The 48,551-nt window shown below is 49.4% G+C and carries 44 protein-coding genes and 2 pseudogenes; 33 read left to right on the top strand and 13 right to left on the bottom strand.

Going from position 1 to position 48,551, the window contains the following annotated elements:
- The first annotated feature begins 79 nt into the window (after positions 1 to 79).
- The 6 genes and pseudogenes from P0Y67_RS14715 to P0Y67_RS14740 all read left to right on the top strand — a co-directional run.
- Positions 80 to 535: a GNAT family N-acetyltransferase gene (locus P0Y67_RS14715; protein ID WP_342392504.1), complete on the top strand. Its 456-nt coding sequence runs from the start codon at positions 80 to 82 to the stop codon at positions 533 to 535.
- A gap of 443 nt (positions 536 to 978) precedes the next feature.
- Entirely contained in the window at positions 979 to 1,281 is a 303-nt protein-coding gene (locus P0Y67_RS14720) for a hypothetical protein (RefSeq protein ID WP_342392465.1), read from the top strand.
- A gap of 9 nt (positions 1,282 to 1,290) precedes the next feature.
- The gene (locus P0Y67_RS14725; RefSeq protein ID WP_342392466.1) at positions 1,291 to 2,478 is read left to right on the top strand and encodes a hypothetical protein; all 1,188 of its coding nucleotides are present in this window, start codon (positions 1,291 to 1,293) and stop codon (positions 2,476 to 2,478) included.
- Positions 2,479 to 2,721: 243 nt separating this feature from the next.
- Positions 2,722 to 3,909: a hypothetical protein gene (locus P0Y67_RS14730; protein ID WP_342392467.1), complete on the top strand. Its 1,188-nt coding sequence runs from the start codon at positions 2,722 to 2,724 to the stop codon at positions 3,907 to 3,909.
- An 11-nt stretch (positions 3,910 to 3,920) separates the two neighbouring features.
- On the top strand, positions 3,921 to 4,274 hold the full coding sequence (locus P0Y67_RS14735; RefSeq protein WP_342392468.1) for a hypothetical protein: 354 nt from the start codon (positions 3,921 to 3,923) through the stop codon (positions 4,272 to 4,274).
- Positions 4,275 to 4,376: 102 nt separating this feature from the next.
- A pseudogene (locus P0Y67_RS14740) lies at positions 4,377 to 4,490 on the top strand (IS630 family transposase); the annotation flags it as partial.
- Between the two features lie 30 nt (positions 4,491 to 4,520).
- Here P0Y67_RS14740 and P0Y67_RS14745 read toward each other — a convergent pair.
- Positions 4,521 to 4,718 (bottom strand): annotated as a pseudogene (locus P0Y67_RS14745) (IS256 family transposase); the annotation flags it as partial.
- Positions 4,719 to 4,814: 96 nt separating this feature from the next.
- Between P0Y67_RS14745 and P0Y67_RS14750 the strand changes: the two are divergent.
- From P0Y67_RS14750 to P0Y67_RS14815, 15 genes are all read left to right on the top strand, one after another.
- On the top strand, positions 4,815 to 5,168 hold the full coding sequence (locus P0Y67_RS14750) for a RidA family protein (protein WP_120512607.1): 354 nt from the start codon (positions 4,815 to 4,817) through the stop codon (positions 5,166 to 5,168).
- 320 nt (positions 5,169 to 5,488) lie between these two features.
- Complete coding sequence (locus P0Y67_RS14755) at positions 5,489 to 6,454, top strand: LysR family transcriptional regulator (protein WP_342392470.1); 966 nt, start codon at positions 5,489 to 5,491, stop codon at positions 6,452 to 6,454.
- Positions 6,455 to 6,695: 241 nt separating this feature from the next.
- Positions 6,696 to 7,970 (top strand): GGDEF domain-containing protein, encoded by a 1,275-nt coding sequence (locus tag P0Y67_RS14760; protein ID WP_342392471.1) that lies wholly within the window; start codon positions 6,696 to 6,698, stop codon positions 7,968 to 7,970.
- 192 nt (positions 7,971 to 8,162) lie between these two features.
- Positions 8,163 to 8,372, top strand: a complete 210-nt coding sequence (locus P0Y67_RS14765; RefSeq protein ID WP_342392472.1) for a Flp family type IVb pilin — start codon at positions 8,163 to 8,165, stop codon at positions 8,370 to 8,372.
- A 4-nt stretch (positions 8,373 to 8,376) separates the two neighbouring features.
- Positions 8,377 to 8,775, top strand: a complete 399-nt coding sequence (locus tag P0Y67_RS23030; protein ID WP_446728839.1) for a prepilin peptidase — start codon at positions 8,377 to 8,379, stop codon at positions 8,773 to 8,775.
- Positions 8,763 to 9,242 (top strand): TadE family protein, encoded by a 480-nt coding sequence (locus tag P0Y67_RS14770; RefSeq protein WP_342392473.1) that lies wholly within the window; start codon positions 8,763 to 8,765, stop codon positions 9,240 to 9,242. The genes P0Y67_RS23030 and P0Y67_RS14770 overlap by 13 nt, the downstream gene beginning before the upstream one ends.
- A gap of 64 nt (positions 9,243 to 9,306) precedes the next feature.
- Positions 9,307 to 10,359, top strand: coding sequence for a Flp pilus assembly protein CpaB (gene cpaB, locus P0Y67_RS14775; protein WP_342392474.1), 1,053 nt, complete (start codon positions 9,307 to 9,309; stop codon positions 10,357 to 10,359).
- A gap of 14 nt (positions 10,360 to 10,373) precedes the next feature.
- On the top strand, positions 10,374 to 11,531 hold the full coding sequence (locus P0Y67_RS14780) for a type II and III secretion system protein family protein (RefSeq protein WP_342392475.1): 1,158 nt from the start codon (positions 10,374 to 10,376) through the stop codon (positions 11,529 to 11,531).
- Position 11,532: 1 nt separating this feature from the next.
- Positions 11,533 to 12,636, top strand: a complete 1,104-nt coding sequence (locus tag P0Y67_RS14785; protein ID WP_342392476.1) for a hypothetical protein — start codon at positions 11,533 to 11,535, stop codon at positions 12,634 to 12,636.
- Between the two features lie 36 nt (positions 12,637 to 12,672).
- On the top strand, positions 12,673 to 13,932 hold the full coding sequence (locus tag P0Y67_RS14790) for a CpaF family protein (RefSeq protein WP_342392477.1): 1,260 nt from the start codon (positions 12,673 to 12,675) through the stop codon (positions 13,930 to 13,932).
- Positions 13,929 to 14,810, top strand: a complete 882-nt coding sequence (locus P0Y67_RS14795; RefSeq protein ID WP_342392478.1) for a type II secretion system F family protein — start codon at positions 13,929 to 13,931, stop codon at positions 14,808 to 14,810. Before P0Y67_RS14790 ends, P0Y67_RS14795 begins: the two co-directional genes overlap by 4 nt.
- Positions 14,811 to 14,873: 63 nt before the next feature.
- Entirely contained in the window at positions 14,874 to 15,770 is an 897-nt protein-coding gene (locus P0Y67_RS14800) for a type II secretion system F family protein (protein WP_342392479.1), read from the top strand.
- A gap of 59 nt (positions 15,771 to 15,829) precedes the next feature.
- On the top strand, positions 15,830 to 16,585 hold the full coding sequence (locus tag P0Y67_RS14805) for a tetratricopeptide repeat protein (RefSeq protein WP_342392480.1): 756 nt from the start codon (positions 15,830 to 15,832) through the stop codon (positions 16,583 to 16,585).
- Positions 16,585 to 16,944: a DUF3613 domain-containing protein gene (locus tag P0Y67_RS14810; protein ID WP_027250681.1), complete on the top strand. Its 360-nt coding sequence runs from the start codon at positions 16,585 to 16,587 to the stop codon at positions 16,942 to 16,944. Before P0Y67_RS14805 ends, P0Y67_RS14810 begins: the two co-directional genes overlap by 1 nt.
- 202 nt (positions 16,945 to 17,146) lie before the next feature.
- Positions 17,147 to 19,024, top strand: coding sequence for a pilus assembly protein TadG-related protein (locus tag P0Y67_RS14815; protein ID WP_342392481.1), 1,878 nt, complete (start codon positions 17,147 to 17,149; stop codon positions 19,022 to 19,024).
- 36 nt (positions 19,025 to 19,060) lie between these two features.
- On the opposite strand, the gene P0Y67_RS14820 is transcribed toward P0Y67_RS14815, so the two are convergent.
- Positions 19,061 to 19,909 (bottom strand): helix-turn-helix transcriptional regulator, encoded by an 849-nt coding sequence (locus P0Y67_RS14820; protein ID WP_342392482.1) that lies wholly within the window; start codon positions 19,907 to 19,909, stop codon positions 19,061 to 19,063.
- 207 nt (positions 19,910 to 20,116) lie between these two features.
- A complete protein-coding gene (locus tag P0Y67_RS14825) occupies positions 20,117 to 21,166 on the bottom strand; it encodes an alpha/beta hydrolase family protein (RefSeq protein WP_342392483.1) in 1,050 nt (349 codons plus the stop codon).
- Between the two features lie 493 nt (positions 21,167 to 21,659).
- Between P0Y67_RS14825 and P0Y67_RS14830 the strand changes: the two genes are divergently transcribed.
- The 6 genes from P0Y67_RS14830 (at position 21,660) to P0Y67_RS14855 (ending at position 29,895) form a co-directional block, all read left to right on the top strand.
- On the top strand, positions 21,660 to 23,234 hold the full coding sequence (locus P0Y67_RS14830; protein ID WP_342392484.1) for a methyl-accepting chemotaxis protein: 1,575 nt from the start codon (positions 21,660 to 21,662) through the stop codon (positions 23,232 to 23,234).
- Between the two features lie 429 nt (positions 23,235 to 23,663).
- Positions 23,664 to 25,097 (top strand): ethanolamine permease, encoded by a 1,434-nt coding sequence (gene eat, locus P0Y67_RS14835; protein WP_342392485.1) that lies wholly within the window; start codon positions 23,664 to 23,666, stop codon positions 25,095 to 25,097.
- Positions 25,097 to 26,566 (top strand): glutamine synthetase family protein, encoded by a 1,470-nt coding sequence (locus P0Y67_RS14840; protein ID WP_342392486.1) that lies wholly within the window; start codon positions 25,097 to 25,099, stop codon positions 26,564 to 26,566. The genes eat and P0Y67_RS14840 overlap by 1 nt, the downstream gene beginning before the upstream one ends.
- A gap of 12 nt (positions 26,567 to 26,578) precedes the next feature.
- Positions 26,579 to 27,970, top strand: coding sequence for an aldehyde dehydrogenase family protein (locus P0Y67_RS14845; RefSeq protein ID WP_342392487.1), 1,392 nt, complete (start codon positions 26,579 to 26,581; stop codon positions 27,968 to 27,970).
- Between the two features lie 21 nt (positions 27,971 to 27,991).
- Positions 27,992 to 29,161 (top strand): iron-containing alcohol dehydrogenase, encoded by a 1,170-nt coding sequence (locus P0Y67_RS14850; RefSeq protein ID WP_342392488.1) that lies wholly within the window; start codon positions 27,992 to 27,994, stop codon positions 29,159 to 29,161.
- A 14-nt stretch (positions 29,162 to 29,175) separates the two neighbouring features.
- Positions 29,176 to 29,895, top strand: a complete 720-nt coding sequence (locus P0Y67_RS14855; RefSeq protein WP_342392489.1) for a glutamine amidotransferase-related protein — start codon at positions 29,176 to 29,178, stop codon at positions 29,893 to 29,895.
- 72 nt (positions 29,896 to 29,967) lie between these two features.
- On the opposite strand, the gene P0Y67_RS14860 is transcribed toward P0Y67_RS14855, so the two are convergent.
- The 4 genes from P0Y67_RS14860 to P0Y67_RS14875 form a co-directional block, all read right to left on the bottom strand.
- On the bottom strand, positions 29,968 to 31,203 hold the full coding sequence (locus P0Y67_RS14860) for a multidrug effflux MFS transporter (protein ID WP_342392490.1): 1,236 nt from the start codon (positions 31,201 to 31,203) through the stop codon (positions 29,968 to 29,970).
- On the bottom strand, positions 31,196 to 32,020 hold the full coding sequence (locus tag P0Y67_RS14865; protein WP_342392492.1) for a siderophore-interacting protein: 825 nt from the start codon (positions 32,018 to 32,020) through the stop codon (positions 31,196 to 31,198). Before P0Y67_RS14865 ends, P0Y67_RS14860 begins: the two co-directional genes overlap by 8 nt.
- Positions 32,021 to 32,046: 26 nt before the next feature.
- Positions 32,047 to 32,649 carry a recombinase family protein gene (locus P0Y67_RS14870; protein WP_342392493.1) on the bottom strand — a complete coding sequence of 201 codons (603 nt, stop codon included), beginning with the start codon at positions 32,647 to 32,649 and terminating at the stop codon, positions 32,047 to 32,049.
- A gap of 870 nt (positions 32,650 to 33,519) precedes the next feature.
- Positions 33,520 to 34,959 carry a sucrose-specific PTS transporter subunit IIBC gene (locus tag P0Y67_RS14875; RefSeq protein ID WP_342392494.1) on the bottom strand — a complete coding sequence of 480 codons (1,440 nt, stop codon included), beginning with the start codon at positions 34,957 to 34,959 and terminating at the stop codon, positions 33,520 to 33,522.
- A gap of 243 nt (positions 34,960 to 35,202) precedes the next feature.
- On the opposite strand from P0Y67_RS14875, the gene P0Y67_RS14880 reads away from it, so the two are divergent.
- Positions 35,203 to 36,192 carry a LacI family DNA-binding transcriptional regulator gene (locus P0Y67_RS14880; RefSeq protein ID WP_342392495.1) on the top strand — a complete coding sequence of 330 codons (990 nt, stop codon included), beginning with the start codon at positions 35,203 to 35,205 and terminating at the stop codon, positions 36,190 to 36,192.
- A 142-nt stretch (positions 36,193 to 36,334) separates the two neighbouring features.
- A complete protein-coding gene (locus tag P0Y67_RS14885) occupies positions 36,335 to 37,963 on the top strand; it encodes a glycoside hydrolase family 32 protein (RefSeq protein WP_342392496.1) in 1,629 nt (542 codons plus the stop codon).
- 61 nt (positions 37,964 to 38,024) lie between these two features.
- Here the strand turns inward: P0Y67_RS14885 and P0Y67_RS14890 are convergent, their stop codons facing one another.
- A complete protein-coding gene (locus tag P0Y67_RS14890) occupies positions 38,025 to 38,945 on the bottom strand; it encodes an aminoimidazole riboside kinase (protein ID WP_342392497.1) in 921 nt (306 codons plus the stop codon).
- Positions 38,946 to 39,140: 195 nt separating this feature from the next.
- Between P0Y67_RS14890 and P0Y67_RS14895 the strand changes: the two genes are divergently transcribed.
- The 4 genes from P0Y67_RS14895 (at position 39,141) to P0Y67_RS14910 (ending at position 43,350) form a co-directional block, all read left to right on the top strand.
- The gene (locus tag P0Y67_RS14895) at positions 39,141 to 39,629 is read left to right on the top strand and encodes an N-acetyltransferase (protein ID WP_342392498.1); all 489 of its coding nucleotides are present in this window, start codon (positions 39,141 to 39,143) and stop codon (positions 39,627 to 39,629) included.
- Complete coding sequence (locus P0Y67_RS14900) at positions 39,626 to 40,075, top strand: GNAT family N-acetyltransferase (protein ID WP_027250701.1); 450 nt, start codon at positions 39,626 to 39,628, stop codon at positions 40,073 to 40,075. The genes P0Y67_RS14895 and P0Y67_RS14900 overlap by 4 nt, the downstream gene beginning before the upstream one ends.
- 1,240 nt (positions 40,076 to 41,315) lie before the next feature.
- The gene (locus tag P0Y67_RS14905; RefSeq protein WP_342392499.1) at positions 41,316 to 42,293 is read left to right on the top strand and encodes a DUF1852 domain-containing protein; all 978 of its coding nucleotides are present in this window, start codon (positions 41,316 to 41,318) and stop codon (positions 42,291 to 42,293) included.
- Positions 42,294 to 42,321: 28 nt separating this feature from the next.
- Positions 42,322 to 43,350 (top strand): methionine synthase, encoded by a 1,029-nt coding sequence (locus tag P0Y67_RS14910; RefSeq protein ID WP_342392500.1) that lies wholly within the window; start codon positions 42,322 to 42,324, stop codon positions 43,348 to 43,350.
- A 147-nt stretch (positions 43,351 to 43,497) separates the two neighbouring features.
- Here the strand turns inward: P0Y67_RS14910 and P0Y67_RS14915 are convergent, their stop codons facing one another.
- From P0Y67_RS14915 to P0Y67_RS14935, 5 genes are all read right to left on the bottom strand, one after another.
- The gene (locus P0Y67_RS14915) at positions 43,498 to 45,063 is read right to left on the bottom strand and encodes a glycosyl hydrolase family 18 protein (protein WP_342392501.1); all 1,566 of its coding nucleotides are present in this window, start codon (positions 45,061 to 45,063) and stop codon (positions 43,498 to 43,500) included.
- Positions 45,064 to 46,100: 1,037 nt separating this feature from the next.
- On the bottom strand, positions 46,101 to 46,388 hold the full coding sequence (locus P0Y67_RS14920; RefSeq protein ID WP_342392502.1) for a type II toxin-antitoxin system RelE/ParE family toxin: 288 nt from the start codon (positions 46,386 to 46,388) through the stop codon (positions 46,101 to 46,103).
- Positions 46,385 to 46,666, bottom strand: coding sequence for a type II toxin-antitoxin system Phd/YefM family antitoxin (locus P0Y67_RS14925; protein ID WP_027250707.1), 282 nt, complete (start codon positions 46,664 to 46,666; stop codon positions 46,385 to 46,387). The genes P0Y67_RS14920 and P0Y67_RS14925 overlap by 4 nt, the downstream gene beginning before the upstream one ends.
- Before the next feature lie 315 nt (positions 46,667 to 46,981).
- Positions 46,982 to 47,479, bottom strand: a complete 498-nt coding sequence (locus P0Y67_RS14930) for a GNAT family N-acetyltransferase (RefSeq protein WP_342392503.1) — start codon at positions 47,477 to 47,479, stop codon at positions 46,982 to 46,984.
- Positions 47,480 to 48,313: 834 nt separating this feature from the next.
- Positions 48,314 to 48,460, bottom strand: coding sequence for a hypothetical protein (locus tag P0Y67_RS14935; protein WP_446728840.1), 147 nt, complete (start codon positions 48,458 to 48,460; stop codon positions 48,314 to 48,316).
- Positions 48,461 to 48,551 lie beyond the last annotated feature (91 nt).

Raw genomic sequence — 48,551 nt, forward strand, 5'->3', positions numbered from 1 at the left:
GGGAGTATATGATCACAGCCAGCCCTGATCGTCAAACTGATCTATTTTGTTCAAAAAACGTTCGTGATCTTGCCCTGCTATCACAGCTATTTTCAATCATTACATTGAACACACGAACGCCAGATTTGAAACCGAGCCGATGACGCTGGGTAATCGCAATGACTGGTTTACGCAATTCCGTCCCGACTCTCCGCACCAGCTTTTTGTTGCCCTCGAAAACCATCAAGTGATGGGGTTTGTCTGCAGCCAGCCTTACCGGCTCAGTCCCGCTTTTGCAGAAACCGTTGAAGTGACCATTTACCTTCACCCAGATGCGAAGGGGCACGGTTTGGGAAGCGCATTAATGAAAACCTTACTTGATGCTTTAGCGACTCAGCCGGTGCACTGTGCCTTATCTGGCATTGCTTTGCCAAACGAAGCATCGGTGGCGCTGCATCAGAAATTCGGATTTCGTGAGGTCGGTGTCTTTCATGACTATGCCAGAAAACAGGGTGAATACATCAGCTCGCTCTGGATGGAAAAGCAGTTTGACTAATCCCGTATTTCAGGCAGCTATTCCGATACCGATTGAAAAACAGCTGTCGCGGTCAACGGGTGCGATATGACCAATTCGAGATTTCAAAATGAAGAATACGGTTTTGCAATTAGTGCCAAAGGTGAATAGTGAACTAACCTCGCACAGTGTGTTTCTGTTCGGTGTGAATGACAGGCGGGTAAAGAGGATATTGTCGCTGCCGGTACAGAAATCGACAGTCACTCAAAACAGTAACCCAATGATCCGGCGTCGAAATTAATTTTTGGCTCAATACCGCAAAGTGGCATGTTCAGGCGAGTGCGGCGATTAAAGCAGTTGATTAGGGTATTCAATCTGATAGGGTTTCCTGATTGCATCTTGATGACCGAACCTATTGTGCCTGTGTACGGAACCGAGAGTTGAAAAGAATCATTATGGTCTGATTCCGCAACCCGAGAGCGGATATGCAAACTAGTTACAGAACGCTGGCAAGGCTTAAAGTCCCCGAGTATGAAACCCCAAAATTCTATTCAGTTGTGTCATTACCGGGTTTGCTGAACGAAGGAAGTTTCACACTCTTTATTGCGAAGCTAAAAGATTCGCATGGTACCGAATTTATTTTTACCGAAATAGCGTTTGAAGAATTGGCTAACGGCCAACAACAATGCGAAGAAATTGAACATGCTGAAATGGATGAAGAGTCCTTTGAAGAAGCAAAGAAAATTGAAGAACTCAGAAACCTTTGGCTGAACGCAACAAATTTTTAGGAATCAATCATGAAGAAAAAACTGTTGGCTTATAGTGTTGGGGCGCTTTGCGTTGGGGCAATTGCCTATCCAGCATGGAAAATAATTAAAGAGAAAATAGCATATGATAAGGATTATCAGGAGCAATTGGATCTAATTGTTGAGGCCATTGAGATAAGGCGATGGAATACAAAAAATGATCCCGCTCATTGGAATATCAACATCAGTATTCCGGAAGAACCAGAATATGAAACGTGGGATGAGAATTACTCCTTGCCAAGGTTACTGTTTAGAGCAATTAAGAAAGGTGAGCGTGACTTTAATCTATATTCAATGAATGTAGATGGAACTGATATAAAAATAATTGCAACTGATGAAGAGTTTGGAGGAAATGTAGCACCATTTGGATTTGTAAAAAAACCAAGGAGGTCACCTGATGGTAGATTTATAATTTCGACAGCATTTAATAATGGGTATTATTGTGCATTATATGATATCAAAGAGAGGATTTCATATAGAATGGCACCCAAGCCTTGTTTCGTCGAATCATGGGGATATGACGAGAAAACAGCACTAATAGCTAATAATGGGAAAACTGCATTATTGAATCTAACTGATCGTAGCCTTAAGTATTTCAAAGATATTCATGGTTATCAATTTGAAGATGCAACGGAAGGTTTTTTTGTAATCAAAGATAAAAATATCGCAGTTTCTAAAATTTATAAAGACAATGATTACCTGAAATCAATACCAGGAGATGGAGAACAAATTGTATTTGAGATGCCTGGGTTTAAGAATCCAAAGAGACAAAATTATCTTACTGATGAGTGCGTATTTGGCGGTTTTTATGGAATGAGTGAAAGCTATTTCACTTGTGATTTTAAACAAAATCAATCTACCTATAATATTTATGACTCAAGAAATCCAAGTAAAGTGATTGGTGAAAGTTTTGGTTTTTGGGTCATTGAACCTGGTGTATGGGCTATCCAAGAGGGGACTATTTATCGCGTTAAACGTGATTCTGAAGATAGTGACATTAAAAAAATGCTCTATACATACGATGCTGGTAAAGAGTATGACTTAAGAGTTTATGATGATTTTTATATATCTGAAAATTTGAAAAATAAAATTGATAATATCGATATAACAAGCCATATGCCAAAGTTGCCCACAAAGCAACAATATAAAGAAACTCTTCTAGATTTACTATATAAATAAAAGGAAAAAACTATGGGAGGCTGCTCTTCGTTATATGCCTGAGTAGTAATAGATGCGTCTACCTATCGGAGGCTTTCAACATCCCCCGCATAGAGAAGCTTCAGCAAGCTGGTTTCGTTGGCGAAGCTGCCCTTGGTTTTGGCCAGCATTCGGAACCGAATACGGCAGCCACTAAAATGGTCACTCAAAATCGAAGAGCTTAGAAATCTTTGGCTGAACGTAACAAATTTTTAGGAATATATCATGAAGAAAAAATTACTGGCTTATAGTGTTGGGGCGCTTTGCGTTGGTGCAATCGCCTACCCAGCGTGGAAAATGATTAAAGAGAAAATAGCTTATGATAAGGATTATCAGGAGCAACTTAATCTAATTGTTGAGGCTATTGAGATAAGGCGATGGAATACAAAAAGTGATCCCGCTGATTGGAATATCAACATCATTATTCCGGAAGAACCAGAATATGAAACGTGGGATGATAATTACTCCTTGCCAAGGTTGCTGTTTAGAGCAATTAAGAAAGGTGAGCGTGACTTTAATCTATATTCAATGAATTTAGATGGAACTGATATAAAAATAATTGCAACTGATGAAGAGTTTGGTGGGAATGTAGCGCCATTCGGAGTTGTAAAAAAACCTAGTCGCTCTCCGGATGGGAGGTTTATAATTTCTACAGCATTTAACAAAGGCTATTACTGCGCATTATATGATATCAAAGAGAGAGAATCATATAAACTAGCTCCAAATCCATGTTACATTGAATCATGGGTATCTGATGGATCTTCTGTATTAATAAATAACAGTGGTAAAACAGGGTTATTGAGTTTAACTGATAGGTCGTTTGAATATTTGAAAGATATTTATGGATATCAATTTGATGATGTAAATAACAGATTTTTTCTACTTAACGATAAACAGATCGCCATATCAAAAGTTTATAAAAATAATGATTTCCTAAAGTCAATTCCAGGAGATGGGAATCAAATTGTATATGAGATGCCTGGTTTTAAAAAACCTGTGAGAGAAAATTATCTGACTGAAGAATGTGAATTAGGCGGATTCTTTGGGATGACTGTAAATTACTTTACTTGTAATTTCAAACCAAATCAATCGACATATAATATTTATGATTCAAGGAATCCAAATGAAGTGATTGGTGAAAGTTATGGTTTCTGGGTCATTGAACCCGGTGTATGGGCTATTCAAAAAGGCATTGTTTATAGAGTTAAACGTGATAATGAAGATAGCGATATTAAAAAAATGCGCTATACATATGATGCTGGGAAAGAGCATGAGCTGATAGTTTATGATGATTTATATGTATCTAAAAACCTGAAGTACAATATTGATTCTATTGATATTACAAGCTATATGCCAAAATTGCCGTCAAAGAAACAATATGAAGAAACTCTTCTAAATTTACTATATAAATAAAAGGAAAAACTATGGCTAGAACAGTAAGAATTGAACCAGGGGTTTATTTGATGGGTCGGTTGCATGATCAAAACGGTCGTGTATGTAAAAACGCTAAGTTGACTACTTTACGCTTCGAAACGTTAGCTCTGCCAGAAAAAGAAATTATAGAAATTACAAACTTTAATGGTGAGGGAGAAGTCGTCCATAAAATTGATGCTAAATACCCAATTGCAAGTACGGATGAAGTTGGAAAACTATCTTTTTTAAGAAGTGAAGATATAAATATTGATCGTATGTCACTAGTTTCCATACCAACCATGAGTAATAAAACTAATAATGAATATAAAGTAAAGTTTAATTTTTCCCTAAATAACTGTTCCTAAATGTAGATCACAGGTAAGTCGAAATTGAAGGGAACTCGGTAGCGTTTGTGCGATCTGATCAGTCGCCAAACATCCAAAACTCACAAAACAGTACCGAGTGCCATGATTCTAACATTACCCGACCGGGCAGAGCGACGTCGCCTCATTAAAAATATACATAAAACCAAAGATAAGGATCATTGCCGACGTTTGACTGCCATTTTGCTTCTCGCTGAGAGGGTGTTCATAGTTCTCTGTCAGCGTAAGTCACAAATCCACAGATTGATCGACCCTGTTCGGGAAGTGGAGGCTCAACTGGGATAACGTCAGATTCCAGTTCTGTGCCGGATGCGTCCACTTATCGGAAGCCTTTAACATCCACGCATAAAGCAGCTTCAGCAAGCTGGTTTCGTTGGCGAAGCCGCCCTTGGTTTTAGTCAGTTGTCGGAGCTGGCGGTCAACCGCTTGCGGACGAACAATTACAAAAACAGCATCTTCGATTGATTCATCGCGGCAGAAAACATACATTGTTGGGCTTTTCACGTCAGTTAAGGAATTAAAATGGATATTCAGCGAATTAACCCAACAAAACGTTGGTCTGATGTCACTGTGTTCAATGGTATTGCTCACTTTGTCGAAGTCCCTGAATCTGATACCAGTGCTGATATTACGGGTCAGGCAGAACAGGTTTTTGCTCAGGCAGAAGCCATGCTGGCAAGCGTGGGCAGTGATAAGTCCCGTATTTTGTCTGTCACTATTTATATTACCGACTGGGCTAACCTTGCTGCTTTCAACGCGGCCTGGGACGCCTGGCTGCCAGAAGGCGCTGCGCCAAGCCGCGCCTGCGTGAAAGTTGAACTGGCTGACCCGGATTACCTGGTAGAGATTGCTTTTGTTGCCGCTGCCGGTAAATAGAGAATCTATTGCCATCATTTTTGTAAATGGTGGCAATTTCCCCTCCGCTTTTTGTCTTCATGATTGCTGACACGGCTATCTTTCCGATTTCGCCGCTTTGTTTGTTATTCCACTTACTTATCTTGCCACCTGTTTCTTAAACACTGTAACAAGCAGAGTAAAACTGATAGTTTTGCTGATTAGGAATGTTAACTTGTCAGTTATGCCCTTAGGTTATTTTTGGCGTATTGTTGCGCTTGCCTTTGTTCTGAACTTTTGGTCGTAAGTCGGTTTGGCAAGCAGTTAACAGGTTTCTCTGCGGGATCTCTGTTGGATAAAGGATGGCTACATTGAAAGGATTGGGTTTTGATCTTCGCTCGTTAGAAGTCTTTGTTGCTACCGCGCAGTCAGGCAACATGACGATGGCGGCTAACCAACTGGGCCTCACACAGTCCTCCGTTTCTCAGACACTCTCCTCTCTTGAGCACAATCTTAAAGTGACGCTGCTGGACAGAAGCGTTCGCCCGGTTGAGCTGACCGTCGCCGGACGCTATTTTTATGATCAGTCATGCCATTTGCTTGCTGAAGCAGAAAAAACACACGGCGTGATGACGAAAAGCAGTTTTCAGAAACTGCATTTATTACGCATTGCCATGGTTGATTCACTGGCCACCTCGTTAGGACAGCCTCTGGTTGAGGTTATTAAACGGCATACAGAAAACTGGACTATCAACACTGGCCGATCCCACATGCATGCCCAGGCGCTGCTTTCACGCAACGTTGATATTATTATTTCTGACGATGCCCTGGAAAATAACGAGCACCTCAGCCGCTACCGCCTGTTACGGGAACCTTTTGTTCTGGTCATACCCAGCCAGTTCGCCGGTCAGTATCAGGGATTACAGCAAGTCGCAAAACAGCTTGATTTTGTCCGCTACTCTAGTGACTCGCTGATAGGCGTGACGATTGAACGCTACTTACGCCGCCTGGATATGAACGTGCCGGTGAGGATGCAACTGGATAATACGTTTGCCGTGTTATCCAGTGTGGCGGCCGGACTTGGCTGGACAATCACGACACCGCTTTGTATGTTTCAGTACGGGCTGACCAATGAAGCACTCACCTGTCTCCCTCTTCCGTGCGAAGAACCCTTTTATCGCAATCTGACACTGGTCTGTCGTCACAATGAGTTGGGAAAGCTGCCGCACATTCTGGCGCAAGACAGCCGTCAAATTATCAACGAACGATTTTTTCCTCAGATTCGGGATGCTTTGCCCTGGCTGGATAAAGAACTGTATGCCGGTTAAAAGCCGACTACTGTTTGATTCTAAATAGAATAAGTGTGATTCCCACCCAGCATATAAAACAATTTCCGCATTCTATTTTGGCAATTATCAACAGCGTAGACTAGGTTGAACTTATCAATAGCGGCAAAAAAATACCAGAGTGATCTGAGTACAAATAATCAATCACAACCGCTATCGGATGAAACGGGTCTGATATTTCAGAGGTTATCGCAGCAGACACAAATGGAAGTGTGTACCTATCATGAATTCGCTGGAATTTTTTCTGAGTTCTGTCTTAAACGGCATTGGTAGTCTGTCCGATATCATTTCGGCATCGGGAGATCTATTTTCACTTCATGTCAATTTTCCTTTCTTCTGGCTGGTACTGACAGGTTTGGTACTGGCTGCATTGCTGTTGTCTGTTATCAGCCTGCTGTGGAAGCAGCACAGCCGTCGTTCCCGTGTTCACCGTGAGCTTGCCCGTGCCAATCAAAGAATGAGCCTGGCAACTTCTGTGGCGGGCATTGGTGTCTGGGAATGGGATGTGAATGCCGACACCTTGCAATGGAGCCCTTATCTGTATGATCTCTATGGTATTCGCGTCGGCAGTAAGCTGGCATTGAGTGACTGGATGTCGCGTTTGAAAAGTGGTGATGGCGACAAGGTGATCCGCTTGAAACAGATCGCGGGTAAAAACAAGCAGCAGACGCTGCTTATCGACATGATTGATCCGCTGGACGGGCAACCCAGAGTGCTAGAGTTGGTGGTGCAGGGGTTATTTAATGACGCATCTCGCCTGATTGGCACACAGCGGGATATTTCGGATGTCATTGAACGGCAGCGCCAAATGGAACAGGCCGCTTTGCAGGACAAGCTGACAGGCTTGCCAAACACTCGGGCGCTTAACCGAGTGCTCAAAGCCGCCTTTTCTGCGCCGGACGTAGAGAACAAAGTGTTCGGACTCATGTTTATCGATCTGGATGGTTTTAAGCAGGTCAATGACACTCTCGGCCATGATGTGGGTGATGCCTTGCTGCAGCACGCTTCCAAGCGGATGCGGGGATGTCTCAGGGTGGAAGATGAAGTCTTTCGCCTTGGCGGCGACGAATTTGTTGTCTGGGTGCCACTGGGTGAATACGCAGTAAAGATCAATAAGCCCGCCAAAGATATTGTCTTTGATGAAGATGAGTCTGAGCGCCGCGATCCCTCCATTCTTACCTGGGGGGATAACGATGAAGAGTTGACGTTCAGAATGGAAACCATTGCTGAAAAATTGCTGCACACTCTGACCGTGCCTTTTAATTTTGGTGACAACCAGTGCCGCGTCTCGGCCAGTATAGGGATTGCCCGATACCCGGTTCACGCGAAAGATGCGCAGACACTGCTTAAGCGGGCGGATTCAGCCATGTACCAGGCTAAGCGTCAGGGCAAACGTCAGTTTGCTCACTATGACCCTGCACCCGCACAGAGCGATGAAATTTGGCAACAGCCTGATATTGCAGAGAAAGAGCCAGGCAACAAGCAGGCTATGGGGTAGGGCTGGTGTGTCAGTTTATTGACGAATTACATTTTATTAAGTCGGTATCAGATAAAAAACACAGTGCTTATGAAAAAAAGTTCAAGTAACACAATAATTTTTTCACACAAAATTTGTACAGAATCTAATATTTGAGACAGAGAAGAGAAAAACTATTCTACAAGAATGCTTAACCAAAGTGAGGGATGTTCCATGAAGTATTTAGTATTAGCCTGGATTCACACAACAAACTTTATTCAGCGTCTGATCAAAGAAGAAAAGGGTGCCTCTGCGATTGAGTATGTGTTGATTTCGGCGTTGGTGGTTGGAGCTATCAGTTTATTTGACATTGATGGGGCATTCACTGCAGCATCAAACAAGCTTAATACGGCAATTAGTACAGCAACGATAACTTCAGAATAAGTAAGTGTTTTACTACTCTATTATTCTGTTATTGTCGTTATGTGCTATTCAGGATCTGTATGAAAGGAAAGTTTCAAATTACCTCATTGTAACAATGCTGTTCCTCGCTATTACTTATTGTTTATTAATGGACGGTGTTGGTTTTTATGAGACTTTCAGTTCAATTTTATTGGTGAGTTTGATTACTTTTCCTGGCTTTGTAAAGAATGTATTTGGTGCATCTGACGTGAAAATACTGTTAATCATGGCATTAATATTGTCTTTCACTCAGATGCTGGATGTTCTTTTATATTCATTTGTCTGCTTCGCAGTGTACTGGTGGTTGTTTGCCCGTAGCCAGAAGGAAGCTCCCTTTGTACCAAGCTTGTTGGTTGGGGTGGTTGTATCGTTATGGATTCTATAAGAAAGAAGTGCTTCAGGATCAAACGGATAAAGCAGCATGGCTCTGCCGCTCTGGAAACCATCTTGCTTCTGCCTGTTGTGCTGATGATTTTTTATGCCGTTGCCCAGTACAGCCTTATTTTTGTTTCCATTCAGATGCTGAATTATGTTTCAGAAGAAGCGCTTCGCAAGAGTATTTCCTATGTGGATGAGAATTGTTACTACGGCGGTGCTTGCGACAGCAGCGAACTGGAAGATCATATTGAGCAATCTGCAGAGTCATTAATAAAAAACTATACCGGATCAAATTCAGGCAGAGGCTCACTCTTCGGGCAGAGCCTGGATGATAACCTTTCAATCAATATCGATTCAGATACATTTTGCTGTAAAGTCACCATCATCTATAACTATAAGAACAAACCATTCTTACCGTCTTTCGGTTTGCCTGTTCCGGACGAATTAAAATCGACGGCAATATTAAATTTATAGAAATGCGCTTTGTTAGCATTTCTTAAACTATGCTGTCAGACAGCGAGAGTAGAGTGAGGGTAAAATGCAGGGACGCACGTTAAAAATTGCCGCAGCCGTCTTATTGGTAATGGCGCTCTTAATTGGCTGGTACGGGGTTACCCTGAGTGGCCGCACCTCAACGCAAGCCTCATCGCCAGCGGTTTCCGTTTCTAAGCCTGTGGTGACTGTCTGGGCTTTCGCTAATGATGTACCGAAACAGGCTGTGTTGACCGAAGATATGCTGGTCGCCACACAAGTGACCGATGCCACCGCCGAAGACATTCGCGATTATTCTCCCTTTATCGGCAGGCAGTTGAAATTGTCTGTTGTGAAAGGAACCCGCCTCAAATCTGCGCTGTTGCTGGGCCAGTTACCCATTGCACAGTCTCTGCCTCAGGGATACCGCGCGATTGCAATTCAAGCCAGCGAACTGACCACAGTCGGCGGCCATGTTCATCCCGGGTATCGGGTGGATGTGATTTACCTGCTCCGCGCTAATAAGGAATCGGGCGACAACAGTACTGCCCGGCGCATTCTGAGTAATGTAGAAGTGCTGGCTGTCGGGGATCAACTCAACTTCGACGGCAAAAAAACAGAGAAGCAAATCAACGATAAGGCCAGAACTGTCGTGCTGGCCGTTCCTGCCACAGATACGCCTCAGCTGTTGCTGGCAGAAACCACGGGGCAGCTCAGGCTGGCGGTGGTCGGCACTCAGGAGCTGGCGCCAGCCGTTGAGTTAACGGCTGACACAGAGAGCATGATGGCTTACTCGCCGGTTCCTGATCAGCCACTTGGTGCCAATCAAAAAGCGGGCGTTATCCAGGCGCCTAAAGTCATTGTTTCTTCGCAGAAAACAGCCAGTACCTCACAGGGTGCGCCTGCTGTAATGATGACAGCACCCAGCCATTCAACGGTCAAAGAGCCTGAAGATGTTAAACAGGACGACAGTTATGTCATCTCATTAAAAACACTGGGTGGCTACCGCGAAGCAGAAGTGGAAGTGAAAAAACCGACTCCGGTGAAATACCGTTACGTTGCACCTCGGGTTGAGGTGTATCAGGGCGAGAACCGAACTCTGGTTCGCACCAGTCACTGACAGGGAGAGAGTGAATGCTGCGTTTTGTTAATGGATTATGTTTGTTGGTGGGTTTAAGCCTGAGTTTGTCCGTCAATGCCCGTGATTTTCAACTGGATGTGGGTCAGCAAGTGACTGTCCATTCCGGAAAACGCATTCAGCGGGCAGCCATTGGCGAACCCTCTGTGGCGGGCGTCAAAGTATTGAGTACCTCTGAGTTACTGGTGACAGGTAAACAGACAGGGTCGACTTCTCTTTTGATTTGGGAGCAGGGAGCTTATGAGCCCGTTCGCCACCGTATTTCTGTCAATCCCGGTGATGTTGCGACATCCAATATTCAGGTGCAGACAGACATCAAAGTGGTCGAAGTGAGTAAAAGTGCGCTCAAGGAAGCCGGCTTCTTTTTCGGTAAACAGGGCACTGGCGGTACGTTTTGGGGCATTGGCAATGCCAGCGCGATTACAGGCGCTTCGTTCAATGGTTTTCGTGGCAGCTTCTTATCCAGTGGCGATGCGTTCAATCTGGTGATCGGCAATGTGGCGGATCATTTTCTCGGCACAGTGAGTGCGCTGGACAGCAACGGCTTTGCCTACACGCTGGCCGAACCCAGCCTGGTGACTATGTCCGGCCACACGGCGACCTTTCTGGCCGGTGGGGAATTTCCGTATCCGAAAAGCACCAGTGATGATGACATCAGCATTGAGTTTAAAGAATTTGGGGTTCGTCTGAATCTGACGCCGACTGTGATGTCGGGCGATCGCATCATGCTGAAAGTGGCCCCTGAAGTGAGTGAGCTGAACTATGCCCAGGGTGTGCAGGCCTCCGGTGTGATAGTGCCGGGACTGTCAGTACGCCGCACAGACACCACAGTCCAGCTGGGCAATGGCGAAAGCTTTGTGATCAGCGGGCTGGTCAGCCGCAGCACTATCAAAAATGCCAACCGTTTTCCGGGATTGGGTGACATTCCTATTCTTGGCGCTTTTTTCCGCTCAACCCGGTTAGAGGACAATGACAAAGAACTCATGATGGTCGTTACGCCTCATCTGGTGAAACCCTTTGCCAGTAATGCGCCACTACCACCGTTACCGGGCGAAATGTATCGTCAGTTTAAACCCAACTTTTTCGAATTAATTTTTCTGGATGCTGAACCCAGAGAACTACCCGTAAAAATGGGTTTTGCAGGGGAGGGTTAAGATGCAGCTTATGGCCTATACGGCGGATCATCACGCCAAACTGGATGTGTCAGAAGCGATCCCGGAAGGGTGTACGCTGACATGGATAGAGGATGCGTCTCATCTTAGCTCTAACCTGGCCTGGAAACAGACGCGTATTCTGATCTTAGTGGCCTCTGACTGGCCAATGCCCGATATCGACAGCATGATGGACAACTTTGCGCCCCGGCACGTCATTCTGGTGGATCTGACACCAGAGGCGCACTGGCATGGCATTCAGCAAAACCAGCAGGTACGCAAACACCTTCACTGGTGTGAGCTGGAAGGACTGACAGATCTGATCATTCACCTGACGCAGATGACGTCTTTTGACGCCACGTCGCGTTTAGCGCTGCTATCGCCGCGTAATGATTGTGATGGTGCGTTACTGGCTATAACCACAGCGTCACAACTGCAACGAAAGCACAAACAGCCTGTCCTGTTATTGGATCTGGGGCGACCTTACAGCGATGTCTCATCTTATTTGGGCAGCGGTGACCGTATTGATTTTCTCACCTTGCTGGAGAAGAAAGATTACCTCAGTGCGCAGTGGCTGGAAGAGCAAGAGTTGGACGCCGGAGCTGGCATTCATGTTATTGGCATGCCGGACTCGGACAATTACAGTGCTGTGACCATGGAAGCGCTGGTGGAAGTGATGGACCTGCTGGAGGATATGTACAGCAATATCATTATTAATCTCACCGGTATGCCACCCAGTCCTTTGCTGTTTTTCATGGTCAATCGCTGCGATCAGCATTGGCTGCTGGCCGATCAGAAAAACGTCAGTCTGAAAAGCGCCTGCGATCTGGCTGAATTACTTTATCTCCAGGGGATCAGGCCGGGCAGCGTGAATTTAGTGCTGGCGCCTTTTTCCCCTGAGGTGATGCCAGGGAAAGAGATGATTCAGAATCAGCTCCCCATCTTAGTTCGCGGCGATTTGCCATACACCTATGCAGTCATCACTGACATCAATGCTAACGCACTGTTTCCGCCCAGCGGTGAGTTCAGGTTGTACATGAAGGCGGTTGAGAAATTGCTCTGGCTGTCGACAGAAAAATCACGCTGGCAGTTTTCTCTGGGCTGGTAAGAATTCTTGGGTGATTTCTCAAATCAAGGAGTCGGTATGGGAAGTGAAATGGTGTGGCCAAGCAGGGAATTGGTGATTCAGCAGGAAGAATCGACGCTGGCTCTGAAAGCGGAATTACACCGCTACATCATAGAGCAGCTGGAAGAAGATGGCCTGATGTTCGAGATGGAACGTCAGGAAATGCAGCCACATGTTCATGATTATGTTCGCCAGTATTTTCAACAGCATAAGGAACTGAATCAACATCTGAACATGCAGGAACTGGTCACGGAACTGATGGATGAAATCGTCGGTTTTGGCCCGTTACAGAACCTGCTGGATGACCCAAACATCGACGATATTCTGATTAACGGCCCGAAAAATATCTACGTTGAGCGAAGTGGTCAGTTAAGCCGGATTTCCCTGAGATTCATGAATGATCAGCATGTTTTGCGGGTGATTCGCCGTATGATTTCGCCAATTGGCCGGCGAATTGATGAATCCAACCCTATGGTGGATGCCCGTTTGCCTGACGGCAGCCGGATCAATGCGGTGATCCCGCCCTTGTCTATTGATGGCCCTTGTCTGTCGATCCGGAAATTTAAAAAGGAAGGTCTGACGGCGGATACCTTAATTCAAAATGGCGCCATGAGCGTTGCCATGCATCAGTTGCTGAGAAGCTGTGCGAAATCGCGTTTTAATATTCTGATCAGTGGTTCAACGGGGTCTGGTAAAACCACCTTGCTCAATATTCTCAGCCAGTACATCAATACCGGCGAACGTATTGTAACCATTGAAGATGCCGCCGAACTGCAGCTCAGAAACGGGCACGTTGTCCGTCTGGAAACCCGTCCGCCGAACTCAGAGGGCCATGGCGAAGTTACCGCCAGAGACTTGCTTAAAAATGCCCTGAGGATGCGGCCTGATCGCATCATTCTGGGTGAAAGCCGTGGTGGCGAAGTGCTGGATATGTTGCAGGCGATGAACACAGGCCACCAAGGGTCGATGAGTACCCTGCATGCTAACTCGCCGCGCGATGCGCTGGTGCGACTGGAAATGATGGTCACACTGGCCGGTTTCACCTCTACCGAATCGCTGATTAAACAAATTATTGCCACTGCGCTGGATATGATTGTTCAGGTTTCACGCCTGCCAAACGGTAAGCGGGTCATTACTCACATTGTTGAAGTTCAGGACGTGGCGGACGATCAGATCCGTATTCAGGAACTGTATAAATATAACCAGCAGACGGAAGATTTTCTGCCCGTTGATGCTATGTCAGTCCACCTGCGTAAAAAGCTGGAGGAGGGGCTATGAACAGCGCGATCTTTATCGCGGTAGTATTGCTGTTTGCCAGCTGCGTATTGATGGTGATTGCCACCAGGCGCCCCAAAGCTGCGACAGAAAAAGCTGCCACAGAGAAAGCCCGGAAACAGGGCGCAGACGAACGGCCTGTCCAGCGTAAGGATCGCATGCTGGAAAACTGGCAGCGACTGGGGTTGAGCACATCGGCTTACATGCTGGTGGTGTATGCAGCTTGCCTGTTGTGCGGGCCTTTCGTGCTGGCGCGCCTGTCCGGTATTGGCGGGCTGGGCATTGGGTTGCTTGTTTCTGTGGGGTTTATTCTGCTGCTGGGGCAGATCCGAAAAAGCAATAAACGCCGGAGGATTCTTCAGCAGCTACCTGGTTTTATTGATCACCTCAATCGTCGTGTACATGTAGGTATGTCACTTAATAAAGCGGTCGAGCAGGTGCTGCCCGCGATGAATAATCCTTTACACCGTGTTGCCCAACGGGCGGTTCAGCGCACCAGTCTGGGCACAGAGCTTTATGACTCCTTTTATAAAGAAGCAAAAATAACCGGTGTACAGGAATTTGCGCTGCTTGGCTCTGTGTTTAAGGTGAATCATCAGTTTGGCGGCAGCGTGACGGCGGCATTAGAGAATTTGGTTGAGCTGCTGCATCAGCAGGAACGCAGCCAGCGGGAACTGAAGTCAATGACAGGGGAAACCCGGGTGACAGCCTGGGTGATGGGGTTAGCACCGACGGCCATGGCAATTTATATGCTGGTGTCTAATCCTCAGCAGTTGTTGTCTATGTGGGCCGATGAGTCAGGCCGGCAGGCGCTGATGCTGGGCATTGGGGCGCAGGTACTGGGCGCTTTGGTGTTGTGGCGCATGGTTCGGTCGTTATAAGGCGGTTTGGCTGGGTTCATGCCGCCAGTGTCAGTGATACAGAAGTACAGGTAGGGAAACACAATGACAGTCACCGCTTATTTGATCATTGCCAGTTTATTGCTCACTGCAGGCGGGGCCGGTTTGATGTACTGGTCAGTCAAATTACAAAAAGCACGCAGTGTAGAGCAAAACCTTGCCAAATCGCTGGGTAAGACACCCGGTGAGCGTGTGATTCAAACTGGCCAGATGCTGTGGGGCAAAACCAAGCGGCGCAATGCTTCATTTCTGAGCGAGATTCTCGAGATGATGCGCAAAGCCGGATACATCTCCAACCGCGAGCAGACACTGGCCGTGTTCAGAATGGCTGCCGTGTGGTGTGCCGTTCAGCTGGTATTTGCCAGCCAGCTTATCCAGGCTGATGCCTCGGTGAACAATAAAATCAGCTTAGTGTTTATCAGTGCGCTCGGCACGGCTTATCTCACCATTCAATGGCTTAAGAAAAAAGCCGCCAAGCGCACCCGGATTATTGATGAAGAAATGATCATCGGCCTGCAGGTCATGAAAATTTTGTGGGATGTCGGTTTGTCGCTGGAGAGTTTGTTGCGCACCCTGACTCGCGAACTGTCGGAATTGACCCCAGAACTGAACAAGGAACTGAAGCTGGTACTCAGCAAAATTGAAGCGGGCCAGGAACGTTCCTCTGCTTTCAGCGAAGTGGCCAGTGTGAATGATTCCACCGGCATGCAGGATTTGCTAACCATGCTGGCGCAGGTATCTGAAACCGGCGGCAATATGTCGGCTTCGCTGAATCAGTTATCTCAGTTGTTACAGGACAGACGACGTACTCAATTGCATGAAAAAGTCACCAAGCTGTCGGGGAAAATGTCGGTGGTCATGATGGTGTTCCTGTTTCCGGCGCTGTTTGTCGTGCTAGCCGGACCGGGGTTCATGGCACTCATCAAGGCGATTGGCAGTTGATGCCTTCTGCCATTAACGTGCGGCGGTAAAGTAACACTAAGAATGACAAGGATGTGGATATGAAAAGTCAGTTTAGCAACAGATTTATCAGGCATTACCGCTATTGGACAGGCGGCCTGCTGGCAATAACGCTGACTGCCTGCTCCGGTTCGCCTCAGGAAGAAACGGCCCAGCAAACGGCAAACAAGGCCGTACAGTCTGGCGCTTGTGGTGAAACACTGATCGCCAAAGACGGCATGAAGCTGTCGATGGTGAAACAGCAAATGGATCAAGGCCAGTATTATCTGGCACTGGCGGCTTTGGATGACTTGGATGAGGATGGCCTGAGCGTGAAAATCATGCGTGCTAACAGCTACCGCAAACTGGGTAAATGGGATGAAGCGTCCGCTTTATATAAAGAGATGCTGAACACCTGCCTTGCGGGCAGTGCGTATCACGGCCTGGGCTTGATCGCTTCGTATCAGGGCAATATGCAGGACGCCATGAAGTGGATGGAAAAAGCGGCCAAAGCTGCACCGGTTGAAGCCGATGTCCGCAATGATCTTGGCTTTTTGCTGCTGGTAACAGGGCAGGATCAGAAAGCCAGAGATGAATTGTTAACCGCGCTGGAGCTGAATCCGTTGCATCCGAATGCGGCGAAAAATCTGTGGTTCGTTTTATTGAAAACCAACCAGAAACAAGCGGCTGCGACGCTGGCTTCCCGGTTTGAATGGGACTATGCCGATCAGCAGGAAATGATGGATGCCATTACTGCCTTCAGGCCGTTGCAGCTGGATCCTTCTCAATCGGGCAAAGAAAGTACAGGAGCTTTGTGATGAAAAGGACATACACCTCTTTGATCACTGCGATGGCGTTTGCGCTTGCAGGCACTGCCGCGCCGGTTATGGCAGAAACAATACCGACGCAGGCCGCAGAAACACCTTCAGCGACAGAAGCGGGAAAAATCAGTGCGTATCCGGCAACCACTACAGCGCAGTTAAAACCTGTGATGAAAAGTGAGCGCAAGAACATGACGCAGCTCTGGCTGAATATGCAGACGCGCGGCCAGATGGCAACATCCCAGACCGATACCCTGACGCCGGAAGCCGCGAAGGCAACCCAAGAGCGTATGCAGCAAAGCTTCAGCCACCCGATTCCGGATAAATTTATTAAAGACAACTTTGGTGGCAGTTAATGGTGAATCAAAAACCGGACTTACACGAACTTGGTGCACTTGCTCGTTATTTTTGTGTACTGACTTGTTGTTTTCACGTACTGACCTGTCATTCCCGCGCAGGCGGGAATCCACCAAACGGAACATGACGCTGATTCATCAGCACAGGCGACACACTGAGCTATCAGTGTTATCACTTACCGTCGCCATGAGGAGCTAGGATATGTTGAGTCCATCAAAATCGCCTGGTCGTTTTTCCCGGAGATCCCGCCAGCGCGGCGCGGTTGGGATCGGTCTGATTTTACTCATGGTCAGCATGGTGCTGTTCCTGGCAATGGCCGTCGACACCGGCCGCCTGTATATGGAAAAACGCAAGCTCCAGAAACAGGCCGATTTGGCCGCACTCAGCTTAGGGCGAAGTGCCTGCTATATCGATGGAATCAATAATAAAGATGCCCTTGAGACACTGGTCAAACAGAATCTGGCAGCAAACGGTTTTGATACCACGGCATCCAACCCCACCATTGAATTCGGTGCCGCGCAGATTGCCGGCAATGAATGGGAATTCGAACCGGCGAGCACCACAGTCAAAAGTGCCGGCAGAGTCACCATCAGTAAAACCGTACCCGGCAGTTTGATTTCCCAGCTGTATAACCCGAACGATGTCACCCTGAGTGCGTCGGCGGCGGTGTATAAAACAACGAATGTTGAATTTGGTGTAGGTTCAAAGCTAATAGATACTAACTTTAAGGATTCGGCTAATTCGATATTAGGTGCAATTCTTGATGATGAATTAAATCCATTACAGCTATCTGTAGCGTCGTATGAAGGTCTGGTTGGAACAAAAATAAGATTAAGTAAATTGTTGTATGTCATGAGAGAAGAAGGGCTTCTTGATGCTGATGTTTCTATTGGCACACTCACTGATGCTTTGGCTACAAAAATAAGTGTTGCCGATTTTATTTCAGCGAGTATTGAGGCAATTGATGATACACAAGTGCTTGCTGTTGATGCTACTAATGGATTAGAGGATTTACTTACATTACCCAATGTGGACAGTTTAGAACTTTCTTTGTCAGAAATTATTAAGTTAGCTGCTGGCGCAGATGACTCAATGAATAACGAAGTGAAACGTGCCGCTCTGGCAAGCCAAATTGCATTGTATGATTTAGTGTCCGCAGCTATTTATGCTTCAAATAAAGATAATTTTATTAGTATTCCTGATTTAAATGTGAATCCCTTGGGTATCGTTGGATTGCAAACCGCTCTAAAAGTGATAGAACCTCCACAGTTTAATTATGGGATTCTTCCTGGTTCTAGTGAAAGTGATTTTGTTGCTTCAGCAAAGACAGCTCAGGTTGACCTGTATACAGAAGCCACAATTATTCCCTCTCCTTCGATATTGACAGATAAAGTCAGTGTAAACTTACTTAACTTAGTCAATTTGAGTGTTGATCTGCATACTAGCACGATTGGCTTGAAAGTGGTTGCAGCTCAAGCTGAAACTAAACTTTTAGACGCGAATGGTTGCTCAATGAATAGCGAAGGTGTGAATTTGTTATTTGCGACGAAACCCAGTGTTGCAAATATTTATATTGGCGATGGTGGTGTGCCAGGAGATCTAAGTGACCTAAATGTTGATAGTCCAATAAAAATAGGTGCAGATATTTCATTGAAGTTATTAGGGCTTATTAATGTTGAAGAATCATTAACGATCAATGTATTAGCATCGTTACCAATTGAAGAAAACGATTATATTGAACATTATGTAAATGTAAATGGTTCGGAAATGCCTTTTGTTGAGAAGGGAATCGGAGGCGGTCTGGGGGGAGCTTTAAAAGACGGTGTTAGTAATTTAACACTGGAAGTATCCCTTGAACCAAGTGACGGAAGTATTTTATCTGTTGTTACTAATATTGTTAATTTACTTACTGGCTCTTTATCTCCAATTATTAAGAGCTTGATTGGAGATATTATTTTAACCGTACTTGCACCGATTATTGACGATGTCCTTTTAAGTCAGGTCCTCGGCATCCAAGTCGGCACAGCCGACGTATTCGTCACCTCAATTGATGTGGATGGCGGTGGTTTGATTCAGTAAGGGCCTGCTGAGGCGGTATTTCGTTATTACTGCAAATCACTCATCCTGCAGTTGCGCCAACTGAACCGGAATCTGAAAATGAAAACCGGCTGTGCCCGTTAAGCGGGTATCCATATCCAGCAGTATTTCGATAAGGCTACCGTTATTGTCGAGGCGATAGCCAAGCAATTCGGCTTGCCGGAACAGGCTCTCTATGGCATTGAGATAAGCAATGTCAGAGGCGACGCGGACTTTGCTACATAAATAGTAGCCTTCTGCAATCAGATGGTCGTTTGGCTCTGGCGGTGTTCGCCATTTTCCTGTGACGGATGTGATGTCATGCCAGGGGCGATCCAGCTCCAGCACGGGTGTGGCGCAGAGCATTTTGGCCGTCTGCTGCCCGTGTTGATTGAACAGGCTGTGCCAGTCTCCTCTGTGAGCTGTCTGCGTGTAAATCCCTCTTGCCGGAAACCAGATTAATTCACAAGGCATAGATGAAGCCAACTGCTGTTCAATGGGCGGCTGTACCACTTCGCAGGTGCGGTGCTGGCTGGGATGCGCCAGTTTCCTGAGTAAAGCGATGGTTTGATCTGGCGTGCCTGTTTGCCCTAACGCTTTGATGTGTTTGGCCTGATAGCCGGTTTCCCGTTTCAGTGCTTTTGCCAATGCCTGAGATGAGGAATAGCCGGAAGACAGCGCAATCTGGGTAATTGAGCTGTTTTGTGACATCAGCAATTGCGAGATGGCGTACTGCAGCCTGATGCGGTGTAAATATTGTCCCGGCGTTTCATGAAATAACTGAGTAAACTGCCGGTGAAAATGAAAGGGCGATATGGCACTTCTGCTGGCAATTTGCTCCCAGGTCAGCCTGTCACTGAGCGTGCTGTGCATCAGCTGCAAAGCCATTTCGAAGCGCTTTCGTACATTGTCCGCCAACGGCGCGAGCAGTGTGCTCTCGGGCACGAGTTCATAGAGCGATGTTGAGATATCAAAAGAATCCGCAGTCTGCTTCATGGCTGTAAAGGCGAAGTGAACGTGATTGCCACTATGCTCGCTTGTGCATCGAATTTCAAGGTGATGGCTGGTCCTGGTTCGCTCGCGATAGCCTCCTCGCTATAGCGGTAGGGTTGCTGGTCTGGGTTTATGCGTACTGTCAGTCTGGAGCAGGCTCAGCCAGGGTGAGTGAGCCGTTTGCTGTGTCTGCAGGTTCAGCCAGTGGATTAGCGTTGGGATGGCACCGGGCGCCAGTGCCGACTCGCCAAGCCAGTGCAGTTTGAGCAGATCCCCTGTATCCATGCGCTGTCTGGGAAAATAGGTTGAATCCAAAAGCCCGTGATTGCCGCTTGCGATCAGTTGGGTTGAGACAAAAGGATTTGAAGCGCGCTGCTGTCTTTCAAACTCAAGCCGGGCATCGACATTGAGATCATCCTCTCCCCAGATGAACACAGTCGGTGCATGTATCTGCGGGTAGTCCTGACGGGCATCTGACTGCAGATTCTTCAGAACAAAGTGATACCTGTCTTCCGGCATGGCGTGATCACCCATCGCTTGCCGGTAGTCTGTATAGTCGGGGGCTTGAAGCAGTAAGGCAATTTCCTCGTCATACGCCAGAAGGGCTGCCTGAATCTCTGCTTCCGTTGCGCCGGCCTCAGTGTGTTTGATCCGGGTATAGTAACGGCTCTGTTCAATCCAGTTGGTTGCAAAGCCAATACCAACCATAAAGCCAAACTGTGACGGGTGATCGACGGCCAGAGACGGCAGCACCCAGCCAGCCTGACTGAATCCCACTACACCGGTTTGCCGGGCTGTAAAGCCATAGCGGGACTGGACCCATTGAATCGCATCAAGCACTTCGGCCTGTCTGTCTGCCATCGACTGCTCAAGCCAGTTACCGGTTGATTGCCCGACGCCAGGTTTATCCCAGCTCATGATCGCGTACCCTTGGGCGCGGAGCTGATCCCACAGCAAAGGGTAATATCCGTAAGCGTCATAGGGCATTTCACCGTCACCATGAACAAATAGCAGCACCGCCTTGCTAGTCTGGCTCCCTGTCGGTGGCAGGTACACCCCGGATAGTTGATGTTCGCCGCTTTTGAAAACAATGTGTTCTTCTGACGAACAGGCCGAAAGCGTCAGGACGAATAACAGGACAAGCAGTTTCATTCAGATCACCATCAGCTGCTAAAAGTAGGTGTAATGTGCCAGCAAGAGTATCGCGGGAACGGCGATAGAAAACGTGTCTCTGTTTGCTGTTTGCTGTTTGCTGGAAGAAGCTTGCTGTTTTAAGGAAGGGTGAAAGCTATTTATTAGCGGACGTTATTTAAAAAGAGTTCTGAAACATTTGAATGTGATTAAATTATGCCCGTTATGTATTTTTAATGGGTGGTTTTTTGATTCCTTTTATATTGATACCTAAAAAGAATAATGTGCGTTAAAATGTGCATTCACCTCAAATTATGCAGATAAAGTATTAAAAAAGTGGATTATCGCAACCCATGTCTGATGAAATCAGGCTTGCATTTTGTCTGCTCATTTCTGCCGCGCATTGCTGGTCAAACACTGGATTGTTCAGCACAACAAAAATAAGTTCGTTAATGTATCTATTCCTTTGATATCAATGAGTTTTACAAATCCACATAGTCAGGGTTAACGTTGAATGAAAAAATTTATAGTGATGGTTGTCTGTGCAATGTTTGCCATTGCAGCGATAGCGAGTATTTGGTCGACCTCGTATATTTCTCATCAGGAAATAGACAGTATTATTCTGAAAAAATCGCAGGTACAAGCTGAGTTACTGGCAAAGAATGTTGAGTATGTGTTGGAGAATTCTCAGCAGCCGGAAGACGATTTACAGGCACTGGTGTTGTCGCTCAAGCAGCGCAGCGATATCAGTTATGCCGTGGTGATTAATAAAAACATTACGGCCGTTGCCCACAGTGATCCGCAAAAGCTGAACAAAGTCTATGACGACAGATACACAGTGGAAGGGGCAGGGCAGGGTAAACCGAAACACTCCAAGTGGTATGCGGATGTTCAGAAAGTCTGGGTATACGACATCATGATGCCTGTGTACGTGAACGGATCGCTTTACGGCGCGTTTGACGTCGGCATTCCTATTACCGAAGTCGATAATGCCGCCAGTGAAATTGTGATTGCTCAGCTCACCGCCATCATCATTATTTTTATCATCTGCGCGGCTTTTCTGATGTGGATACTGAACCGTTTGTTCATGCCGCTTACCGGATTGCAGCAGGCGCTGGAAGATATTTCCAAAGGCGATGGCAACCTGACGGTGCGTCTGCCGGTCAAGGGAGATGATGAGATCGCCCGTATTTCTGAGGCGTTTAATACCTTTGTCGGCAAGATCAACGACATTATCATTCAGGTGGTTGATACCGGTGTCGGCTTGGGACGCTCTGCTGCGTCGCTGCGTGATCAGTCAGTACATGCCTTATCGAGAGGGCAGGATCAGAGCGAACAGACGCTGCTGGTGGTGACCTCGATGAATGAAATGATCGCGACTATCAATGAAATCTCCAATAACGCCGCAGGTGCCGCAGAGTCTGCAGGCAGTGCGAACAGCGAAACTCAGGCCGGACGCAAGACGCTGCAAGCAGCGACCAATACCATTAATCATCTGGCCGGTGAAATGAATAACATGTCTGCTGTGATTGCGACGTTAGCAGACAAAACGCAGTCGATCGGCTCGATTCTCGATGTGATTCGCGGCATTTCCGAGCAAACGAACCTGCTGGCGCTGAATGCGGCCATTGAGGCAGCGCGTGCCGGTGAGGCCGGTCGTGGGTTTGCTGTTGTCGCGGATGAAGTGCGCAATCTGGCCACCAAAACGGCTCAGTCCACCGATGAAATCCAGCGTATGATTGACCAGCTGCAACATGAAGCCAAAAACGCAGTGAACGCCATGGAAAGCAGCAAGTCCCTGACAGAGGAAGGCACCAAAGCCACCGAAGACGCCCTGAATGCGCTGGAAGAAATTTCGGGTCAGGTTGTCGCGATTCTGGATATGAACACTCAGGTCGCCACGGCCACAGAGCAGCAATCCAGCGTGGCCAATGAAATCAACCTCAACATGGATACAGTGAATCAGGCGGTGCAGGCCGGGCTGGATGCCAGCATGGAGCTGGAAAAAACCAGTCAGGATCTGGCCGGTCTGGCAGAGAAACTGGACCGACTGGTCGGCGCTTTCAAGCTGGCAAGACAGGTACGATAGTTATTTCTGATTAACGGACTCTTCAGCAAGGAAGCACAGTCTTCCTTGCTGAAGCATGTCTTTTTTACTCCGGCATAACAGCTGAGCCGGAACAAACTTTTCTTCAGCTACTTCTTTAATTCCCCGTCTATCTGGTGTCTGCCCGGCTGTCTGCTATATCACCCACAAGGCCATCGACTCGCCGGTTAATCGTGCTTGCCCCGGCATCAGCGACCACACATAAGCGAGCACAGACGTCGGCTATTTTCCTTTTAAGATTCATCACATAACGGCCGTCGTCACGGAAACGCCGGTTACTATTAATAAAATTTATACCTTAGTTTTAACCTAACTGATTCTTGTTGCCGGGCAGTAGATGTCGCCATTAAGTTAACAAAAGCTTAACAAGATGTGCGATTTAACTTCATTCACTGTAGAAAAGGAAAAGTTATGTCTGGCAGCAACGAGCAAGCCGTCGAAACCCATACCGTTTCTGACGAATACTTAAGTAAACGGCAACTCAAAAAAGGCGTGGCAGGCTGGGTACTGCTGGCAAGCCTGGGTGTGTCTTATGTGATCTCCGGGGATTTTGCCGGCTGGAACTTTGGCTTAGAGCGGGCAGGGTTTGGCGGTATGTTACTGGCGACGGTCGTCATGGGGCTGATGTATATGTGCCTGGTGCTGAGTCTGGCCGAGATGTCGTCATCGATTCCCACGGCAGGCGGTGGTTACAGCTTTGCCCGTCGCGCCATGGGCCCGTGGGGAGGCTTTCTGACCGGCACCGCTATCTTGCTGGAGTATGCCATTGCCCCTGCCGCGATTGCGATTTTCATCGGCGGCTATGTCAATGAGTTAATCGGTATTGACGGGCCGATAGTCTATGCCGCTTTTTATTGTGTGTTCGTCGGTATCCATTTGTGGGGGGCCGGAGAAGCACTGCGCATTATGATGGGGATCACCTTGCTGGCGGTGATTGCGATTATAGTTTTTGCGCTGGGTATGCTGCCGCATTTTGACATCAACAACCTTTTTGATATTGCCGTTAATTCAGATGTCGCTGGCGCCAGTGCCTTTTTGCCGGAAGGCTACATGGGAATTTGGGCGGCACTGCCATTTGCCATGTGGTTATTCCTGGCGGTCGAAGGTGTGCCGCTGGCGGCGGAAGAAGCCACCAATCCGGCCAAAGATATGCCGCGTGGCATTATCGCTTCCATGCTGGTACTGATAGTGTTTGCCGCTGTGGTGCTGATTCTGGTGCCGGGCGGAGCCGGAGCCGAAGTGATGAAATCGCACAGTGCGCCATTGGTCGGTGCTTTGCAGTCGGTGTACGGTACAGAATCGCTGGCGGCGAAATTCGTTAACCTTGTTGGTCTGTTTGGCTTAATTGCCAGCTTCTTCTCTATTATTTATGCCTATTCACGCCAGGTGTTTGCGCTGTCGCGTGCCGGCTACCTGCCGCGTTTTCTGTCGCTGTCCGGTGAGCGTAAAGTGCCGGTCTGGGCACTCATCGTACCCGGCATCATCGGCTTTCTGTTGTCGCTGTCCGGCGAAGGGGATCTGATGATCACCATGGCGGTGTTTGGCGCCACTGTCTCTTATGCTCTGATGAGCCTGTCCCATATTATTCTGCGCCGCAAAGAGCCAGCGCTGGAACGTCCTTATAAAACGCCGGGTGGCACCCTGACCTCGGGCATTGCGCTGGCATTGTCGCTGGTTGCGCTGGCTTCCACTTTCGTGGTGAGCCTGCAGGCGGCGCTGTGGTCCGCACTCTTTTACGCTGTCATGCTGACCTACTTCGCGCTGTACAGTCGTCACCGTATTGTCGCCAATGCACCGGAAGAAGAGTTTGACCTGATTGCTGATGCAGAGTCTGAACTCAGTTAATGTCATTTGAGGACGCGGCTGCCGCTGCCGGTCAGCGCGTCCGGGTTGAACCTATCTCCAAACAGGCTCAGGAACGAGTCATCTTGATGAAAGAGGTACACATGGAAGCCAGAGAAGTGAAAACGATTGCCGATGCCATGGCCATTGTAGAAGAACGCGCACTGACCCACGTGAAAGTCGGCTTGTTTGATAACGACGGCATCATGCGCGGGAAATATATGTCGAAATCCAAGTTCTTTTCATCGCTCGAAAAGGGGTTTGCGTTTTGTGACGTGGTGCTGGGCTGGGATTCTAAAGATCAGCTCTACGACAATACCCGTTATACCGGCTGGCATACCGGCTACCCGGACGCCCCGGTACGCATTTTGCCGCACACCTGCCGGGAGGTTTACGGTGAAGAAGGTATGTTGCTGTTTATTGCCGAATTTACCGATGAAGCCGAAAAAGTCTGCCCGCGCGGCACCTTGCGCAAGGTGCTGCAAAAAGCCAATGACATGGGCTTTGACGTGTTTGCCGCCCTGGAATATGAGTTCTTCGTTTTCAATGAAACACCGCACTCGGCCCGAGAAAAAGGCTTCCGCAACCTGGAAACCATCACACCGGACTGGTTTGGCTATTCGATGATTCGCAACTCGGTGCATTCCGGCTTGTATGAAGCCATTCTGGGCATGAGTGAGCAGATGGATTTTCCGATTGAGGGCATTCACTCAGAAACCGGACCCGGTGTACTGGAAGCCGCCATTGCAGTTGATGGCGCTGAAGCGGCGGCCGACAAAGCGGCCTTGTTCAAAACCTTCATGAAAGTGCTGGCCCAGAAAAGGGATCTGCTGGCGACCTTCATGGCGAAATGGTCGGGAGATTATCCGGGCCAGAGCGGCCATATTCATGTGTCGCTGAAAAACAAAGACGGCTCGTCTGCGTTTTATGACCCGACACAAACCCACAATATGAGCAAGCTGCAGCGGCATTTTCTGGCCGGCCAGCAGCGCTTAATGCCTGAGTTTTTGTGTCTGATTGCACCGACCATCAACAGCTATACCCGTATGATCCCCGGCTTCTGGGCACCGACGGATGCCACCTGGGGCGTGGAAAACCGTACCACGGCCCTGCGGGTGATCCCCGGCAGTGAGCAATCCCAGCGCATCGAACACCGCTTAGGCGCGGCAGATGCTAACCCGTATCTGGCGCTGGCCGCTGCAGTGGCCTCCGGTCTGTACGGCATCATGCAGGAATGGGAACCGTTCGATCAGGTGAAGGGCAACGCTTACGACCAGCAGCACGCCCCAGAGCTACAATTACCTCGTACGCTCTGGGATGCCGCGCAGCGGTTTAAGCAGTCAGATGCGGCCCGGACCATGTTCGGTGATGAGTTTGTTGAGCACTTTGCTGCTAGCCGAGAGTGGGAAGAGCGTGAATTCAGAAAACACGTGACTGACTGGGAAATGGATCGTTATTTCGAAATTATTTAAGGAAGATGCGTCATGACTCGAATGCAACAAACGATATCGCCGGTAGACGGCAGTGTGTATGTCACGCGTCCGCTTGCTTCTGGCGATGAGATTCAGCAAGCGCTGACGCTGGCGAAAAGTGCCCAGAAAAGCTGGGCCAGCGTTGCACTGAGCGAGCGTCAGGCAATGTGCAGCAAAGCGGTTGACTGGTTTGAAGCCAATAAAGCTGAAATTGGTCAGGAAATCTGCTGGCAGATGGGGCGGCCAATCCGCTATGCGCAGGGCGAAATTGCCGGTCTGGCTGAACGCGCCCGCCATATGATCGCAGAAAGCGATGCCGCGCTGGCCGCGATCACCTTACCTGACAAGCCCGGCTTCAGCCGTTATATCACCCGTGAGCCCGTGGGTGTGGTGGCAGTGATCGCCCCCTGGAATTATCCGTACCTGACGGCCATCAACAGCATTGTGCCTGCTTTGCTGGCCGGCAACAGTGTCATCCTCAAGCATTCTGCGCAGACGCCTTTGTGCGCTGAGCGGCTGAAATCGGCGTTTGATGCCGCAGGTCTGCCGGAAGGAGTGTTTCAGTTTTTGCATCTGACCCACGAGGACACCACCAAACTGATTCAGTCTGACGCGGTGAATCATGTCGCCTTTACCGGCTCAGTACCGGCAGGCGCGCAGGTCGAGCAAGCCGCTGCGGGCCGTTTTATCGGGGTCGGACTGGAGCTGGGCGGTAAAGATCCGGCTTACGTGCGCGAAGATGCCGATCTGGATGTTGCGGCTGACACTGTGATTGACGGGGCGTTTTTCAACAGTGGCCAGTCGTGCTGCGGTATTGAACGCATTTATGTTCACGCCTCTGTGTATGACGCTTTTGTCGAAAAAGCGGTGGCGATCGTCAGGCAATATCAGCTGGGCCGACCGGATGAGCCGGACACGACGCTGGGGCCGCTGGTCCGTACCAGTGCCGCTGATTTTGTCCGCGGCCAGATCCAGGAAGCGATCGCCCAGGGTGCGGTGGCCCATATCGATGAAAAGGCTTTTCCGCTTAGTCAGGCCGGATCGCCTTATCTGGCGCCACAAATTCTGACTCAGGTTGATCATACGATGCGCGTGATGTACGAAGAATCGTTCGGGCCGGTTGTCGGGATTATGAAAGTGAATAGCGATGAAGAAGCCATCACCCTGATGAACGATAGTGATTTCGGCCTGACAGCCAGTATTTTTACCCGTGATATTGAGCGGGGTATTGCCTTAGGCCAGCAGGTGGAAACCGGTACTTTCTTTATTAACCGTTGTGATTATCTCGATCCGGCGCTGGCCTGGACCGGGGTCAAACAGTCTGGCCGCGGCTGCACTTTGTCGGCTCTGGGCTTTGCGGCGCTGACACGTCCGAAATCATTTCATATTAAAACACTGGCCTGAACCGGCGTTAAGGAGAGCAAGATGTCGCTGAAAGGAAACTGGAATTATCCAACGCCAATCACAGTAGGTGAAGGCTGTTTACAGCAGATCGCACAGGCATGTCAGGGCGCCGGGATCAGCAACGCATTACTGGTGACCGATCCCGGGCTGGCAGCCCTGCCCATGGTGACGGAAACCGTGGCGTTATGCCGCGCAGCTGGTCTTGGCTGTGAGGTGTTCAGCCGGATTCAGGGTAATCCGACCGGCGAGAATGTCGACGACGGCCTGGCTGTGTACCGCAAGGGCGGTTTTGACGGTGTGATTGCCTTTGGTGGCGGTTCCAGTCTGGACGCTGCCAAAGCCATTGCTCTGATGGCGGGACAGTCACTGCCGCTGTGGGCATTCGAAGATGTGGGCGATAACTGGTTGCAGGCCAATGCGGATGCCATTGCCCCGGTTATCGCGATCCCGACCACAGCCGGGACCGGCTCTGAAGTCGGGCGTGCATCTGTGATCACAGATACGGCCAATCACGTCAAAAAGATCATTTTCCATCCTAAGATGCTGCCGGTACGTGTGTTGCTCGACCCGGCGGTGACGACCGGGCTGCCGCCACATATCACAGCGGCGACCGGCATGGATGCGTTGTCGCATAATCTTGAAGCCTATTGTGCCAACGGTTATCACCCGATGGCCGAAGGCATCGCACTTGAAGGCATCCGGCTGATTAAAGCCTACCTGCCACAGGCGGTTGCCGACGGCAGTAACCTTGAGGCCCGCACCCAGATGCTGGTGGCCTCCAGTATGGGCGCGACTGCCTTTCAGCGTGGCCTGGGCGGGATGCATGCCATCGCCCACACACTGGGGGCGTTATACGACAAGCATCACGGCTTACTGAATGCCATCCTGATGCCCTATGTGCTGGTGGCAAACCGCAGTGCGATTGAAGATAAGCTGACCCATCTGGCCCGCTATCTTGATTTACCCGAGCCCGGTTTCGATGCCTTTCTGACCTGGGTTCTGGATTTCCGTGCCGCGCTGCAGATCCCCCATACGCTGGCGGATATCGATATCACGGTGGAAGAAGCGCAGCGCGTCGGCAGTATGGCGGTGCAGGATCCGTCGGCAGGCGGAAATCCTGTCGCACTGAGCGCCGAGCAATACAGCCGGATTTTTGTGGACGCTGTGACGGGCCGCTTGCCGCAGCACTGACACCAGGAGGCTCCATGACGGTAAGAATGGGTATTCTGCAGTGCGATGATGTCAGGCAGGATTTGCAGGCCGACCACGGTAATTATCCGGCGATGTTCACTCAGCTGCTGCGCGATGCCGGTGACGCGCCGGAACTGGTTTTTTACCGGGCGCTGGACGGCGAGTTGCCGCAGGATGTGGATGAATGCGATGTGTATATGACCACGGGCAGTCGTCACAGTGTCAACGATGACCTGCCCTGGATCCCCCCGTTGCTGGCTTTTGTGCAGGCGTTGCATGCCCGTAAAAAGAAGCTGGTGGGGATCTGCTTTGGTCATCAGTTGATTGCAAAAGCACTGGGGGGCGAAGTGATTCAGGCGCCGCAGGGCTGGGGGATTGGTGTGGCGACACATGCGCTGCATGCGTTGCCGGCGGGAGTAACGGAAAATGCCGCGTCTCCGCCGGATTTGTCTTTGCTGGTCAGTCATCAGGATCAGGTGGTCAGGTTACCGGATGATACGGCTGTGCTGGCCGGGAGTGATTTCTGCCCGTATTACATGCTGCAGGTGGGAGAACACTTTCTTGGCATTCAGGGCCACCCTGAATTCAGCAAGGCCTATTCGCGGGACCTGATGCTGGCAAGAAAGGCGCTGTTACCGGCCAATGTACTGGATACCGGACTGACGTCGCTGGACATGCCGGTAGACAGTGAAAGGGTCACCCGCTGGATGCTCGATTTCCTGCGCTCATCATAACTCTTTAACTCTTTCGTTTTACTGTGACTGAACGACCTGCCCCTGTTAACACAAACGGGGGCAGGTTTTTCTTTACTGGCTGTCAGGTAACGGCGTGCGGAATCCGCTGCGGATATTCAGGGTGACAATCAGAGCAAAGATCCCGATCACACAGCCAAGCTGCCAGGCCTGCTGAATGCCCAGCTTGATCAGCGCCATACTGACCAGGGCTGAAAGCAGCATCTGCCCGCCACCGGATAACGCCGCCACTGTGCCAGCCTGTTTGCGGTACGGCAGCATCACCTGCGACTGGGCACAAGGCATTGCGATACCGTTGCCAAACACCATCAGGAACTGACCCAGCATCATCATCAATGGTGTCAGCGGTGTCAGAATTAACCAGGCCGCCGCAATGAGATGCACGGCAGGTGCGAGGTACAGCATGCGTTTGGTGCCGATTTTTGGCCGCAGCCAGCTGACCAGAAAACCACCGGCAAATAACCCTGCGGTCGGCAATAGTGCCCAGAGGGCGTATTCGTCTGAGGTCATGCCAATCTGAACCTGCATGATAAAGGGCATCAGCGAGATGGTGGTGACGACCAGACTGAAGTTCAGCCAGCCGATACTGGCAAAACTCAGAAAATAGCGCGATGCTAGCAGGGAGCGGTAATCCGCAGCAATTTTCCTCACTGAAGGCGCAGCTTGTTTGTCGTGCATGGTCTCTTTGAACATCAGGCACAATGCAAACCACACCAGGGTGATATAGCTCGCCAGCACGATAAAGACCGACAACCAGCCAAAGTGGTGGTTAATGAAACCGCCAATCACGGGCGCAAAAATCGGCGTAAAAGAGGCCACCATGGTCAGATAAGACAGCGCCTGCGGCAGTTGTTCACCTGTGTAGGAATCCCGTGTCGACGCGCGGGCCAGCACAGCGCAGCAACCCGCCCCCAGCCCCTGCATCAGGCGGCCGGCCACTAAGCCGTAAAAACTGTCACTGGCAAGGATCACCAGAATCAGACCGGCCACCGCAAGCAGGATACCGGCTAACAGCACCCGGCGACGGCCTAAGGCATCCGAGATCGGGCCATAGATGAATTGCGACGGACCGAAACCGAGTAAGTAGACCGAAATCAGCAGCTGTGCCTGATCGATGGATATGCCAAAGTCTTTGGCTATCCAGGGCAGGGAAGGAAACACCAGCCCCATGCCAAACTGACCTATGCTGATGGTCAGGCAGGCCAGCAAAATCGGGCGCCAGGAAAAAGCGGCTGATCTTCCTGCTTGCTCTGCGGTTCGCGCTGCCGCCCCGGAATCCGGTTCAGCCATTGTAGCTGTCCTGATCGTCGCGTTTGATAACCTTGTGCCCGTCTTCCGTCACCCCGTGTTTCCAGTAACTGCTGATGTAACAGGCTTTGCGATCGAACTGATCCTGCTGACTGATGTGCTGGCGAATGGCGCGCATAGTGCTGAATTCGCAGGCACACCAGATAGCCGGTTTTCCATCCGGCCAGCGCAGTTGTGCCACTTTCTCAGCCAGTGCGTTGCCCGAGTGCTCCCCCTCGATCACAGTGATTAAGTCAACACCGGCAGGCAGTTGCAGCGCGGGCAGATCCTGCTCGCTGCCCAGTGCCAGCACCACATAACCCTGACTATTAGCAGCAAGGCGGGCTGTTTTGAGCTGGATGGAAGGCAGTGCGGTCATATCACCGATGATCAGCACCCAGTCACTGTCATCGGCCAGGCCCTGAATGGTATTCGGCCCGCCGAGAGAAATCTGCTCGCCTGGCTGAGTGTGCATGGCCCAGTGACACGCGTAACCGCCTTGTTCCGGCGTGATCTGGTGCTCGTCTTGGCGCTGGCTCTTGTCCTTGTGGTGATGTTTGACAAAATCCAGCGACAAGGTGCCCTGCTCTGGATCAAATTCACTGATAGTGAAGGTGCGCAGCACAGGTTTCTGGCCGTCAGACAGCGTGCTCAGGTCGGTACTGCCGGCCGGGGTGAACAGCAGTTTGACATATTGACCGGCGCTGTCGGCCGGAAGCAGCCGGATATCCTCGCCTGTCAGAATCACGCGGCGCATGTTCGGGCTGATATCGAAGGCTTGCTGCACAGTAAATGATTTGGCTTGTAGTCGTTTTTGCATGTATTGGTCTCTGTTTGAATTCGGATTTACAGCTCGTGGCCGTGATGCTGCATCTTTGCTTTGACACGTTTTACCGTGGAAAGGCTGACACCGGTTTCGTCAGCCACTGTCTGCAGGGTTTTCCCTGCCTTGAGCAGCATGGCAATCTGGCGGTGCACTTCATGGTTGGCACGGCGGCCGCGAAACTTTTCTTTCCACGCGGCCTGGTCCTGGCGCAGCGACTCGCGGCCCGCCTCGGCGGCCCACAGCCGGTGCTGGGTGTGTGAATGAGCATAGCCCTTGAGCATCAGCAGCAGGGCATCGGTGATCGGGCAGTCCGGCTTGAAGGTCAGCGGCTGGTTCACGGTATGGACGATCACGCCTTTGTCCAGTAGTTGCTGAAGGGTCTGGTGGCAGGCATCGAAATGAAAACCAAGATCCGTCACCCAGCGGACGATCAACTGATCACCCGGTTTCAGGGTGTTGAATAAATCGCGGTACTGGGGACGCTCCTCAGCAGGGACATTGCCGCGGATCCCGGTTTCCCGGAACAGACGCAGATTGGGATCACAATCGCTAATTTGTCGGATCAACGCCTCAGGATCGCTCATTTTCGGCGACAGGCGAATATAGCCATACAGGGCAGACATAGTGACTCCTTAACAGAACGGCTTCTGTTTGTGGTCTCAGGGTGTGGTTCATTTGGTGTGGCTCATTTAATGGTTATGATAGAGGTTCAATTTTGTTCTTGCAACACTAAATGAGCTATTTTTGGTTGACCGGATAGCGGATTTCTTTTCGTTTTGTGGGGGTGTTGAGGCTGTGGATATTTGTACGGCTGAGGTATGTCGCGCTTGAGTTCGGTGGCTTACTTGGCCTTGTTTGATGCGCGCCAGGTACTCTTTTGAGGCAAAAGAGTACCCAGAAAGCCCTTTTTGTTCTTTGGCGTTGTCCGGGGCGGTTGTAGGCGCTCCTGGCGCCGACAACCTGAAAATTCGTCCTGAATTTTCCCCTGGGGGAGTGCCACCAATGCATTTTCTCAAGCCGTCATTCCCGCGTGAGGCGGGAATCCATGCAGCGATTACGATTTTTGAGGCTGGGTAAGTATGTCGCGCTTGAGTTCGGTGGTTTACTTGGCATTGTGTGATGCGCGCCAGGTACTCTTTGTGGGCCAAAGAGTACCCAGAAAGTCCTTGTTTTCTTTGGCGTTGTCCGGGGCGGTTGTAGGCGCTCCCGGCGCCGACAACCTGAAAATTCGTCCTGAATTTTCCCCTGGGGGAGTGTTTTTTTGGGGGCTTGTTGATGTGTTGTGGCTGGGATTTGGTACGGCTGAGGGATGTCGCGCTTGAGTTCGGTGGTTTATTTGGCATGGTGTGGTGCGCGCCAGTGACTCTTTGCTGGAGGAAACGCAAGAGACAGACGCTTTACTATAGTAAGCGTCTGCCAGTGCCTTGTGGTGCTGAAAACGATATCTGTGTTGAAGACTAAGTTTGTGCAGAAGACCTGGCTTATGCAGAAAACTAGGCCGCTGCGAGCTCACCCGCTTTGGCTTTTTGACGGATACCGAGCAGCAGCGTCAGCACAAAGGTGACAGCAAACGAGATCAGCATGCCAACGACGAAGTAACCAATGTAACCCGGGCTGATGGAAATGATGCCGGGCAAACCTGCCGCACCGAGTGCCTGAGCTTTGACATTGAACAATGTAATCCAGGCACTTGCTACGGCCGAGCCGATAATCGCTGCGATGAAGGGATAACGCAGTTTCAGATTCACGCCAAACATGGCCGGTTCGGTAATTCCCAATAGTGCAGTGACACCGGACGGCAGGGCGATGCCTTTGGTTTTGGTCTCTTTGGTTGAGAAGCCGACCGCCAGGGCTGCCGCTCCCTGGGCAATGTTCGACATGGCCGCAATCGGGAAGATAAAGGTGCCGCCTGTGACCGCAATATCGGTCAGCAACTGAGTTTCGATGGCAATAAAGCTATGGTGCATCCCGGTAATAACGAAAGGCGCATAAATAAACCCGAACAAGGCACCGCCTAAAAAGCCCGCGGAATCATAGAGCCAGTTCAGGCCATCGCCCAGCAGAAAGCCGATATCCCGCGTCACCGGACCAACCAGGGTGAAGGTCAGAAACCCGGTGACAAATATTGCCAGCATAGGGGTGAGCAGATTATCCAGCACTGACGGGACAATTTTCCGTAATCCGTTTTCAACTTTAGCCAGAATAAATGCTGAGACTAACACCGGCAGGACGGAGCCCTGATAACCGACTTTTTCTATGCTAAAGCCGAAGATGTTCCAGGTCGGTACCGTACCTGTAACGCTGGCGCTGCCAAATCCCCAGCCGTTGAGCAGGTCAGGGTGGACCATCAGCATGCCCAGCGCAGCCCCCAGGAAAGGGTTGCCGCCAAACTTTTTACTGGCCGAGAATGCAAGCAAAACGGGCAAATACACAAAAGGAGCGTTAGCAAAGGTGTTGAGCATATTTGCCAGATCAGCCAGGCCCGGATACGCATCAATCAATGATATCTCATCAAGAAACAGCCCTTTTGCTGTCAGGAGGTTAAATACCCCCATCAATAAACCACCGGCCACAATCGCCGGGATAATAGGGACAAAAATGTCAGACAGGCCTTTTACGGCCCGTTGCACGATATTCTGTTTCTGCGCGCCGGTATTGGCGACATCCGCTGTCGACATGTCGGCCATGCCGGTGAGTTTGGCCAGCTCAGCGTAGACCTGATTCACAATCCCTGAACCAAAAATGATCTGGTACTGGCCGGCCACTTTAAACTGGCCTTTGACGCCATCAAGCGACTCAATGGCTTTCTCATCGACGATGGCATCATCTTTCAGTGCCAGACGAAGACGCGTTGCACAATGCGCCAGAGCTTGCAGGTTTTCTTTGCCGCCAAGTTGCTTGAGTAGCGCCTTGGCAATTGTTGGGTAGTCCATTTCATCCCCCGGTAGGTATTTGGCTGTAATCGTTATGTACTATCTATGGTGTTTTATAATTTCGGGAACGTTTGCAACAATCATTTTTCTTGAAGAAACCGGTGTCGTCAAAGCACATTCCGTCTTTATGTGAAGTGGATCTGCTAATAGCGCGCCATAAAGCGCCCTGTCTCACTGGTAATCAGGCGAGATTCTGGTAGTTTTGCAAACAATCCCAATCAGTTAGAAGAAAAGGCCAAGGCGATGGCAAGTTTGCATGACGTGGCGCTGCTGGCTGGCGTCTCAAAATCGACAGTCTCACGCGTGATCAATGATGAATATGGCGTTAAAAAAGCGACCAGAATCAAGGTCATGAAAGCTGTTGAACAGGTGGGCTATGTGGTCAACCAGGTCGCCAAAGATCTCAAGTCACAGAAAACCAACTTAGTCGGAGTGATTGTTCCGCGAGTCTCCTCGCATGCCACAGCGCAGGGAGTGGACGGGCTGAGTCAGGTCTTTGACGATGCGCAAAAGCACGTGCTTTTAGCCAGTTGCCAGCAAAACGCTGAAAAAGAAATTGAATATATTCAGCTGTTTAACAAAAAGCGGGTGGAGGGTATTGTTCTTTATGCTACACATATCGATCAGCAACTGGTGCACGCCATTCAGCAGTCTTATGCCCCTGTCATTCTGGTGGGGCAGGATGGATCGCTGTTTAATATTCCCAGCATCATTCATGATGATCTCCGGGTTGGTTTTGAAGCCGGCAACCGGTTATTGAATGCCGGCTGCCGGCAGATTGGTTTTATTGGCGTTGCCGATTCCGATGTCGCCGTCGACAAACTGCGCTCAGAAGGGCTGCAGCAGGCACTGCAAATGCGTCAGGCCGAGCCGCTGTTGTTTCACAGCCACGGCGAATTCACGATTGAATCCGGCTACAGCCAGATGAAACAGTTGCTCGAGACCTTCACCCAAACCGACGGGGTATTTTGTGCCACCGATCGGATTGCGATCGGTGCTATCAACGCGCTGAAGGACGCCGGAAAAACCGCAGGAAAGGACGTCAAGGTGCTGGGGGTCGGGAACGACGAGCTGAGCTCTGTCTGCTCACCTAGCTTGTCTACTTTTAACTATGCTTTTGATAAAGCAGGAGAAAGTGCTGCCAGAGTGCTGCTGGAACTCATTGAAGGCAAGCCTCAGGTGATGAGCAAAGTCGTTTTAACTTTCCAGAACATCGACCGCGAAACCTGCTGAGCCGCTTTGACACCGCCCGGCATTGTCCGGGTTTTTTGTGGCTGTGATCACGGCATGCGCACCGGAATATCCGCTTTCTGCTTGTCCAGTTCAGTAGTTTGATGTACTTTTTTGCAAACGTTCCCAATTTAGGTTTGCACATATGTCTCTTCAGTCCTTATCCGATCTCTGCGGCAGTATTGATAATCTCGCCCGGATACTCATTTCGGACGATACACTGATTTTTGAAGTGCTGAATGCCGATCTGGTCAGAGAGTCCGGACTGATTGAGCATATCGGGCCGGTACAGGGCAAGCTGCAGGTTACCTTCAGGCGTCCTGAAGATGTCTCTGCACAAGACTTGCTGGCGATGGGAAATCTCATAGCCGCCAGACAACAGGCACGGTCTGAGGACTTTGCCAGACCGGTGCCGTGCGAGTTTCGTCCTTCGTGGCATATTTCTCCGCCTCAGGGGCTGCTGAATGACCCCAATGGCTTTATCTTTCATGATGGCCGTTATCACTTGTTGTATCAGTGGTTTCCTTATGCCTGCACGCATAATGACAAGCACTGGGCGCATCTGACCAGCCCGGATTTAATTAACTGGACCTGGCAGCCCGTTGCACTGACGCCCTCTCACTGGTTTGACAGCCATGGCGCTTTTTCGGGCCATGCCATCAGTCACGGCGGGGAACTTATGCTGTTTTATACCGGCAACACCCGCATCGGTGCACAAAGGGACAGGCAGACCACGCAGTGTCTGGCAACCTCAGCCGACGGTGTGCACTTTACCAAGCAAGGCCCGGTTATCAATGCCTTGCCACCCGGTGTGACAGCACATATCCGCGATCCTAAAGTCATCCGCCATCAGGACCGGTGGCTCATGCTGCTGGGCGCGCAAACAGACGATCTGAAAGGCCGGCTGGCTGTCTATCAGTCAGACGATCTCAAGCAATGGACATTTGACCGGCTCTGTGGCGAGGAACTCGGTGACTTTGGCTATATGTGGGAGTGCCCGGATTACTTTGAGCTGGGCGATCAGCGCTTTGTTGTGCTGGGGCCGCAGGGCATTGCGTCATTTTCGCCGCACAATAGCGTTCCTCATCATAATGGCATCGCCAAAGCCTGCTGGGACGAGCAGGGGAGGCTCACTCTTGCCGGGTTTCAGCCGCTGGATTACGGCTTTGATTTTTACGCGCCCCAGACCCTGCTGACTCCCGATGGCCGCCGGGTGTTATGCGGCTGGATGGGACTGCCGGATGAGGTCGATCAGCCTAGCGCCGATAACGGCTGGGTGCACCAGTTAACCTGCATGAGAGAACTGACGGTACGTGACGGCAAGTTATGCCAGTGGCCCGTTCGGGAGCAGGAAAAACTGGTGATCGCAGAGCAGGCGATCCAACTCTCTGCAACGCCGTTGGATCTGGCAATCAAAGCGTTTGATCTGTCACTCAGCCTGCAATGGGGAGATCAATTGCAGCTGTTTCAGAATGAAACGCAACACCTTGTGATTCGGGCTGACAGCCAGCGCCGGGCCTTGATCCTGGACCGCTGCCATACCCTGAACCGTGCCCAGGACACGGTTCGCGAACTGCCCCTGACATCCGATTGTGTGCAGCTGCGTATTCTGGCTGATACGTCCTCGGTCGAAATCTTTGTCAACGGCGGCGAAGCCGTAATGAGTTCCCGGATTTTTACCGACTCCAGAGCGACCTGCGTTTCACTGTCCGGCGAGGCGCGATCAGCGTTGTTGCGGACATACCGCCCGGCCAGTGCGCCATTTCCGTCTTAGCGCAAAGCAATGAGCAAAGAGAACAGACTGCCCGGCGATTCCCGGCAGTCTGTTGAATCATCTATTCGATATATTCAAGTAAAGCCTGCCGGGTTGGCAAAGCGGTCATGGCACCCTTTTGCGTGGTCGCCAGTGCACCACAGCCATTTGCCCACCTGACAGCGTCGCGGATGGTTTCGCTGTTTGCCCACGCCGGATGCTGCGCCAGCTTCGCCAGCAGGCCACCAACAAAAGCGTCTCCGGCGCCTGTCGTATCGACAGGACTCACTGTCTGGCCTGTCATCAGCTCGCAGGTATTGTCAAAAAGCACCAGCGCGCCTTTTGCCCCCTGGGTGATCAACACCAAGGGATGATTGTAAGGTTGGATGGCAGCCAGACCTTGCTCCAGGCTCTCTGTCTGTGTCAGAAACAGCAGTTCGTCATCGGAAAACTTGACGACGTCGGCCAGTGCTATTGCCTGGTGGACCACGGGAATGATGTCGTCAGTATCGGACCAGACATCTTCACGTAAATTCGGGTCAAAGCTGACAAAGCCGCCGCTGCGTCTGATACGGCGCATGGCTTCCAGCGTACTGCTGCGGCTGGGTTCACTGGCCAGCGCAATAGAGCAGACATGAAGCCATTCACCGGCTGAGAACTCAGGAATATCGGATACCTGCATGAACTGATCAGCACTTGGCTTGACCATAAAGGTAAAACTGCGCTCGCCGCTGGCATCGAGATCGACAATTACGGTTGAGGTTCGGTGTGCCTCATCCAGTCTCATGTGGTCGGTATTCACTTGCTCACTGGCCAGGGTTTGTTTGATAAAGCGCCCCAGTGGATCGTGTCCCACCCGGCCAAAAAATGCGGCCTGGCCGCCAAGACGGGCAATCGCCACGGCAACATTGGCCGGCGCCCCGCCCGGGCATTTCAGATAGCGGTTTTCACCGTCTGGTATCAAGTCGACGACTGCATCGCCAGTCACCCATATTTTGCTCATTGTATCTCCCCAAAACAGAAACATTCCTTTGGCAAAGTATGATTGCTGAATCGTTTCAGTAGGTCAATGAAAACATCAAATACTGACCGGTTCCCGGAGGTTCTGGTCGCCTGATTCTAAGTGGGAAACAGGCTATACAACTGGTTGAATTTGTGGTTAACATGCAGGTGAAAAGGAAATCTGAGAGACAGAGATATGGAAGTAACCATTCGTGCTTTAACCCCTGCTGATATTCCAGCATATCGCGACATTCGTCTGGAAAGCCTGCGGTTACATCCTGACTGCTTTGGGGCCAACTATGAGGAGCAGCGGCAGCAGCCAACCATGCATTTTGAGCGCTGTATCGCCAGCCAAAGTCCGCAACATACTATGTTGGGGGCATTTGAGGGGCTGGGGGCATTTGAGGGGGAGCAACTCGTCGGTTTGTGTGGTGTGTCTGAACTGGAAAACCGGACGGTGCTGCTTACACAAATGTACGTCAAAAGCCGGTGCCAGGGCACTGGTGTCGGCGTGGCGCTTATCGATGCGGCCAGACACACGGCGGCTGAAAAGCATCAGGCTTGTGTACTCCAGCTGGATGTCTATCCACATAACCTGGCGGCAAAGCACCGTTATGAAAAAGCCGGTTTCCAGGTCACGGGCCAGACCGCAGACGAGCTGATCATGACACTGAGGTTGCCATGATTGAGATTCAGCATCTGGATGCGGCACAGATCCCGATGTCATTGTTGCTGGAAGCTGATCCCTCTGAAGCCTGTATCCAGCGTTATCTGAACGGGGCTTATTGCCTGGCTGCTGTGGTTGATGGCGAAATCATCGGGGTCTGTGTTGCCAAGCTGATCGCAGAAAATACATACGAAGTCTTCAATCTGGCGGTCTATCCGGCGTTTCAGCAGCAGGGCATAGGCTCGCAGCTGTTATCTGCATTATTTCCCCGGCTGAAAGAGCAGGGTGTTCAGTCAGTCGTGCTGGGGACCGGTACGTTCGGTTATCAGCTGACGTTTTACCAGCGGCTGGGGTTTCGGGTCGAGAGTGTCGTCAAAGATTTCTTTCTTGATCATTATGATGAGGCAATCTTTGAGTTGGGTATTCAGCATAAAGATATGCTGCGGTTGAGGGTGGATTTATAACCGCTTGCAGCGAGTGCAGTGGCGAGTTGTTATATCTGAGTTTGAAGGTATGTCGCGCTTGAGTTCAGTGGTTCACTTGGCATTGTGTGATGCGCGCCAGGTACTCTTTATGGGCCAAAGAGTACCCAGAAAGCCCTTGTTTTCTTTGGCGTTGTCCGGGTCGGTTGCAGGCGCTCCCGGCGCCGACAACCTGAAAATTCGTCCTGAATTTTCCCCTGGGGGAGTGGGTAACTTTAGATTCTGAATCGTTGTTGGATAGAGCGTTTTGAGGCCTGCATTCATTAAGTTACCTCTGTCATTGCCGCGCAGGCGGTAATCCATGCAGCGAGTGCGGTGACGAGTTGTTATATCTGAGTTTGAAGGTATGTCGCGCTTGAGTTCGGTGCTTCACTTGGCATTGTTTGATGCGCGCCAGGTACTCTTTGTTGGGCCAAAGAGTACCCAGAAAGCCCTTTGTGTTCTTTGGGGTTGTCCGGGACGGTTGCAGGCGCTCCCGGCGCCGACAACCTGAAAATTCGTCCTGAATTTTCCCCTTGTAGAGTGGGTAACTTTGGATTCTGAATCGTTGTTGGATAGAGCGTTTTGAGGCCTGCATTCATTAAGTTACCTCTGTCATTGCCGCGCAGGCGGCAATCCATGCAGCGAGTGCGGTGACGAGTTGTTATATCTGAGTTTGAAGGTATGTCGCGCTTGAGTCTGGTGTCTTTGTCGGCATTGTGTGATGCGCGCCAGGTACTCTTTGTTGAGCCAAAGAGTACCCAGAAAGCCCTTTTTGTTCTTTGGTGTTGTCCGGGTTGGTTGTAGGCGCTCCCGGCGCCGACAACCTGAAAATTCGTCCTGAATTTTCCCCTGATGTTGTAGATTTCTTGGGCTATAACTCGTTGCTGGGCAGTTATCTTTAAATGCAGGCTAAGGTGTGTCTGGTTTGATGGCATGCCGCGTTTGAGCCCGGTGTTTCTTTTAGTATGGTTTGTGGGAACGTTCGACTCTCATAACTCATGAATACGGCTCATGGATTAATGAAATTAAATCATTTTTATTCATGGTTCGACCCAAGTATAAATCACTCTATTGTCAGCTTTATACAATATTACAGTTGGCTCTGATTAAGGCCATTAGGCGAAAATCAAACAACTGTGACGATGACGGACTGGAAAAAACAAAAATATAAAATTGTAAAGTCCGGAAAGAAAAAGAAATAAATTCAGGATTATCTCAGAAAATTGGATGACAGGTTACCATGAATAAAGATTTTAGATTTACGATAAAGAATATTTGTTTCGATGAAAATTATCATCCTTCAGATAATACCCGTATCACAACTAACTTTGCTAATTTGGCGCGAGGTGAAAGCCGTCAAGAGAACTTGCGCAATACTTTAAAGATGATTAACAATCGTTTTAATGCTTTGGCAAGTTGGGATAATCAAAAAGGCGATCGTTATTCTGTCGAGCTTGAAATCATTTCAGTGGATATGGATATTGAAGGCAGTGGTCAGGCTTTCCCATCGATTGAAGTATTGAAAACGAACATTCTTGATCATAAAACCAACGAACGCATTGAAGGCATTGTAGGGAATAATTTTTCCTCCTACGTGCGAGATTATGATTTTAGCGTATTACTGTTGGATCATAATAAGAATCAACCCAAATTCAGCATTCCGGATAATTTTGGCGAACTGCATGGAAAGCTCTTCCAGTGCTTTGTTAATTCAGATGCTTACAAGGCTAATTTTAGTAAGCCACCTGTTATCTGTCTCAGTGTTTCGGATAGCAAGATCTATCATCGCACTGAAAACCAGCATCCTGTATTGGGTTTTGAATATCAGCCCAATGAGTCTTCGTTGACTGAGCAATATTTCAAGAAAATGGGATTGCAGGTTCGCTATTTTATGCCTCAAAACAGTGCCGCGCCTTTAGCTTTTTATTTTTTTGGTGATTTGCTCAATGATTATACGAATCTTGAACTGATCAGCACCATCAGCACGATGGAAACGTTTCAAAAGATTTACCGGCCTGAGATTTATAATGCGAATGCTTCAGCGGGGAAATTATATCAGCCCAATCTGAAGAATCAGGATCATTCATTAACTCAAATTGTTTATGATCGAGCAGAACGCAACCAGTTGGCTATTGAACAAGGTAAATTTGCTGAGGAACACTTCATCAAACCATACCAAAGTATTCTTGAGCAGTGGTCTGCTAATTACGCTTTATAATTAACGATAAATTACAATAGAGCCTATTATGAAAACATTATTACCGACTTCAACTTCTGGCAGTTTACCTAAGCCCTCTTGGCTTGCAGAACCTGAAACACTTTGGTCACCCTGGAAATTGCAAGGTGAGGAATTAACTGACGGCAAACACGATGCTTTACGTGTGTCATTACAAGAGCAACAACGGGCAGGTATTGATATTGTCAGTGATGGCGAGCAAACCCGTCAGCATTTTGTGACGACCTTCATTGAGCACCTCAGCGGCGTTGATTTCGAGCAACGTAAGACAGTGAAAATCCGTGACCGCTATGATGCGAGTGTACCGACAGTCGTGGGTCCTGTGAGTCGCCCCAAGCCGGTTTTTGTTGAAGATGCCAAGTTTTTACGTCAGCAAACGAATCAACCCATTAAATGGGCCCTGCCTGGTCCCATGACGATGATAGATACGCTTTATGATAACCATTATAAAAGCCGCGAAAAACTTGCCTGGGAATTTGCCAAAATCCTCAATCAGGAAGCCAAAGAGTTAGAAGCCGCTGGCGTCGATATCATCCAATTTGATGAGCCTGCTTTTAATGTGTTTTTTGATGAGGTTAATGACTGGGGCATTGCGGCTTTGGAAAGAGCCATTGAAGGACTTCAGTGTGAAACGGCTGTACATATTTGCTACGGTTACGGCATCAAGGCTAACACAGACTGGAAAAAGACCTTGGGCTCAGAGTGGCGACAATACGAAGAAGTGTTTCCCAAACTGCAGCAATCGAACATCGATATCATCTCACTGGAATGTCACAACTCGCGTGTTCCAATCGAGCTACTGGAACTCATTCGGGGTAAAAAAGTCATGGTAGGAGCGATTGATGTCGCAACTAATACCATTGAGACGCCAGAGGAAGTTGCCAATACCCTGCGAAAAGCACTGCAGTTTGTCGATGCCGACAAGCTTTATCCTTGCACCAACTGTGGCATGGCACCTTTATCCCGCGACGTCGCAAGGGGCAAGCTGAATGCCTTGAGTGCAGGTGCAGACATCGTCCGAAGAGAGCTATTGGCTTAGTACCAGTACAGAGATGCTTAGCCGGGTTAGTAGCAGGGTTATCTTTTGATTTAATTGTTTTTTTCAAAAAACCAAACTGCTCCGCAATGATGCAAGGCGAGGATATGTTCCTCGCCTTGATCGATACGGTTACCTTGTTCGATACGTTTACAAGGCCGTCCACGGGCTGTTCGGAGCGCCCGGTTCGTTATTGAGTGTCCACCACATGGCTTGGTAGATGATGCCATTGTGGGTGACGCGATCACCGGTTTGATAGGTGGCCTCCGCAGACCAGCTGGCCGCATGGCTGAAGTCCAACTTTTCCCATGGCCCGTGGGGATGGCCGGGTTCGTCGTTTTGGGACCACCATTTGGCCTGATAGACAAAGTGATTGAATCTGACGCGATCACCGGCGAGATAGACGGCATCTGGTTGCCAGTCTGTCACGTCCGGCAGAGTGTTCATATCCAGATTACCGACACCGATATTCATAGCATTGAGCAGATCGCCATTGTCCTGACCGTATTCCCACGAGAACAGGCCGCCGAGTTTTTTGCTGGTAGCCAGCTGGCCTTTGGCGATGACATCTGCCGGGTGATCAAAGCCGACAAACGCCGCATCCGATCCACGCCATGCGTAGTGACACTGACAATCCGGGTCGAAACGAATCTCGAAGCCGTTCACGCCTTGTCCGTCCGGCCCGAGGATCTCATCTGAAATACGGGTATAGGTCGCGATACCTTCGACATCCCAGGGATTCACCGCTTTCGGAAAACCTCCGGTCGCCACGCCGCCAAAGGGCGATCCCTGAGGATTGAGGGTGACGCCGTCCCAGCCCTTGGCATACTTGGCAACGCCCAGTACGAGCTTGTCGGCAGGCATGCCTAAACCAAGCAGATTCTGAACCGCATCTTCAGCGCCAAAACCATACCCTTTAGCTAAGTTACCGCTATGGGCACTGATCGCGGTGTGATGGCCGATATTGTCAGATGACCAGGCTCCGAAAAAGTCGTAGGTCATCAGGAAAATCAGATCCATGGCAGGCTCTGCCCGCTGGTAGTTGACCTTGGCGGTATAGGACTCTGCTGTCGCTATGGCTGATGTCACCAGATACTCACGGCTGGTTTCGGCGCTGAGTTTGTCCATCGCAGCCCGCAGATCTATCATCAGGTCGGCATAGGCTTCCCCTTCAGCACGGTTTTGCGGCCATTCCCAGTCAATATCCACCCCATCAAAGGCTGGGTTTGCTTTCAGGTAATCCACCATGGCCTGAACGAAAACCTGCCGGTTGTTAATGTTCATCGACATAGGGGAGAACGGACCATCGCCGCCCCAGCCCCCGATCGAGGGCAGAATTTTCAGGTGCGGGAAGCGGGTTTTCAGTTCACTGAATTGGGCCGAGAAGGCTTTATCAATCGTGCTGTTATTTTCAGCCAGCGTAAAATCTGGCTTGCCGGTGCAGGTGGCTTCGTGGCCTGCCCGTTGACCCGGACCGCAAATATCTAAAAATGCGTAGAGGATATGTGTCAGGTTGTTCCCGTTGATCTGGCTGATACTGGCCGGATTCGACCAGTTGGCGACATAAGTGGCCATCACATGGCCGCTGCTTTGCTGGAACTCACCATGGGTGCCGGTGAACAGATCAGGCTCAGTGGCATGACTATAGGCAAAAGTGCTTGCAGCCATCAGCGCAAGAGCGGCAGGACACCATTTGAAAGCAGACTCAATCTTCATTGCTGATTCCTTCATCGTTGGATATCGCTTATATGGGATCAATTTCACTTTGTCGGCAAGTGCTGCGGCTGCGTTATCACAAGGTTCTGTGGTGGTGTTTAAAACAGTTTGTCACTGAGCAACTTGTTTTTTGCGGGAATATAGGATCTCCATCAATGTCTATTTCCCCTTGGGGAGTGGGTTTCTTGGGTTTTGTTGATGCGTTGTGGTTGGGATTTTGGTGCAGTTGAGGTATGTCGCGCTTGAGTTCGGTGGTTCACTTGGCCTTGTTTGATGCGCGCCAGTGACTCTTTGTTGGCACAAAGCGTAACCAGAAATGCCTTTTTGTTCTTTGGTGTTGTCCGGGACGGTTGTAGGCGCTCCCGGCGCCGACAACCTGAAAATTCGTCCTGAATTTTCCCCTGTGGAGTGGGTTTCTTTTAGTTTTTTTGGGGTGTTGTGGCTGGGATTTTGGTACGAATGAGGTATGTCGCGCTTGAGTTCTGTGGTTCATTTGACCTTGTTTGATGCGCGCCAGGTACTCTTTTGAGGTAAAAGAGTACCCAGAAAACCCTTTTTGTTCTTTGGTGTTGTCCAGGGCGGTTGTAGGCGCTCCTGGCGCCGACAACCTGAAAATTCGTCCTGAATTTTCCCCTGGTGGAGTGGGTAACTTTGGTTTTTGAATCGTTGTTGGATAGAACGTTTTTAGGCATACATTCATTAATTTACCTCTGTCATTGCCGCGCAGGCGGCAATCCATACCATGAGTGCGGCGACGAGTGGTGATATCTGAGTCTGAAGGTATGTCGCGCTTGAGTTCGGTGGTTCACTTGGCTTTGTTTGATGCGCGCCAGGTACTCTTTGTGGGCCAAAGAGTACCCAGAAAGCCCTTTTTGTTCTTTGGTGCTGTCCGGTGCGGTTGTAGGCGCTCCTGGCGCCGACAACCTGAAAATTCGTCCTGAATTTTCCCCTGGGGGAGTGGGGAATGCTGGTTTATTGCTCGTGATGAACAGGCATGCTTCAGAGCTGATGCATCATAATCGTGGTAGAAAGCAGTTTTACACGTCCTCTTCCGACAACATTTGACGGCAGTTACGAATCGTTAGCACTCTGATTTCATGGCCTAAGCTGTAAATAATACGATAGTGACCGAAAATGATTTCACGATAGTTTGTGTGGGGTATTTCTGGAACAAAGCGCCCCATTTCAGGCATGCTTCCGAGTAACTTCGTTTTGTCGAAAACATCATTGACCCACTTTTCTGCAGCAGATGGATTATCTAAAGAGATGAACTCTGCTACGTCACCAAGCTTCTGAAGCGCTAAAGGAGACCAAACCACTTTCATTTCTTAATGCGTGCTAGCACTTGAGCGCGTGCATCTTCATGAGAAACACCCAGATCTGAAGCTAATTGAGCTTCTGCTGTGCGCATTTCTTCCAGTAGTTCGATTTTCTCTTGCATTGCCTCGTACTCTGCAACGTCAAGAACCACAGCTACGCCTTTACCACGTTGTGTAATTACCAATGGACGACGAGTCTCATTGATTTGTTTGATATAAGAAGCGACACTTGCGCGAAATTCAGACAACGGCTGAATATCTTGATCGAAATGAATACGACTCATGTTGAACTCCGTTTGGTACAAAATAACGTACAAATGATAGTTCAGCCAGCTGTGATGAGCAAGAAGTTGATGCTGCGTTATAACGAATAAGGGACCGAAATCGCGTTGTGTCATCAGGGTCATGGCCTTAAAGTCAGTGAACAGACCGAATGTCGAGGGGCAGTCCCAAACTTTGCATTAACTGACGCTGTTGTTGACAACGGGAAGACCATATGCAAGCAACGCTACCACTTGACCTAATTCATTGTACCGTAAACACAAAACCTAACCTTGAACTGAAAATACCAAGCGTTTCGAATTACTCTTAAATACTTGTTAACCGGCTATCTCGAAGTGGATAAAAAACATGAGAAGATCGACATCCTTCGCTTTTGACAACCTGTAATCTTCACCAATGATATTGGAAACAGCAGACTTCCAGAAACTGAGTGCGCCTGAGTTTTCCAGAAGAATTCGAATTTGCCACTTACCGGGAAAAGTCTTTATTAGCTGTTCCAAAACGTCCTTACCTACGCCTTGGCCTTTAAACTTACGGAGTACAAAAAACTGAGCGATGTCATATAACGATAAGTCACTAGGATAGTGACGAATCAGAACAAACCCTGCAAGTTCGTTATTTACCATTATGAAATATGGGGTATGGTCATTTCGTTCCCAATAAGGATCAAACGTTGAAACGTCATAACCCCCAAACGTGCCATCTTTGTCAGGATTCCATTTCATATACTCTGACATATCGTATACGTAGTAGCAGAACAAATTTTCAAGTATGTGCCGTTCTTCTCTTTTGATTTGTACTAGCTGAACTTCCATCTTTCTCCTTGCCAATTAATGCCCGCTTAAGTGGTGAGCAACGCAATACGATGCATCCGCATATCACCTAAATCAATAAATTTTCGGCAAAAAATGCCACGCGTTGCGAATCCGCCTTTAAGTGTTAGTCAGGTTTATCTCCAGCCCACTACTGCCCAAGCATGTGCATAAAGAATAAAACAACACACAAATAAAGGAACAACCAATGAAATCATATAGCTAAACAGCAAGTAGAACACTTTCCCTACCGCGCTGACTGTCGCTTTAGTAAGGGCTTTATGCATCGTTATGATACTGTAGCAAGATGCGGCAAAGAGAACTAATAATACAATCAGAATATAATAATCATGAGAATTTATTGCGTTTGAAAAATATAATGCTCCTGGTAGAGCACAAACTTGAATCATCAATACCTTAATAAAAGCTTTCAATTCAATTGGAATAACTGTTCTCCTAAAACCTAACGAATGACATGGACTCCACTCATCAGGCTTTGCCACATGTGGTAAGTTTGATTACGAAATCGCCTGAGGCCATCAACATGTCACTATCTATCAATAGCATTGATTTAGCCAAACATAGCTTCAGTATCCACGGTGAAGATCACCAAGGCAAGGCGTTGATTAACAAAACAATATCACGCTCAAAAAGTCCTTGAGACGTTGGCTAATATCCCACCCGCAATTATCGGGCTCGAAGCCAGCCCCCCCGTAGCAGAGGCAACCCGCCACACCGCCCTCCGGCGTTCAATCAAGCTATTTCCGTAATCATACCGCTTCGGGCTTGTTCAACACCCGGATAAAGTGTCGGCTGCGCGACACTTCCCCTGATTTGTTATAAGCACTTTTTACCCACCAAAGCATCGGTAATATACTGCTGATGGCTGCTGAGGTATTTGATATCTGTTAGGTAAGCTAAATGATGCCCATCTTTGATATTTTCGATGAAAGCTTGATTACCCTTACTGGCTTCATTGTGCATGTTGCGTATTCCGCCGAAGTTGAACACTTATTCCGGCTGAACATGAACACTTAACTTTTTCAACGTATCACGACAGTTGTTTTTTAGCTTA

Origin of the sequence: Photobacterium sp. SP02, assembly GCF_038519165.1 — a bacterium.
GTDB classification, from domain to species: domain Bacteria; phylum Pseudomonadota; class Gammaproteobacteria; order Enterobacterales; family Vibrionaceae; genus Photobacterium; species Photobacterium halotolerans.

Bases quoted from the DNA above. Each gene is read 5' to 3' on its own strand.
- P0Y67_RS14760 (WP_342392471.1), top strand. From the start codon at position 6,696: ATGAATTCGCTGGAATTTTTTCTGAGTTCTGTCTTAAACGGCATTGGT.
- P0Y67_RS14925 (WP_027250707.1), bottom strand. From the start codon at position 46,666: ATGAGTCGTATTCATTTCGATCAAGATATTCAGCCGTTGTCTGAATTT.
- P0Y67_RS14900 (WP_027250701.1), top strand. From the start codon at position 39,626: ATGATTGAGATTCAGCATCTGGATGCGGCACAGATCCCGATGTCATTG.
- P0Y67_RS14920 (WP_342392502.1), bottom strand. From the start codon at position 46,388: ATGAAAGTGGTTTGGTCTCCTTTAGCGCTTCAGAAGCTTGGTGACGTA.
- P0Y67_RS14820 (WP_342392482.1), bottom strand. From the start codon at position 19,909: ATGGCTTTGCAGCTGATGCACAGCACGCTCAGTGACAGGCTGACCTGG.
- P0Y67_RS14825 (WP_342392483.1), bottom strand. From the start codon at position 21,166: ATGAAACTGCTTGTCCTGTTATTCGTCCTGACGCTTTCGGCCTGTTCG.
- P0Y67_RS14780 (WP_342392475.1), top strand. From the start codon at position 10,374: ATGCTGCGTTTTGTTAATGGATTATGTTTGTTGGTGGGTTTAAGCCTG.
- P0Y67_RS14800 (WP_342392479.1), top strand. From the start codon at position 14,874: ATGACAGTCACCGCTTATTTGATCATTGCCAGTTTATTGCTCACTGCA.
- P0Y67_RS14735 (WP_342392468.1), top strand. From the start codon at position 3,921: ATGGCTAGAACAGTAAGAATTGAACCAGGGGTTTATTTGATGGGTCGG.
- P0Y67_RS14785 (WP_342392476.1), top strand. From the start codon at position 11,533: ATGCAGCTTATGGCCTATACGGCGGATCATCACGCCAAACTGGATGTG.
- P0Y67_RS14855 (WP_342392489.1), top strand. From the start codon at position 29,176: ATGACGGTAAGAATGGGTATTCTGCAGTGCGATGATGTCAGGCAGGAT.
- P0Y67_RS14875 (WP_342392494.1), bottom strand. From the start codon at position 34,959: ATGGACTACCCAACAATTGCCAAGGCGCTACTCAAGCAACTTGGCGGC.
- P0Y67_RS14850 (WP_342392488.1), top strand. From the start codon at position 27,992: ATGTCGCTGAAAGGAAACTGGAATTATCCAACGCCAATCACAGTAGGT.
- P0Y67_RS14765 (WP_342392472.1), top strand. From the start codon at position 8,163: ATGAAGTATTTAGTATTAGCCTGGATTCACACAACAAACTTTATTCAG.
- P0Y67_RS14890 (WP_342392497.1), bottom strand. From the start codon at position 38,945: ATGAGCAAAATATGGGTGACTGGCGATGCAGTCGTCGACTTGATACCA.
- P0Y67_RS14730 (WP_342392467.1), top strand. From the start codon at position 2,722: ATGAAGAAAAAATTACTGGCTTATAGTGTTGGGGCGCTTTGCGTTGGT.
- P0Y67_RS14750 (WP_120512607.1), top strand. From the start codon at position 4,815: ATGGATATTCAGCGAATTAACCCAACAAAACGTTGGTCTGATGTCACT.
- P0Y67_RS14810 (WP_027250681.1), top strand. From the start codon at position 16,585: ATGAAAAGGACATACACCTCTTTGATCACTGCGATGGCGTTTGCGCTT.
- P0Y67_RS14865 (WP_342392492.1), bottom strand. From the start codon at position 32,020: ATGCAAAAACGACTACAAGCCAAATCATTTACTGTGCAGCAAGCCTTC.
- P0Y67_RS14910 (WP_342392500.1), top strand. From the start codon at position 42,322: ATGAAAACATTATTACCGACTTCAACTTCTGGCAGTTTACCTAAGCCC.
- P0Y67_RS14770 (WP_342392473.1), top strand. From the start codon at position 8,763: ATGGATTCTATAAGAAAGAAGTGCTTCAGGATCAAACGGATAAAGCAG.
- cpaB (WP_342392474.1), top strand. From the start codon at position 9,307: ATGCAGGGACGCACGTTAAAAATTGCCGCAGCCGTCTTATTGGTAATG.
- P0Y67_RS14840 (WP_342392486.1), top strand. From the start codon at position 25,097: ATGTCATTTGAGGACGCGGCTGCCGCTGCCGGTCAGCGCGTCCGGGTT.
- P0Y67_RS14845 (WP_342392487.1), top strand. From the start codon at position 26,579: ATGACTCGAATGCAACAAACGATATCGCCGGTAGACGGCAGTGTGTAT.
- P0Y67_RS14930 (WP_342392503.1), bottom strand. From the start codon at position 47,479: ATGGAAGTTCAGCTAGTACAAATCAAAAGAGAAGAACGGCACATACTT.
- P0Y67_RS14860 (WP_342392490.1), bottom strand. From the start codon at position 31,203: ATGGCTGAACCGGATTCCGGGGCGGCAGCGCGAACCGCAGAGCAAGCA.
- P0Y67_RS14830 (WP_342392484.1), top strand. From the start codon at position 21,660: ATGAAAAAATTTATAGTGATGGTTGTCTGTGCAATGTTTGCCATTGCA.
- P0Y67_RS14880 (WP_342392495.1), top strand. From the start codon at position 35,203: ATGGCAAGTTTGCATGACGTGGCGCTGCTGGCTGGCGTCTCAAAATCG.
- P0Y67_RS14805 (WP_342392480.1), top strand. From the start codon at position 15,830: ATGAAAAGTCAGTTTAGCAACAGATTTATCAGGCATTACCGCTATTGG.
- P0Y67_RS14935 (WP_446728840.1), bottom strand. From the start codon at position 48,460: ATGCACAATGAAGCCAGTAAGGGTAATCAAGCTTTCATCGAAAATATC.
- P0Y67_RS14720 (WP_342392465.1), top strand. From the start codon at position 979: ATGCAAACTAGTTACAGAACGCTGGCAAGGCTTAAAGTCCCCGAGTAT.
- P0Y67_RS14885 (WP_342392496.1), top strand. From the start codon at position 36,335: ATGTCTCTTCAGTCCTTATCCGATCTCTGCGGCAGTATTGATAATCTC.
- P0Y67_RS14725 (WP_342392466.1), top strand. From the start codon at position 1,291: ATGAAGAAAAAACTGTTGGCTTATAGTGTTGGGGCGCTTTGCGTTGGG.
- P0Y67_RS14755 (WP_342392470.1), top strand. From the start codon at position 5,489: ATGGCTACATTGAAAGGATTGGGTTTTGATCTTCGCTCGTTAGAAGTC.
- P0Y67_RS14795 (WP_342392478.1), top strand. From the start codon at position 13,929: ATGAACAGCGCGATCTTTATCGCGGTAGTATTGCTGTTTGCCAGCTGC.
- P0Y67_RS14815 (WP_342392481.1), top strand. From the start codon at position 17,147: ATGTTGAGTCCATCAAAATCGCCTGGTCGTTTTTCCCGGAGATCCCGC.
- P0Y67_RS14905 (WP_342392499.1), top strand. From the start codon at position 41,316: ATGAATAAAGATTTTAGATTTACGATAAAGAATATTTGTTTCGATGAA.
- P0Y67_RS14915 (WP_342392501.1), bottom strand. From the start codon at position 45,063: ATGAAGATTGAGTCTGCTTTCAAATGGTGTCCTGCCGCTCTTGCGCTG.
- eat (WP_342392485.1), top strand. From the start codon at position 23,664: ATGTCTGGCAGCAACGAGCAAGCCGTCGAAACCCATACCGTTTCTGAC.
- P0Y67_RS14870 (WP_342392493.1), bottom strand. From the start codon at position 32,649: ATGTCTGCCCTGTATGGCTATATTCGCCTGTCGCCGAAAATGAGCGAT.
- P0Y67_RS14790 (WP_342392477.1), top strand. From the start codon at position 12,673: ATGGGAAGTGAAATGGTGTGGCCAAGCAGGGAATTGGTGATTCAGCAG.
- P0Y67_RS14895 (WP_342392498.1), top strand. From the start codon at position 39,141: ATGGAAGTAACCATTCGTGCTTTAACCCCTGCTGATATTCCAGCATAT.